Raw genomic sequence first — 54,077 nt, 5'->3', positions numbered from 1 at the left:
CCGTCGTGGTCGCCCCGTACGGCAAGGGCCGGGTCGGGGTCAGTGGCCCGCATCCGGAGGCCGACGAGTCCTGGTACGAGGACGAAGGGCTCACCAATCCCGACGGTGTCCGCTTCGACCTGGCCTACGAACTGATCGACACGACCACCAGGCGGCCGTGAACCGGGTCGATTCACCTTCCGGGCGAGGAGGAAACGTGGAGCGAGTACGCGTGCGTGTCTGTGCCTTGGACCCCATCACGGCGGCCGGGATGGTCAGCTACCTCGAGCCCTGCGCGGACATGGAAATCGTCGGCGGCCCGCGGCGCGACGAGGCCGACGTCGTCGTTGCCGCGTTCGACCGGCTTTCGGCCGACGCGATCGCGGTCCTGCGCAGGCACGCGGCCGAACCGGCAAGGCCGGTCGTGCTGATGGTCAACCGGATCCTGGAGAGCGAGGTGACTCTCGCGGTGGCGTGCCGAGTGGTCGCGGTGCTGCCGCGTACGGCGGCGACCGGCGAGGAGCTGTCCGAAAGCGTCCGTTCGGCCGCGGCGAACTTGACGGGGGTCTCGTTCGCCAAGCTGATCGAGCGAACCGAGCTGCTCCACCGAGGTTTCCTCAGACCACCCGAGCCGACCGCGATGGACCTTTCCGCGCGCGAGACCGAGGTACTGCGGTTGATGGCCGACGGACTCGACACGAACGCGATCGCGGCCGTACTGTCCTATTCGGAGCGGACGGTGAAGAACATCATCTACGCCATGACTTCCCGGTTGAAACTGCGGAACCGGTCGCACGCGGTGGCATACGCCGTGCGGACGGGAGCGATCTGAGCCTGCCACACCCCTCACTTTGCCCTGTCCCTCGACAACGACCCGATCACTCACGACATCGCGGGCCAGCGCCGATGGTCCTCGTCGATGACGTACTCGTGACTGTGGCGCCAGGTGCCGTCCTCGCCTCGCACAGCGTCGACAAGGTGCCTTGGGTCGACGGGTCCGCGGTGGGTGTGTTCGAGACGCAGGGGATCGTGCCGTGGCCAGGCACGAAAGGCGACCGCGAGGCCGATGAGCCCGAGGGCGCCGAGGAAGAGCCACGTCGTGGTGAACCCGGCGGTGGTGGCCAGCCAGCCCGCGATGGGATAGGCGAGGAGCCAGCAGGCGTGGGAGAGCGAGAAGCGGGCGGCGAAGATCGCGGGCCGGTCGCCGGGCCTGCTGGATTTGCGCAGTACCCGGCCTGCCGGGGTGAGGACGAGTCCGCTGCCGAGCCCGATGGCCGCCCAGACGGCCATCGCGGCGGCTAAGCGCCAGTCACCGGTGTCCACGGTGGACAGTGCGATGGCGCCGGTCATCCCGGTGAGCAGGGTTCCGCCGCCGGTGAGCATGACGGTGCGTTCGGGGATCCGGTCGAGCAGCCGGGGGAGCGGGAGCGCGACCAGGATGGTGCCGAGGCCGTTGCCCGCCAGGAGCAGGGCGACGTCGGCCGGTGATCGGCCCAGGGTGTCCTGGACGTAGTTCACGGTGTTGACCATGACCATGGAGCCGACCGCCGCGACCACCAGGTCGAGACCGAGCGTGCCGCGCAGGCGCGGGGTCGCGACGAACACCTTGATCCCGGCCGTCGTGCGGTCCCGGACCCCACCGCGGCCGCTGCGGGTCGCGTCGGGGATCCGGGTGCTCAGCACCAGCGCGGCGGAGGCCGCGAACCCGGCCGAGGTGCCGGTGAACAGCCAATGGAAGGACACCAGGCTGAGCGCGGCGGCGGCCAGGAGCGGGCTGAGCAGGCTTTCCATCGTCGAAGCCAGTTGTGACAGCGACAGCGCCTTCGTGTAGTCGCGTTCGTCGGGCAGGATGTCCGGGAGCACGGCCTGGAAGGTCGGGGTGAACGAGGCCGACGCGGTTTGCAGGACCACGATCAGGACGTAGATCTGCCAGATCTGGTCGACGAAGGGCAGGACGAGGACCACCAGCGCGCGGATCACGTCCAGGGTGACGAGGAAGAAACGGCGTGGTATCCGGTCGGCGTAGGCGCCCGCGAGCGGGGCCACCGTGACGTAGGTGATCATCTTGATGGCCAGCGCGGTGCCCAGGACGGCACCGGCGCCCGCCCCTGCCAAGTCGTAGGCCAGCAGGCCGAGCGCTACGGTCGTCAATCCAGTGCCGAACAGCGCGACCAGCTGCGCCCCGAACAGATGCCGGTAATCCCGATGCCCGGACAACGACACGTTCCACCGCTCCTGTCGTTCGACGTCCTTCCCATGATAGGTGCTCATGTACGCACATGACGAATCTGGCGATCAGTGGTCCCGCCTGCCGCCGGACGGCCAGGTCGAAGCCGCGTCCACGTCGCTGCGGATGCTGGCCGATCCGACCCGGATGCGGATGCTGTGGCTGCTCAGCGGCGAGGAGTACGACGTCGCGTCGCTGTCCGCGGCGGTGGCCATCGCGCGTCCGGCGGTGTCCCAGCACCTGGCCAAGCTCAAGCTGGCCGGACTGGTCACCCAGCGGCGGGACGGTCGCCGGATCCTGTACCGGGCCAGGGGCGGGCACGTCCGGCGCCTCCTGGCGGAGGTCATGAACGCGGCCGACCACCACCTGCACGGGATCCCCGACCACGATTGAGCCGCGCTGCCGGGGAGTCCACCGAATTCGGTTTCGCGAGGAGCGCGGTCACGGGAAAATGCCCGCCATGGGTTCGGGATGGTCATGGACGTTGGTACTGCCCGGTGGGACGTTGAACGCGGCGACGGTCGAACGTCTGCTGGCCTCGGCCGAGACGTTCGGGTTGTCGGCGTACCGGCCGGGCGGCGGGATCAACGGCTTCGACGCGTCCTCCGGCCATGAGGGCGAGCACCGGGTGCTGGACCGGAACAGTTGGTGCGAGGCCTGGTCACGGGATCCTGGAGCACCAATCTGTGGCTCCGGTCCGAGGTGGATGTCCGGCTGCTCACCGAACTGTGGGTGACCATCGCCGGTGAGACCGGCGCGCTGTTCGGCCGTGCCGAGGACGAGTGGTCGCTGGAGCAGATCTGGTCCGAGCTCTCCGATTCGCGTTCGGGCACCTTCTCGCCTGCCTTGGAATCCTTCCCGGAGTGGCTGAGCTGGTGGACTTACCTCGACGCCGACGGCTACCGGCGGTGATCGCGTTGGCGGCGGACCCCGTCGCGGCCGATCCCGTGGAGTTCGCCCGCCTGCACCACGAGTACCGGCGGGCGGTCGCCTCGACAGGGCGGCCCTGACGTCCTGTGCCGGGCACTTCTGGGATCTACTGCGAGCGCAATACCCAGACGTCGTTGGCGTTCACCGCGACGAGGTCCGCGTCGCCGTCCCCGTCCACGTCGGCGGTGAGGGTCTCCTTCGTGCCGGAGAAGGAACCCGCGTACCACGTCTCCGGCGCGGAATAGCTCGTACCGGTGGAGCGCATCACCTGCACGTCGGTGTCGTTGACGGCGATGAGGTCCGCGTCGCCGTCGGCGTCGATGTCCGCCGTGAGGGTTTTCTTGCTGCCATAGAAAGAAGTCGTCGACCACGACACCGGCGTGTCGAACCAGCGGTTGGCGTTGCCTGTCACGACTCGTGTGCCGCCCTGGTCGACGAGGATGAAGTCGGCCTTGCCGTCACCGGTCGCGTCCGCCGCCAGTGTCGCCTTCTGGCCGCGGATGGGCGGCGCCCACGCCACCAACGGCAGCGTCGTGGTGCCGTTCGACCTCGCCGCCAGCGTGGCCACGTCGAACAGGCCGATGATGTCGGTGTCCCCGTCGCCGTCCAGGTCCGCGGCCAGGTTCCCGAAATCGCCGGCGATGGTGTTGTTCAGCCACTGCGCGGGCGTCCCGAAACGCTCCACGCCGTAGTAGTCGATGATCGACCTCGCCACGAAGATGCCCTGTGGCGTCGAGGGCGTGGGCCGCCGGACCGCGATGGCGTCGGCCCGCCCGTCGTTGTCCATGTCGCCGACGAAGTTGGCGTTACCGTTGAAGCCACTGCTCAGGAAATTGCCCGCACCCCAGTTCTGCTGTGCCTGGAAGGCGGAACCGTTCGACCGCATCACGTAGCACCCGTACAGATAGGTGTTGTAGCTGACCAGGTCGTCCTTGCCGTCACCGTTGACATCCCCCGCCATGACCGCGACCTGTGCCGTGAACGGTCCGGCCGACCACTGTTCCGGTACGCCGGAGGCCGCCGCGGGCGGGGCGAGGGTCAGGGTAAGAAGTCCGGCCACGCCGGCCATCACCAAAGCACGCATCACGTCCCCTTCGTGTCGGCTTGCAGTACTCAAATCGCGATGAGCCGGGAAGTGTTACGAACGGGACATGGCGGGCGCGGGCGGCGAGGTTGACCTCCAGCGAACTCGAGATTCTAGGGTTCTTCCCATGACAGTGCAGCTGAACCACACGATCGTCAACGCCACCGATCGGGCCGCCACGGCGGACTTCCTGGTCTCGATCCTCGGGCTGCCCGAGCCGGCCGAATTCGGCCCGTTCCTGGTGCTCCAGACCGGCAACGGGGTCTCGCTCGACGTCATGCGCAGCACCGAGCAGTTCTCCAGACAGCATTACGCGTTCTTGGTCGAGGAGGACGAGTTCGACACGATCTTCGAGCGGATCCGCGACGGTGGTCTGCCGTACTGGGCCGGGCCAGGGCACCACGGCGCCGGTGAGATCAACACCAACGACGGCGGCCGGGGCGTCTACTTCGACGACCCCGACGGTCACGCGCTGGAGATCCTCACCCGCCCTTACGGATCCGGTGCCACCCAGGACTGAAAGCGTGAGGGATCGCGGTCCTTGTCCAAAATGGACAGTGAGTTGTCGGAGGTTTCTCGGCCGCGTGCGATGAGTTTACGGGCGAGGCGATATGGCGTGATCGGGGCCGCTGTCGATGCGGGGGCCGTGAGTGGTAAGTCGCGTTAGAACGACACTCGCCACTCACGACCACCCGCACCGACCCCTCGCCGCCACACCTGGTGTCGCGAAAGCCACTTCCGTGACATCAGACGTCCCGAAAGTGGCTTTCGCGACACCCGAGGCCGATGGCGAGGGCCTGCCCGGCAGTGGACTCGGTCGCCCCGTGGGAAACTCGGTGGAAGTCGTTGCCGCGTGGCCATCTGCTATGGCCCCATGGCCTAGAGTCCTGCCGCGCCTTGAAACTCACGGAGTGCCGAAGGGGGTCAGTATGCCGCGCTACGACAAGGAAGGCGCCAATGGTCGGTCCGCCAAACGCAGGATCCTGATGGTGTCGATCGCTGTGCCGGCGGTTCTCGCCGCGTTGTGCGGAGCCGCGTTCATCCCCAAAGCGGCCAACCATTTCGGTTACGCCTTGCCGGGAGAAAAGGGGCTTCCGTACCGGGTCCATTACAACGGCAGGGATTACCGTAGCGGCCAGACGTGTGCCGGCGCGCGATGGTGCGAAGAAGAACAGAGCGCCGAACAGCGATCAAGGCCGTACTGCATGCCTCGTACCGGGCTCGACCTCGAAGACAACGGCGCAGGGTTGGTGATGGTCGACGACGTGTTCACCCTGTTCGGACCTTCACGCCCCGTTTTCACCGTCGGCGGCCTCCCGCAAGGAGAGACGACGACGAGGGTGTTCGTCGAGGCCTCCGCTGACTGTTATCTGACATATGCCCTGATGGGCGGTCCCTAGCAGGACAGTGCCGACGCTCGCGATGATTGCGGGCTCCAGGCTGAGCGGCTACCTTCACGGTGTTCGATATCTGGTCACTGGTGTCCGGCTATCGTGCGACTGGTCAGTCGTCAGCCCGAGGAGGAGCGAGAATGCCCGACCTGCCCACCCCGGACGGCGCGGCTGTCGCGAAGCCGGAGGCCGCGGTGAGCCGTTCGGCGTTCCGGCGTGTGCTGGCGGGCAGCACCGCGGGGGCCGTGCTGGAGTGGTACGACTTCGCGCTCTACGGCATCCTCGCCGCGACAGTGCTCGGGCCGCTGTTCTTCCCGGGCGGCAACGCCGTCGCCCAGTTGCTGCTGGCTCTGGCCACCCAGGGGCTCGGATTCGTCGCGCGGCCGATCGGCGGCATCGTCTTCGGGCATCTCGGTGACCGCGTCGGCCGCAAACCCATGCTGGTCGTGACCTTCCTGCTGCTCGGCCTGTCCACCTCGGCCATCGGGCTGCTGCCCACGTACGCGCAGGCGGGTATCGGGGCGACGATCTCGCTCGTCGTCTTGCGCCTTGTCCAGGGCTTCGCGCTCGGCGGCGAGTTCGGTGCGGCCGTGCTGATGGTCAGCGAGCACGGGAGTCCTCGCCGCCGGGGGTTCTGGTCCGCCTGGCCGCAGGCGGGCGCCCCGCTCGGAACCGTGCTGGCGACAGGCGTGGTGGGCGTGCTGACCCTCGTGCTGTCCAACGGGCAGTTCGCGCAGTGGGGTTGGCGTATCGGGTTCCTGCTCGCCGTTCCACTGCTGGTCATCGGCTTCTGGATCCGTCGCCGCATCGACGAATCGCCCGCGTTCCGGCAGGCGCGTTCGCGTGCCGGTGCCGCCGAGCAGGCGCGGTCGAGCGTCTTCGAGACCCTCGCTCACCCCGCGCCGGTCTTGCGCGGCCTCGGCGTGCGCCTGGGCGAGAACGTCGCGTTCTACGTGTACACCGTTTTCGTGGTGGCTTACGCCACGAGTTCCTTCGGGTACACCAAGTCCGACGTCCTCCTCGCGGTGACCGTCGGATCGTTGCTGCAGTTCGCGGGGATGCTGGCGGGCGGGCACTGGTCCGATGTGGTCGGACGGCGAATCGCGATGCTGGTCCCGGCGGCGGGCCTGGCGCTCTGGGCGCCGTTGTTCTTCCTCATGGTCCGCTCGGAGAGTCTGCCCCTGCTCTACGTCGGCGTGGGCGTCGGCGCCGCGTTGCACGGTCTCCTCGCCGGTCCCGAGGCGGCTTGGATCGCGGAACTCTTCCCGACTCATCGCCGCTTCGCCGGGGCGTCCCTGGTCTTCCAGGGGTCGTCGATCATCGCCGGCGCGCCGGCGCCCTTCATCGCCGTCTGGCTCGTGGAGAACCACGGCACCACGGCCGTCGTGCTGTACCTCGTCGCGACCATCGCGGTCACCCTCGTGGCCTTGTTCTTCAGCGCCGAAACCAAGGGCGCCGACTTCGACGCCTAGACCTGCGCGGCACTCTCCTGTCACCCGCCCGCGCGCAGAATCTGCGAAGTGGGGGCGTCCCGTGGATCATGAAGGTGTTCCCTCCGCCGCAGCATCGAAGGGGTCTTGATGGCCAAGCCCAATGTCGCCGAGCAGTTCGTCCAGGTCCTGGTGCAGGCCGGGGTGGAACGGATCTACGGCGTGGTCGGTGACAGTCTGAACCCGGTCGTCGACGCGATCCGGCGTACCCCGGGCATCGAGTGGGTGCACGTGCGCAACGAGGAGGCGGGCGCGTTCGCCGCGGCCGCCGAGGCCCAGCTGATCGGACGGCTCGCGGTGTGCGCGGGCAGCTGCGGTCCCGGCAACACGCACCTGGTGCAGGGGCTCTACGACGCGCACCGCACCGGAGCGCCGGTACTCGCGCTCGCCTCGCACATCCCGTCCGGTCAGATCGGGACGGGGTTCTTCCAGGAGACTCACCCGGAACGGCTGTTCGTCGACTGCAGCGGATACTGCGAGCAGATCAGCCAGCCCACCCAGATGCCCAGGGTGCTGCGGATCGCCATGCAACACGCACTGTCCCGCGGCGAGGTTTCGGTGCTGGTGCTGCCGGGCGACGTCGCGCAGCTCGAGGCCACTTCGCCCACCGGGAGCGGGGCGCCGATCACCGAACACGGGACGGTCATGCCGCCGGAGCCTCAGGTGGCACGGCTCGCCGAGCTGATCAACGAAGCCGAAACCGTCACCGTGTTCGCCGGTGCCGGGGTGCGCGGCGCGCACGCCGAGGTGATGGAGCTCGCCGGGACGGTCCAGGCGCCGGTCGGCCACAGCCTGCGTGGCAAGGAGTGGATCCAGTACGACAATCCCTACGACGTCGGCATGAGTGGCCTGCTCGGCTACGGCGCCTGCTACCGGGCCATGCAGGACGCGGACCTGCTCCTCTTGCTGGGTACCGACTTTCCCTACGACTCCTTCCTGCCTCAGGCCAGGACCGTGCAGATCGACCACGACGCGACCCGGCTCGGCCGGCGTACCCCCTTGGAACTGGCCGTGCACGGAGATGTGCGGGAGACCTTGCGAGCCGTGCTGCCGCTACTCCGGCGCAAGACCGACAGGGCCTTCCTGGACCGCATGCTGCGCGACCACTGCAAATCGCTGGAAAACGTCGTCGACGCCTACACTCGCAACGTCGAACGGCACGTCCCCATCCATCCGGAGTTCGCCGCCGATCTCCTCGACGAACTCGCCGCGGACGACGCGATCTTCACCGTGGACACCGGCATGTGCAACGTCTGGGCCGCTCGCTACCTCACGCCCAACGGGCGGCGGCGGGTCATCGGCTCGTTCCTGCACGGCACGATGGCCAACGCCCTCCCGCACGCCATCGGCGCGCAGTTCGCCTACCCGGGGCGACAGGTCGTGTCGATGTCCGGCGACGGGGGGCTGGGCATGCTGCTCGGTGAACTGCTCACCGTCGTCCTGCACGATCTCCCGGTCAAGATCGTGACGTTCAACAACTCCTCGCTGGGCATGGTCAAACTGGAGATGCTGGTCGACGGCTTGCCCGACTACCAGACCGACCACCGCCAGGTCGACTTCGCCGCCATCGCCCGCGGCGCCGGCCTGCGTTCAGAGCGGGTGACCGAGCCGACGCGGCTGCGTGCCGCCCTCAAGGAGGCGCTGAGCCACGACGGTCCCGCGCTGGTGGACGTCGTGACGGACCCGAACGCGCTGTCCGTCCCGCCGCACATCACCGCCGGTCAGCTCGGCGGATTCGCGCTGGCCGCGAGCAAGGTCGTCCTCGAAGGCGGCGTCGGCCGGATGATCGACCTCGCCCGGGCCAACCTCCGCAACATCCCCCGACCGTGAACAACCACCGTTTGGCGGCCGGACACCGGTTCACCGTAGGGTGACCTTGCTGCCCGACCGTGAGGAGAAGCGATGTTCTGGACCATTCTGGGCTGGATTCTGTTCGGTCTGATCGCCGGGTTCCTGGCGCGAGCCCTGGTCCCCGGGAAGGACGACATCGGCGTGCTGCGGACGATCGTGCTGGGCGTTGTCGGCTCGGTCGTGGGCGGCCTGTTGTTCGGCCTGCTCACAGTCGGTCTCCGCGGCTTCCAGCCGGCCGGGTGGATCGGCTCGGTCATCGGCGCGATCATCGTCCTGGTCATCTACAACAAGGTGACCGGTCGCAAGAGCCGCACCTGACCTCCACGGCGCCTGCTCCTCACGTGGCGTCCGGATCGAACGGCGCTCGTTCTCCTGCGTTCAAGGGAGCGTCGGGGACACGGGGTGGGAGCGTGCCGGTCCTGTTCGCAGGTGTCCCGGTGCTTGCGTCGTCGAGCAGGTAGCGGCTGACAGCGGTTTTCGGATCGAGGGATCGCAGGGCGCGGAGGTCCTGCAGTGGTTTGCGGAGTTCCTGGTACTCGGTGCCGAGTTCGGTCCGCAGCTGATCCTGGGCGCCGGCGGCGAACTCCCGTGCCTTGGCCAGGGTCCGGGCCAGCCATCGGGCGGATTCCGGCAGCCGTTCGGGGCCGATGACGAAAAGTCCGGCGACCAGCAGGACCAGCAGGTGCTCGAGGCTGAGACCGAACATGTCAGTTCTCCCTCACCGCAACGTCGTTGCCGCCATGGTAGACCGATACCAGGCAGCGGCGGCGGAAGGTGGCGGGTGATGACGGTGCTTCGACGTCGGCGCGTGTCTGCGGCATGCCTGCTCGCGGTCCTGCTCGCGGGGTGTGGCGGGCCGAACGATCCCCGGCCGTCGGTGACGGGAGCGACCACCGCCCCGGTGACAGCCGTCGACGGGGACTACGACCCCGCGCGGTTCGCCACGCAAGTGAAGGCGCGAGCGGCCGAAGCCGCGGTGTCACCCCGGCTGGTGATGGCGATCCTCTACAACGAGTCGTACAAGCCGCATGATCCCGAGCTCGAACGGCAATGGCAGGAGCTGAAGCCGAACGCGTCGTTCGGGGTGGCCAACATGCACAAGGCGGCCTACGAGCAGACCCGGCGAGGACGAGCGTTCGCCGACCGGGCTTGGCGGGAACTGCCCGACGACTCGGACCTGGCGATCCGGGCGGAGGCCTGGTACCTGCACGACCTGGCCGCACAGCTCCCGGGCAAACGCGCCGGAACACTCACGACCGAGGAACTGCTCGCACTGGGCTACAACACCGGGCCCGGCAACATGAAGGCTTTCGCCCGCGGGACGAAGCCAGGCATCCAGGCCCAGTCCTATCTGGACACGCTCCACGCCAACTGGGGAAAGGCCGAGGAAGCGCTAAAGCCTGGCTGAGTCACGCTGGACCGGTTCCGCCGGTAGACGGCGCGCAGGTGGCTTGGTCGCCGCCCAGTTGCACTATTGCGGAGTCCGCGTCACTCGATCGACGCAATTCTCGACCGGGTAATGACCGCGGCGCGGTTATCGAACGTCCGGATGGGCGCAAACTGGCGAATTCGGATGCGGCCGTACCGTTCGAGAATTCCCTGCTCACGATCCGGCGATAATGTGGCGTTAGCCGAAACGGGGAGAAGTACCCGATTGGTGGATCTACCGGGGACCGGCCAGCCTATCGACGACTTCGATCTCGCGCGACTCCTGCCCGCGTCGAAACCTGGGCACAATGGTCAACGTAGCGCTCTGTCTGCGGCGGCTGTTGCTGGTCATGGGGAATCCGCAGGACCGGGAAGTCCGCCCTCTCGTATCGGATCATTACCGGGACCAGGCCGCGGCGACGACGCGGGCTCAGTCCGGCGGGTCGCCTCGGGTGCTGCCGATCGACGAGCTGGAGAGATCCTGGGCGGGTTTGGAGCGCACATCGTCTGCCGCGCGTTCCCGATCGTCGTCATGACCAGCAACGGAGAGCGGGAGTTCCCGCCCGCCACGGAGCGGATTTCCCAGTCCGATTCCGATGACCCGCCAGTAACTTTGTCGCCCGTCGAAAGAGTGCGCAGATTTCGTAGTGTCGCGTCGCCACCGGGCGCTACGCTCTGCGCAGTTACTCGCTGTGGTGCCGGTCCACATCGATGTGGCGAAACCAGTGAGACAGCAGTTCGTGCCGGAAGTGAGACCGGAACACCTCCTCGAACTTCTGTCGTCGGGGATCATGTACGCTCCCGGACTCAGGAAAGGGAAGTCCACTTGGGACGCAGGTGGGACCTTTGCTTTCCCGAGGCAGTCCGGGAATTGCTACTCAGCGGTGCGCGTCGGTCGGGAAACGGCCAGTATCGTCCGGGTGGTCCCACCCATTTCGGTGGCCGGATTCCGCTGCTCGGTCACCTCCGAGACGCCGTCGCCGACCCGAACCACACACCGGATCCGGTGCTCACCGTCGAGTCCTCGGCCGATGTGGAACTGGAAAGCGTGCGCATGCGCGTTTTCCGGCCCGTACCTGTCCCAGGCTGACCGTCTGCGGAACGCGGTACAAGACCCAGCCCCGTCGTAACCGTGTCTGAATCAACGCAGACATCCACCAAGACTGTGAGCTCAACATGCCTGAGACGGCCGAACGTCCATCTGCCTCGACACCTGTGACTCGTGGACGCTCGTCTCATCCTTCGGCCCCGGACACCGCCCGGACCTTTCCCACCCGTCAGCCCGAGGATCCGCCGCTGGTTTTCGGGAACGTCCCGCCGCGCGACCCGAACTTCACCGGTCGTGACGAGCTGCTCGACCAGCTCACCGAACGGTTGAGCAGCGGTGCCACCGCGGTGCTGCACGGTCTGGGCGGTATCGGCAAGACGCAGATGGCCACCGAGTACATCTACCGGCATCTGCGGGATTACGACCTCGTCTGGTGGATCGATGCCGCGCACACGACGCAGATTCGCGCCGGTCTCACCGAACTCGCCGGTCTCCTCGGCCTCCAGGGCGCGTCGGAGGCGAACATCGCCGTTCCCGCGGTGATCGAGGCGCTCCGGACCGGACGGCCGTTCCGCCGCTGGCTGCTGGTCTTCGACGCCGCGGAAAGCCCGGAGACCGTGCTGCCGTTCTTCCCGCGCAACGGTCCCGGCGAGATCATGATCACCTCACGAAACTCCGGTTGGACAGGCGTCGCACGCCGGCTGGAGCCGGCGGTGCTCAACCGAGACGACCGGTCGGTCGAGGAACCGAAGACCCGCAAACCGGCGGCGCGCCAGATCCCGCACACCTGCGCTTTCTTCTCCCCGGAACCGATCTCGCGCGACCTGCTCACCGGGGTCAGCCGCAGCTCGAACCTTGCTTGGCGGTTCAGGGGCCTGTTCGCGCCGAGGAGTGAGTCGCCTGGGAAGCATCACTTCGGGAAACCCTCTCGTGCCGGCCTGTCCGGCAGGCCGCGGGAGAAGGCGGCGATGGCGGCGGTGGGTGGTTCACGACATCACTTGATCATGGTGGCCGACGTGGCGGGGTTCGGGGAACCAAGCCGGACCGGGCCGGATCAGCGGGCCGTCCGCGAGGGGCTCTACGACGTCATGAAGACGGCGTTCGCTGCGACGGAGACCGCTTGGGAAGACTGCCACAGAGGTGACCGCGGCGATGGGATCCTCGTGCTCGTTCCCAGCGGAGTGGACAAGGCGGCGTTCATCCAGGCGGTACTGCCGATGCTGGTGACGCGGCTGCGGGTACACAACGATACATGCGCGAAGGAGCAGCAGATCCATCTTCGGGTCGCGTTGCACGCCGGGGAGGTCGGGTACGACCCGCACGGGTTCACGTCGTCGTCGCTGACGTTGGCGTTCCGGTTGTGCGACGCTCCGCCGTTGAAGGAGGCGCTCGCGATGTCGCCCGGGGTGCTGGCGGTGATCGCGTCGGAGTCGCTGTTCGGGGAAGTCGTCCGTCACACTCCCGGTGCCGCGCCCGCGACCTGGCGACAGGTGCCCGTGAAGGTCAAGGAGATCGACACGACCGGCTGGGTCACCCTTCCCGACCATCCCTACGTCGGCCACCCCTGATTCAGCTCTGCCGGACGCCCGGGCAAGGTACGCCGGGCGTCCGGTGCCGGTGCCGGTGCGGGATTTCACCGGACGGGCCTCGGTGTGCCGAGCGCCTGATCACGGGGGTTCGTCGAGGCGATTCAGGATATGCGTGAGGTCGCCTTCCGCGAGGAGACCTACGAGCACCTCGGTCATGTTGCGGATGCCCGGCTCCCGGACGATGAGGCCGTCAGAACACCAGAAGTAGCTGCCGTCCAAGGCTTCTCCTGTCCTGGCCCAGTTGGCCATGAGACGTTCGACTTCGGCGACGGTGAAGATGGTGGCGCTCCACCGGGACCCGTCCGGCAGGCGAACCTCGGCGTCGATGTTTTCCACCTCGGCCAGGTCTTCCGCCGCGGTGAGGCCCATGAACACGACTTCCAGACTTGGAGTCCGGACCCGGTAGATCGCTCCGTCCCAGCCGTGCGAGATCACGTCGATGTTCCAGTCCATTGTTTCCCTGCCGCGACCTTTCCCCATTTCGCCCCTCCCGGACACGATAGCTCATGAGGTATTCCGCGCAGGCCTTTCGGCCCTATGATGCGACTCCGCACAAAACCCGTGTTCCCGATCGGTTCGACTGAATGGCTGACTTCTGGCTGATTTTTGACGCTCGCGGCGGACTCGACGACACCAGACGAGCGAAAACGACAGCGAGGAGTCTGCTGATGACGGACAAACCCATTCTCGCTCAAGCGCTCAGGCGTTGGATTACGACGATATTCATCGTCGTTACCGCACTACTCGGTGTTCAGGGTGTCGCCGCGGCCGGAACGGATGATTATCCCGCCCCATGGCGATCGGCCGCCCAGGACTCGCTTCTGGATTCCTGGGGCTACTACAACCGCGAGTGCACGAGTTTCGTGGCTGAGGCTTCAGGATGACGGCAACACCGTCCTCTACGCGAGCAACGGTGCGACGTGGAGCCCGGGAACCGCGAGGGGGACGGCAGGCTCTGTCCGGGCCAGTACCTGCGTTCGTCGGACGGGAGGTATCGCCTCGCCTTGCAGAGCGACGGTAACGGAGTCGTCCACGGACCGGCCGGTGCACTGTGGACCACCGGGACAGGAGGACTCACCTAGAGCCTGCCCGGGAATTGGTCGCGGCTGCCGAACGACTTTCCCCAAGGAATCACGACAGAAGGTGTCGTGATTCCTTGGGAGGGTGGCCAGTGACCGCCGGGCAGGCCGGCGGTCACTGGCGAGGAGTGTACGGATGGGATCTCAGGCCAACCCCTGCATCGTGTTCAACGGTGACGCGCGGCAGGCGATGGAGTTCTACCTGGAGGTGTTCGGTGGCGATCTCCAGGTGGGAACCGCCGCGGACTTCGGTTCACCGGATTCGGCCGACGGCGACAAGGTCATGCACGCCCGGCTCGACACCGCCGCCGGGTACACGCTGATGGCCTGGGACTTTCCGGAGGCCCGGCCGGGCCATCCGGCTTACCGGCCGGGCAACAACGTCGCGGTCTTCCTCGGGGGAGACGATGCCGAACTCCGCGGCTACTTCGAGAAGTTGTCCGCCGGCGGTGTTGTCACGCTGCCTCTGGAAAAACAGGTATGGGGCGACGAAGCGGGTTCGCTGGTGGACCGATTCGGGATCAGCTGGATGGTCAACATCACGAACCAGTAGAGCCCTGACGGGCTCCCCGGAGCAGGGCCTCGACGAGCCCGCGTGCCTGGCGCGCCGGCCCGTCGGCGCCTTGCGACTGTACGGACGCGTAAACCCCTTCCATGACAAGGAAGATCTGGTCGGCGAGCACCGCGGGGTCCTTTGTGGCCAGTCGGGCGGTCAGCTCGCCGATCTTCTCGCGTACCCACGTCTTGGTCTCGACGGCCAGCACGTGTGCCCTGGCCGACGCTTCCGGCAACTCGGCCATCGCCATCAGGAACGGGCAACCGCGGCAGTGTTCCGGCCGGACCTGCTCGATGAGCGCGTCGAACAGCGACATGATCCGGTCAGCGGGCTCACCATCGGCCGTCGCCTCGACGAACCATTGCTTGTAGAGCCCGCTGGCGCGCTCGATGTACGCGGCGACGAGGTCGTCCTTCGACGCGAAGAGGCGGTACAGGGTCGTCGGCGCGACACCGGCCGTCGCGGCGATGGCGTCGACACCGGTGCCCTTGATGCTGTGCCAGTAGAAGAGGTCGTGCGCCACTGTCAGGACGTGCTCTCTCGTTTCCTTGGCAGTACGCCTCATGATCGCGTAGCTTACACGTTAGGGAACGATCCCTAACATCACTGGGGAGTGAATACCATGATTGTCGTTGCTGGGGCGACCGGGAACGTCGGGCGGGAAGTGGTCCGCCTGCTGGCCGAGGCCGGTCAGCCGGTGCGGGCCCTGACCAGGGATCCGGCGACCGCGACGGTGCCGGCCGGTGCCACGGCCGTGGCGGGCGACCTGACCGACCCGGCGACGCTGCGGCCAGCATTCGAGGGGGCCACCGCGTTGTTCCTGCTCAGCGGCTACTCGCCGGATATCTTCGGTGAGGCTTCGCGAGCCGGTGTGCGGCGCGTCGTGCTGCTGTCCGGCGGCTCGGCCGAGACCGGCGACCGGTCCAACGCGGTCGCCGGATACATGATCGAGACCGAGGACAAGCTGCGGGCGTCCGGCCTGGGGTGGACGATGGTGCGGCCGCGGATGTTCATGACCAACGCGCTGCAGTGGGCTCCCCAGGTGAAGTCCGGTGTGGTGCGGGCACCGTGGCCGGACGTGCCGTCGGCGGTGATCGACCCGGCGGACATCGCGGCCGTCGTGGCGAAGGCGCTCGTGTCAGCGGACCACGAGGGCCGCGAATACCCGGTGACCGGCCCGGAGGCGCTGCGGCCGGAGGAGCGGGTGCGGATCCTGGCCGAGGCGCTCGGCCGAGAGATCCGGTACGAGGCGCAGCCCGACGACGAGGCCCGCGCGGAGATGCTCACGCAGATGCCGGAGCAGTACGTCGACGCGTTCTTCAGCTTCTACTCGGACGGAAAGCTCGACGAGGCAACGCTCTTCCCGACGGTTCTCGAAGTGACCGGCCGTCCGCCGCGGACCTTCGCGGAGTGGGCCCGGGCCAACGCGGGGCGGTTCCGGTGAAAAAGGTGATCGTCACGCTTCTGCTGCTGGTACTGGTCGCCACACCGGCGTCGGCCGCCTCGCTTTCGGTCGGGCGGCACGCGTCGCCGAATCCCGGCTCGGTCAACGTGCTCTGGATCTCCGCGCCACGCGGCCTGATCCTGGTCGACGCGGGCCGCACACTGTCCGAGGCACGCAAGACGGTCGGCGAGATCCGTGCCGTGCACCGTCCGGTGGCCGGGATCCTGATCACGCACGCGCATCCGGACCATGTCGGCGGACTTGGTGTGCTGCACAAGGCTTTCCCGCACGCTCCGATGTACGCGTCGGCCGGGGCCATTCACGAGATCGAGACCGACTCGAAGGGCCTCTACGAGCTGACCAGGCAGTCCGGCGGCGGCGACTACCCGGGCCCAGGCGAGATGACCGTGCCGGATCACGTGCTCCGGCCGAACCAGCCGATCACGATCGGCGGCCTGCGGTTGGCGACCGCGGAGTTCGGCCCAGGGGAGACGGACGCGGAGACGGTGTTCTACGAGCCGTCCCGCCACACGCTGTTCCCCGGGGACATCGTGGCGAACCACATGACGCCGGCGTTGCTGGAGGAGCACACCTGTGGCTGGCTGTCCGACCTCGACCGGCTGCGTAGCCGCTTTCCCCGGGCGCGGACGCTGTATCCGGGGCACGGCGCACCAGGCTCCCTCGACCTGATCGACAAGCAGGAGCGGTACATCCGCGACTTCCGTGCGTTCGTGGCGCCGGCCGCCGCCGTGGACTCACCGGGCGGTGCGGCGGTCACGGCCGAGGAGTCGTCGGACGTCAAGGCCAAGGTGGCGGCGAAGTACCCGAACTACCCGAGTGTGGCGTCCCTGCCGACCCTGATGGACGTCAACATCACCGCGGCCACACCGCACTCGGCGGCCAACCACCCGCCAGCCGCGTACCCAACCTCTCAGGTCACTACACCTAGGAGCCGGCCGAGGGGAGGGTCGCGACGCGTCGGGCGGGCAGGGAAGACGCGTGGGCTACTCGGCGGATCGACGTCGCTTGTCGCGGATGTAGATGATCGCCGATTTACCGTCGCCGGGACTGCGGCGGTCCTGTTCGAACAGGGTGGTCGCGGTGATCAGGCCGCTGAGCTTGGAGTAGCCGTAGCTGCGCGGGTCGAAGTCCGGGCGTTGTTTGGTGATGATGCTGCCCACCGCGGCGAGTGCGGCCCAGCCGTCGTCGTCGGAGGCTGCCTCGACGGCGTTGCGCAACTGGTTCACCAGCGCTGTGTCGGCCTTCAGTTGCGCGGCTGCCGTAACGGTCGTTGGTTTTGGCTCCGCTTCTGCCGGCGCGGTGGGGTTTTGGGGATAGGTGAGGTTCTCGATGTAGATGAATTTGTCGCAGGCCGCGACGAAGGGCTGGGGTGTTTTCCGCTCGCCGAAGCCGTAGACGGTGAGGCCGGACTCACGCAGGCGCGCGGCGAGCCTGGTGAAGTCGCTGTCGCTGGAGACGATGCAGAATCCGTCGAAGCGGCCGGAGTAGAGCAGGTCCATCGCGTCGATGACCATCGCGGCGTCGGTGGCGTTCTTGCCGGTGGTGTAGGCGAACTGCTGGATGGGCTGGATCGACTGGGCGAGCAGGTGGTCTTTCCAGCCTTTGAGGTTGGTGCCGGTCCAGTCGCCGTAGGCGCGTTTGACGTGCGCGGTGCCGTACTTGGCGACCTCGGCCAGCAACCCTTCGGTGATCGAGGGTCGCGCGTTGTCCGCGTCGATCAGTACCGCGAGTCTGACTGTGTTCTCGCCGGCCATGGATCAGCTCACCCTCCGGTAAGTCGTCGGACCCTGGTGTCAGCCGAGATCATGCATCATCCGCCCCGGCATCGCACGGTCCGGGCATCGTCTTCTGCCGTTGGCTGCCTGAGCTCCGGCGAGGCGGTTGCCTGATCGGTCCACCCCGGCTGGCCGATCGTCCCCAAGAGCGCCGGATCCGGGCAGGGGAGCCGGCGTGGACCGTAGTTTGGTGTTTGTCGCACAAAAAGCGCGGTGGGGAGGAACACTGATGGTGCCGGGCATTGCGAGCCCTCCGTCGATGTCACCGGGACGGGCTCGATTCGTGCGGAACTGGACCGGCAGGCTGGTCGCGTTCGGCGAGTTCATCGACGGCTACGACCTGCTCGTCATCGGCGCCGCCGTCCTGTTCCTCAAGCCGTCGTTCCACCTCACCGCGTTCCAGGTCGGGCTGGTGACCGCGACGGCGTTCGTGGGTACGGCGCTCGGTCTGGTGGTCTTCGGTGACCTCGCCGACCGATTCGGCCGCCGGGTGATCTTCATGGTCAACCTGGTGGTCTTCGTGGTGGCGTCCCTCGCCGCCGCGTTCGTCCAGGACGTGTGGCAACTGGTCGCGGTCAGATTCGTGCTCGGTGTCGCGGTGGGCATGGACATCCCGACCTCGCACGCGTTCCTCACCGAGATCGCGCCCAAAGCCCGTCGAGGCCGGATCGCGGGCAGCTTGCCCAACATGATGTGGCTGTCCGGCGCCATCACGTCGGTGCTGCTCGCGCTGGCGCTCCAGCCGTTGTTCGGAAACGAGACCTGGCGGTGGCTGTTCGGCCTGGCCGCGTTGCCCGCGGCCGCGGTGCTGGTGGCGAGGCAGTTCCTGCCGGAGTCGCCCCGGTGGCTGAGTGCGCGCGGTCGCGGGGAGGAAGCACAGCGGATCTACGACGCGCTCGGGCTGGACCCGCCGAAACGGGAGGTTTCGGAGAAGCGCAGCTACCGGATGCTGGTGTCCGGCGGTGCGTGGCGACGGCTGGCGACGGTCACGGCGTTCTTCGCCATCCAGGCCTTCGGTGGCGCGGTGGCGACCGTCGCGGGGCCATTGATCATCAGCAGTACCGGCATCGGGGTCTCCAACACCCTGTACTTCTCCCTGCTCGGTTTCGTGGTGGGCTTGGCCGCCGTCGTGGCGGGCGCCGCGATCATCGACCGGGTCGACCGACGCCGGCTGGGCGTGTGGACGTGCCTCGGCGTGTTCGCCGCCGGGGTGGGCATCGCGTTCACCGGCGAGCGGGCAGGCGTGGGCCTGGTCGCCTTCTGGGTCGTGTACGCCATGCTTACGTGGCTCGGCCCGGGCGTGTTGTCCTGGGTGTGGAGCACCGAAGCGTTCCCGACTTCGTTGCGGGGGCTCGGATCCGGTATCGCCCAGTGCGTGACCCGGCTCGCGATCGCGCTCAACGTGTTCCTGGCGCCCATGCTGGCGCAGAAGCACGGCATCACGATCGTCGCGTGGTACGCCTGCGCGTTCCTGGTCAGCGCGGTGATCGTGCTGGTGTCGCCGTGGCTGGCCACCACCGGTGTCGAGCTCGAGGAGACCAATGGCGTCGAGTCCGGGAAGCCGGTGTGAAGATGAACAACCCAGGCCTCAGCGGGACCCGGCCGCGTCAGGCCCGGCAGGCCAACACGGCCGCCGTGCTCCAGTTGCTCGTCCAGCGCGGTCCGCTGGCGCGCGGCGACATCGCGAAGGAGTTGTCCCTCAACCACGGCAGCGTCAGCAGGATCATCGAGCCGTTGCTGTCCGCCGGCGTCGTCCGTGAACTCGCCGAGCAATCGGCCGGGGTCGGCAGGCCCCGGGTGCCGGTGGAACTCGACTCGTCCAGCCGGTACGCGGTCGGCGTGCACCTCGGCCTCGAACGAACCACGGCCGGACTGATCGACCTGGCCGGTCACTGCGTCAGGACGCGTGCCGAGAACCGCGATCCGGCGGACAGTGTCGCCACACTGCGGCAAGCCGCGGACCTGGCGGCGGAGATGGCGGGTTCCGCGCCGGGCCCGGTACTGGGCATCGGGGTGACCGCCGGCGGTGAAGTCGACCGCGAGACCGGTCGGGTCGTGCGCAACGACGTGCTGGGCTGGACCGACGTCCGGGTCGCCGACCCGTTGCGGGAGCGGACCGGGCTCGACGTCGTGGTCGACGGCAACGTGTGTGCCCTGCTGGGCGCCGAGCTCACCTTCGGCGCTGGACTGGGACAGCACAACGTGTCATACCTCTTCGTCGGCAACGTCGCGGAGACAGGGTTCCTCAGCCGGCCGGCGGATGCGAGCTCGAACGGCATCATCCAGGGCGGCTTCGGCCGCCTTCTGGTGCCCGGCCTTACCGATGGCGGTCACGCGCGCTTCGGCGAGCGCGGGACGGACGTAGCGCTGCTCGCCGCGGCTCGAAACGCCGGGCTCGCGGTGACCTCGCTGACGGACCTGATCCGCCTGGCGGACACGGACACGGTCGCGAGCGGGCTTCTCGACGCGCGCAGCGCCCAGGTGGCTCTGGTGGCCGACACGGTGTACGACCTGATGCGGCCGGACATGATCATCCTCGGCGGTAGCGGCGCGCCCTCGGACCGATGGCTCGAAGCGGTGCGCGACCGCGTCGAGACGACTCCGCCACAGGCGCTGGTCCGGCCACGGTCCCGAGGCAATCCCTTGGTCGCCGCCGCGGCGGGACTCGTCGTGCGCGCCTTCTTCACCAAGGGGACGGCCGGATGGGTCGCGTGAGCGGGGTGGTGGTGCTCGGCGGCGCGGGCGGTATCGGCTCGGCCGTGGTGAGCGCGCTGCTGGCGGAGGGGCGACAGGTGGCGGTGGTGGACATCGCGCCATCGCCGCCGGAACACGCCGACGTGTCGTGGATCCAAGGCGACGCGACCGATCCAGCCGTGGTCGGCGCCGCGTTCGACACCCTCGGCAGCGTGACCGGTCTGGTGCATTGCCTGCTGAGCGAGCATCGCGCCCCTTTCACCGAACAGACGACGGACGCGCTGCGCAGGGTGCTGGACGTCGGCGCGGTGTCCGCGCTGGAGCCGTTGCAGCAGCTGGTCGCCCGTGCCGGGGGAAGGCCGTGCGCCGCGGTGCTGGTCAGTTCGATCCACGCGGGCCTGGCCTGGGGCGGGCAGGCACCGTACGCGATGGCCAAGGCCGCGCTGGAAGCGCTCGGCCGCGCCGCCGCCGTGGAACTCGGACCGCGCGGGCTGCGGTGCAACGTCGTCCGGCCGGGGTTCGTCAGGGTGCCGCGTAACGCGCACCGCTGGCAGGACGCGGCCACCCGCGACGCGCTGACCGGCCTGCAGCCACTCGGCGAGCTCGCCGGGCCGGACGACATCGCGCGCGTGATCGCCTTCCTCCTCGGCGACCAGGCCAGGTTCGTGTCCGGTGAGACCGTCACCGTGGACGGCGCGATGACCGCCGCGCTGCCCGAGCCGCCGGCATCGTGATGTCTCGCGATCTCAGCCGATGAGGACGTTCTTGGAGAACAGGTTCGCTGCGCGCGAATGACGCGGCTGTCACCTTTCCGGAGCGCGGGGTCGAGATCGGCGGCATCGATCGTCGAATTCCTTGACATCCATGACGAATACGGTGAGGTGCGCGGAATACCGGTACCGCGCCATCGACGATTGTCCTGCCGCTCAAAGTGATCCGCACCATCGGTGTCCCCTGCGGCCGCACCCAAGTGATCGGTTCCGCGACCTCCGGAAAGTTAGCTTCGACTTCCGGTCAAGCCCAGACACCATGCCGCGCACTCCCGAGGAAACGATGCGCCGACTGCTGGATCTGATGCTGGCCAAGGACACCGACGCCGTCGCCGACTTGTGGGCGGAAGACGGCACCGCCGAATTCCCGTTCGCCGCCGGGGCCTCGCCGCGCCGGCTGACCGGACGGAAAGAGATCCGCGACTACCTGGCCGGCTTCCCAGAGGTATATGACCTGCGAGAGGTGCCCCCGATCACCGTGCACCGCACGCAACTGCCGGACACCGTTGTCGTGGAGTACCACGCGGACGGGCAGTCGGTGCACACCGGAGAGCCCTATCGGATGGATTACATCGTGGTGATCATCGTCCAGGACGGTTTGATCACCCACTTCCGGGACTACTGGAGCCCGCTGGCCAACGCTACGGCGGCCGGGACACTGCCCGAGCTGCTCGACTCACTGCGCTCGGGGACTGCCCGATGACCTGGCCGTGGTTGAGCCGGCGACTTCTCGCCTGCCGGGCCGCGACCGGTAACGCGCTCTCATGCCGCAGGTCGCGCGTTCGGAGAGACGCGCGCACATGCCGATGAGCGCACCTTTGGTGTGACCGGCGTCCGGTCGTGCCGCCGGTTGGTTTGCATGGGATGCCGGCGTGGCCGGTACCGGGCCGAGCACGTTGTCACTGAGACAGGTCCATGGTGTCGGCCCATTGTGTGACGGCTTGGTGGTAGTCGGGTGCGTTGGGTGCGTAGTTGATCGAATGGCCGTAGCCGGGCAGTACGTAGGTCCGCAGTTGTGCCGCTGCGGAGTAGTACGGCGCCTCGGACCGGAGCAGACCGGCCGAGGAGGTGCAGTCGGTCGCGAGCGGGCCACAGAGACCGCCGTCCCCGCCGCCGAGCACGACCAGCACCGGCACTGTGATCTGCCAGGTGTAGGGGAGCACCGTGGTGAGGGCGGCCGCGTCGAGCAGTTCGCCGGGGGCGACGACGTCCTTGGTGGCCTCGTCGTAGGCGGTCATTTCGGGGACGTCGAGCCCGGGTGAGTGGAATGCCGCGTATCTGGTGCCTGGCTGGGTGGTCAGGTAGGTGGGGTCGAGCCCCCGCTGCGACATCACCGGGTCGAGCGCGACGGGGATGAACGAGCCGAGAACGATCAGCGCGCCGGGCGGATTGATGTGGTGTGCCAGTCCGGTGATCAGCACGCCGTCCACGTCGTGGTAGGTGCCTGCTTCAAGCACGGTGATGGCGGAGCCGAGCGAGTGGCCGCCGAGAATCACCTTGTCGAACTGCGAGCCGAGGTCGCCGTGCCGGATCGCCTGGATCACCTGGTGTACCACGTTGGCTTCGGTGAACGCGGTCAGCAGTGCGCCGGGCGGTTTGGAGGCGGCGCCGGTGCCGAGCCGGTCGATGGCAAGGGTGGCGTAGCCGGCGTTGTTCATCGCGAGCCGGAACGAATGGGTTTCCGGGGTGAGTGCGGGGTCCCAGTACACACTGTTGTAGGTGGCGCCTGGGACCAGCACCTGAACGGTTCGTGCGCCTCGCGATGGTTCGCACAGTCTTCCGTGCACGATCTGGGGAAGCAGCCCGGCCAGTTGCACGGGGATGGTCACGTCCTGGCAGGACGCCGTATCGGCCTGAGCCTGCGCGGGGGTCAGCAGTGACCCGGCCAGCAAGATGGCGAACGTCACCGCCCCGGCACGGCGCAGAGAATGACGCTTCACTCTGCCATGACGCCAATGCATGAAAACAAACCTCCACTGAAATAGCGTGTTTCGACGATTATCGGAAGCGCGGGACGACCGTCATCGGCAGCCGGCTCGGGTACGCGGTGGTCGTGTACTTCACCCGGACCGGCTCGCCAGGGACGGGAACCAGCCGCCATCGCGCCGTGATCGTGGCCACGACGATCGCGATCTCGGTCATGGCAAAGGAGTTCCCGATGCACTGGTGGGCACCCGCTCCGAACGGGATGTAGGCGCCGCGGGGCAGATCCATGGCCCGCTCGCCCGCCCAGCGGTCCGGGTCGAAACGATCGGGGTGGTCGTGGAACCTCGGATCGAAATGCATGGCGTGCGGGCTGATGATCACCTCGGTGCCCGGTGACAGGCGCACACCGCCGAGATCGACCTCCGCGGCGACCCGGCGCATCAGGATCCACAGTGGATACATCCGCAGGACCTCGTTGATGACCTGCCGCGTGTAGACCAGCCGTGGCACGTCCTCGGCGGCGGCCTCTCGGCCGCCGAGCACCTCGTCGATCTCGTCGTGGAGCTTCTGCTCGACCTCGGGGTGCCGGGCGATTTCGTGGAACAGCCAGGACAGCGCGAGCGCGCTGGTCTCGATTCCCGCGGTGAGCAGGGTGATGACCTCGTCGCGCACCTGCTCGTCGGTCATCCCCTCACCGGTGTCGGGGTCCCTGGCCAGTAGCAGCATGGACAGCAGGTCGCTCTGATCGGCCTGCTCGGCACGCCAGTTGTCGATGAGCTCCTCCACGATCGTGCGCATGCGGTCGACGGCGCTGTCGAACCGCCGGTTGGCCGGAATGGGGAGCTTCTCGACAAACGCCGGCGAGAGCAGGCGGATCATGCCGTACTTGAGGATGACCGGGATCGACCTGCGGGCCTCTTCGATCGCGGTCTTGCCCAGTTCGGTGGAGAAGAGCGCCTCGCCGACGATGGCGACCGCGAGTGCCTGCATGTCGTGGTCCACCTCGCGCACCTCGTCCGGCCTCCACGGTCTGACCAGATCGGCGGCCGCTCTCGTCATGATCCCGGCGTATCCCGCGATGGTGGCGTGGTGGAAAGCGGGTTGCATCAACCGGCGCTGCCGTAGGTGAAGTGCACCGTCGGAAAGAGCGAGTCCGTTGCCGACGAACGGGCGGAACTTCTCGAACATCGCGCCCTTGCGGAAATCGCTCCCGTCGGTGACCAGCACCTGGTGCGTCAATTCCGGACTGGTCAGGAAATACGTTTCCATCGGGCCGAGGTAGACCCGTACCACGTCTCCGTGCGCGTGCAACGACGACGTGAATCCGAAGCGACGCCGCAGCATCGCCGGAGTGTGTCCGATCAACGGCCATCGACCGGGCGCAACCGGTACAGGCATCCGCACTCCATCGCCGACGTGGAAGGGAAGAGGACACGCTAGCGCCATTCGGCGGCAGCCCACAGCACGCGATCAGGTGAATGCGCAGCCGCGACCCGATCATCATGCCGGGCTGAGTAAGCTCGATGACTCTCCGAGGAAAAACGATGGGATCGGGGTGTTGACACTGACGCGACTGCCGGACTGGGTCCCGCCGGGCACCGACGAAACGGTGCCCAGCGCCGCCCGGATGTACGACTACATGCTGGGCGGTGGCCACAACTTCGCCGTCGATCGCGAGGCCGCCACGCGGGCCGAGCAAGTCGTGCCCTACGCCCGGGGTGTGGCGAGGCTCAACCGCGCGTTCCTCCGACGGGCTGTCCGGTTCATGATCGACCAGGGCGTCCGCCAGTTCCTCGATATCGGTTCGGGCGTGCCGACCGTCGGCAACGTGCACGAAATCGCGCAGGACGCAAACCCGGAATGCCGGGTGGTGTATGTGGACCACGATCCCGTCGCGGTCGCGCACAGCGAACTGATTCTCGCCGGCAACGACCACGCCACCGCGCTCAAGGCCGACGCCCGTGACCCCTCACGGATCCTCGGCGATCCTCAGCTGCGTCGGCAGCTGAATCCCGACGAGCCGATCGGCATGCTGTTCCTGTGCATGCTGCACTGGATCCAGGACGAATCCGACCCGGCTGGCCTCATGCGCCACTACATCGACGCGATGGCTCCCGAAAGCTACCTGGCGATCACGCACATCACCGAGGACTACCAGCCCTACCAGGTTCGGGAAGCACTCAGGATCGCGACAAAGGGCGGTGACCAGGTCACGTCACGCCCGTACGACGAGGTGCTCACCATGTTCGGCGACCTCGAACTGCTCGAACCCGGCCTGGTCGGGTGCGGCACCTGGCGCCCTGCCGGGCCCGGCGACATCGCCGAAGACCCGACACTGAACCAAGTCCTCTACGCCGGAGTAGCACGCAAACCCTGAAGCGGGACGCCGGAGCGGCCCACAACACTACCCGAACGGCCGTTGGCCTGAAGTTACTGTCCACTCAGGACAGTGAGACTCACCGGCCTTGAACCGGACCGGCCCGTCCACCGCCGATGAGGGAGCCGATGTCGGTCACCGGTCCCTCGTCGCCGGTGAACAGCGGGCCCATTCCCAGCTCGACGCCCGCTCGCTGCCACCACCGTGCCTGCGCGCTGGTTTCGAGATCACCGGCGAGCACAGTGATCCCGGCCTGGCGAACCAGTGCGATCATCGTCCTCGCCCCGGCGACGGCGATCGAGTCTTCATCGACGGCACGCCACACGAGACGAGAGTCGAGGCGTACGGCGCGTACCGGGAGGTCTTCAACCAACGCCAGCTCGCCTGGCGTCACGCCGAAGTCGAGCAGTACCACTCCGATCCCCAGGGCGGCGAGCACGCGCGCGTTGTCGACAAGCTCATGCCCGGCTACGAGCAGTGCCCCGGCCGGCAGGCCGAGCCACAACCGGTCAGCGGTCTGCGCGGCGCTGTCGAGAACTCCCCGGATCGTCCCGGCAAGCCGAGGATCGGCCAGCTGGTTCGGTGTCAGTGGTACCAGCAGCGGCATGTCCGCGCCGCCGCCCGCGGCCTTGTCCGTCCAGCCACGCTGGACCAGCCACTCGCCGAGCGCGCCGATCAGTGCGGTGCGCTCGGCGAGTTCGAGATACCGTTCCCTCGGCAGCAGCCCCAGCTCGGGATGTTCCCACCTCAACTGCGCCGCGGCCCCGAAGATCTCGCCGTCGGCCAGACATACCAGTGGCTCGTAGCCGATGCCCAGCTCGCCGTTCTCCCAGGCGCCGGGCATGGTGGCCACCAGGCCGATGGCCTCCCTGGCTTGGACGTCCCATACCGGGTCGTACCGTTCCCACCGGCCGGGCCCCTTGCTCTTGGCCCGCCGCATCGCCAGGTCCGCCGAACGCAACAACTCGGCTGGTTCGACGTTGCGGGGAAGGTCTTCGACCACACCGAAACACGCGGTCACCGCCAGGCCCTTCTCATCGATATAGACCGGTTCCGACAGCGTCTCGTTGATCCGCTCGATCATCGTGAGGACGTCCGGCGTGCTCGCCGAGTTCTCCATCAGAATGCCGAACTTGTCACTCTCGAACCGCGCTACCATCGCGTTCTCGCCCGCCACCACGGACCTGAGCCGGTCCGCGGCGATCCGCAGCAGTCTGTCTCCCGCACTCCTGCCGAGACCATCGGTGACCAACGAGAACCCGTCGAGATCCACGTGGTACAGCGTCGCCGGATTCGGCTGGTGCAGCACATGCTCAAGGTGCGAGCTGAAGAACTGCCGGTTCGGCAGTCCGGTGAGCATGTCATGCAACAACTGGTGTCGAAGCTGGTTCTGCAGGAGCGTCAGCTCCGCGTCGTCGGCCACGATCGTGACGTAGCCGTGCGAACCGCGCAAAAGCGAAGCGGTCAGCGTGGCCTGAAACAGGTCGCCGTCCTTGGTGACGAAGCGCGGGCGCGATCGCAGCCGGTCGATCTTGCCGTCCTGGAGATCGCGGTAGCCGTCCAGCAGTAGCGGCCGATCGGCCTCGTGCACGAACTCGACCAGGATGCGGCCCGCGACCTCGCTCGACTCTCGGTCCAGTATCCGGTGCAGGGCGGGATTCGTGCGGACGAGTCGCCCATCGGGCCCGGTGACCGCGATCCCACTCGGCGAACCGAGGAAGATCTCGTCCAGCTGGGCCTCGCTGGCCCGCCACTCACGCTGCGACTCCCGGACCGCGTTGAGCAACGCCTGGTCACTCGTGCCCCGCTGCTCGACGGTCGCGGAACGGATCGCCTCCACGTAACCGGACGCCAGCGCACCGAGCAACCTGGCGACGTGCTCCGGTAACCGATCGGCGGAGCGTGAATCCGCCGGCGCCAGTAAGGCTGCGGCGAGCACGTCCACCGTGCACTGCAGGCTCGTCTTGCCGACACAGCGCATCCGGACGAGTTCGGCGCCGACCTCCGCCGCGCTCTCGATGGCGGGCCGGTCCCCGGCCACCGCCTCGAGCAACCGATCGAGCAGGCCGAGCAACTCTCGTTCGATCCGGTCGTGCGACAAGGGCAGGTAGGTGGTGCTACTGACGAGATAGGCCCATTTTCGCGCGACCTTGACGCGTTCCCGCCGCGACGCCAGAGGCTGCGTTCCGGTGGGCCGCTCCTGTTCACCGGAAGGTAGTGGCCTGGTCATGACGCTCGACCCCTTGATCTCCGTGTCCTCGACCGGCCGCTTTCACCGATTCCGCTTTTCGTCCGAGATCGGCCAGGGTACGGCAGACGCACCACGGGGTGATGCCCTGGCGGATCGTCTTGGCAACGCCGCCGTGGATATGCGAATCAATTTCGGGGATTTCCGAAATGTCGCCCGTTCTGCCCCGTTCTGCCGCAATGCGCGGCCGACTGTCCCAGCTCGATCAGCGTGAAGTCCTCGTACAATACCTCGACCTCATGGTAGCGGACCGCGACGGTCGCCCCGATTTCCCGGATGCCGAGCATGATCTTCTCGGTCTGCTCCGCGGCGTACCGATCGACTCCGAAATTGTGCGCACCGCCAGTGGGCAGTCGCGTTTCCGGGCCTCATCCGGCCTTGTCGTGCCGATTCCCGGAGGCGCCTGGTCTTGGTCCTTTGTGGTGGTGCCGTCACCGTGCAGTTCGTTCGCCTTGAGGAAAAAGCGTACTCACTACCGCCGAGTTCGTGGCTGGTCCATCGGTGTGACGGCGCATCAACCGATGGAGTGAACCTCGGTCTGCTGGAAAATATTTCCCGACAGGCCCGAAGTTGGTGAATCGCTTCCTTGTTGCCCGGGAGTTCTTTTTTTCGAAAGCATCAGTCTTCGACTGTCGCCGATCGTCCATCGTTTCAGCGCCGGGAATCGCGACTCCCGAAAGGATCTTCGAGGACGTCGAAAGCCGCTGTTATTTCGCGGTCGCACTACCGCGACCCATACGAGGTTGGCCGGCGTACTGAACAACGCCGGCACGTGCACGGACGCTCATGCAGCTGAGCGTGCGTCCGTTTCCGTGAACGTTGTGGATCGTGAGGCGTCGAGGCTGAGACGCCCGTTCGGCCCGCCTCGGACGGCGGCACTGACGTGGTCGTCCTGCCCGTCGTCTTCCCAACCACATTCTTCGCAGATTTCGTATCGGCCTCTCTCGCTGAGGGTTGTGTGGCCGCAGCAGGGACAGGTGCAGGGCCCGCCGCCGGTTGGGGCGAAGACATTCCTCTGTCTCGTGTAGACCTTGAACCAGGCGGTTCGCCGGCCGATCAACTCAGCCTCCGACAGAGTCGGATCATCGCCCGGCCCGCGCACCACGGAGCGCCTGGGCCGGTGTGAAGTGCCGGCCTCTTCGGTTCGATCATCGAACACGCGACAAGGATGCTGGTTCGTGGCCACTCAAAGCGAGTTGGTTCGACCGCGAAGATCACGTCATAGTCGTAGGTGCCGGTCAGGTCGCTCCGGTGAACGCACGGACATGCCGAGTCGCGGACAGAGGCGACGGCATTTCGGCAGACCGGCAGGGTTTGAAGGACAACGGGCAGGCAACCCGACCCGGTTTGGCTGTCGTGTCGAGCGCGATCAGGCTGCGGCCGATGTGTCAGGATCGTCGCGTGGACGAAGCCGAGCTCGTGATCGGACCGGAGTCAGGCATACCCGTGGGCGAGCTGCTGGCGCTCTACGAGGCGGTGGGCTGGTCGGTCTACACCGACTCGCCCGACCTGCTGCAGGCAGGCGTGGCCGGGGCTTCCTGCGTAGTGACCGCGCGCCAGAGCGGGAGACTGGTCGGCCTCGCTCGCGCGTTGTCCGACGGGGCGACCATCTGCTACCTGCAAGACGTGCTCGTGCACCCGGCCGAGCAACGCCGCGGGATCGGCCGCGCTCTCGTGAAGGCAGTGCTGGACCGCTATCGCACGGTCCGGCAGAAGGTCCTGCTGACCGACGACGAACCGGGCCAACGCGCCTTTTACGAGAGCCTGGGCTACACCGAGATCCGCGACTACGGGCCCGGCACGCTGCGCTCCTTCGTCCGTTTCGACGACGGCACCTGAGGCCGGCGGCCCTCGGGCGATCCCACCGGCGGGACACGCCTTGAAGAACTCTCAGGCGCAAACGACGGTACCCGGTCCACTGCCCGCAGCCCCCGCCGAGCGAAACACCGACAACTCCCGCTTCTGCCGCGATGAGAACCCTTCGGGCAGGCGGCTGTACGCACCCACGCTGCCCGGTCGCCGCAGCCGCCAGGCTCACCCCCAGCCGAGGAAATGCCACGAGTTTGAGACTGATCGTGTGACGTCATCGTGAGACAACGGAGAACGCCCAGGTCGCACGAGATCGACATGTCATCGACGGTGAGAACCTACCCGACGACTACGGCCAATTTCGCAATCTCACGAGCGATGTCGTGCGAATGTCGCATGCGGCGTGGTCGAGGTCGACGCCAACGGCGACCCGGTCGCTTTGGAAGAGAAGCCGACGGCGCCACGTTCGAACGTCGCGGTGACCGGGCTCTACCTCTACGACAACGACGTCGTCGACATCGCGGCGCACCTCACGCCCTCGTCGCGCGGCGAGCTGGAGATCACGGACGTGAACCGGCACTACCTCGACCGGGGCAAGTGCCGTCCCGGCGTGCTGGCCCGCTTCCGGGCAGGCGATGACATCGCGGCGACATCGGAGCCGCACTTCGAGCCCAGAGGGAGTCATGACCACCAACGAGAGAAGTGGTCCGGACGCCGTGGTCCTCACAGACAAGCCCGAACCCAGCGAGACTCCCGCTCGATCGAGCGATCAGGTGAGGGGCCGGACGCTGGTGCTGGTCGTGCTGTGCCTGGCGCAGTTCAGGTGCGTCCTCGACGACACGATCGTCAACATCGCGCTGCCGTCCATTCAGGCCGACCTGGGCTTCTCCGGGACCAGCCTGCAGTGGGTACTCAACGGATACCTGCTGACCTTCGGTGGGCTGCTCCTCTTGGCCGGTCGCGCGTCCGACCTGTTCGTGCGACGGACGGTCTTCCTGACCGGATTGACCGTGTTCGGGCTGGCCTCGCTCACCTGGGGTCCGCGCTCGTGACCACGCGCGTCGTCGGCCAGCCTCTCAACGAAGCCCAGCAGATGGCGCGTCACTGACCACCGACCGGCCACCGTCGTGGCCCGGGCTGTCCGGCTCGCGAGGGACATCCGGATCCCGATCGCGGTCCAGACCACGGGCCACGGCATGGGAACGAGCGCCCCGAACGTAACCAGCCGTCTTGCGGTGGTGGCAGCCGGTGACCATCGGCCGCGGATACTCCTGCACGAATCCGACGGCCAGGCGTTCGCCACGCCTCAGTGTCCTGTCCAGCACCAGCTCCGTCAGGGAGAAGCCCTCGTCGTCGAGGGTGAGCACCGTGCCCGGACGGCAGTGGCCGCTCTCGACCACGACCGGCGGCGGAACACCCGGCCGGCTCCTGGCCGCGACGATCATCGTGCGCGTCCGATCCTGCCGGGCTTCGGTCAGCTCCCGCACCACGATCCGCCGGGCGCACCGGTCCGCCGTCACCTGGAACGTCTCACGCAGATCGAGTTTGCGGACCGGGTTCTCCAGCCTGTCGCGGAATTCGTCCAGCAACGGACGCAGGAAGGCCGGGTGGCCCCACCCCCGGTGAAAGCGGTCAAGGGGTTTGGCCGACCGGACACCGCGGCCCCGCGGCCGCCGGGAACCGAGCAGCCGGTGCAGCACTCCGGCGTCGAGCGAGAGCACCTCTTCGAGGATTCCCACCGCCCGCAGCGCCTCCACGAGTTCGTCGTTGTCGGTCATGGTTCGCCTCGCCGCGACAGTCTGGGGCGGATCCGCCCGCCGCGCCACCGTCCTTCGCCGGGTCGACAGCGGCCGGTGGGGTGATCTCGCAGTGCCGCGAAAGCCACTTCGGGGACAAGAGATGTCCTGAAAGTGGCTTTCGCGAGACGATCGGTCAGGGCGCTTCACGAACGGCGAGCGGTCCTGGACCGAGCGCGGATTCTCATAGCTCACCCAGATCTTCCTCTCCGGGTTCCGCTGGCAGGTCGTCGACGCTCTGTCTCACCGGGTGGCTGCTACGGTGCCGACGCCTAGGTACCCGATGCGGTCGTGGCGGTGCCGCCGTCGATCGGGATGATGGTGCCCGTGAGGTATGACCCGGCCCGGCTGGCGAGGAACACGGCGATACCTGCCATGTCGTCGTCGCGGCCGAGCCGGCGCAGAGGAGCCTTCGCCGCGATCGTGTCGCCGATGGCATCGATCGTGGCCGCCATCATCTGCGACGGGAACACTCCTGGGGCTACCGCGTTCACCGTGATGTGCTGTGGGCCCAGTTCCCTCGCCAGCACTCTGGTGAGTTGATGGAGTGCCGCTTTACTGCTGGCGTAGGAGTAGTTGGGCGCCTCGGCGACGTGGATGGCGGCGATACTGCCGATGTTGATGATCCGCGCGGGATCATCGGCGGTGCCCGCCCCGCGCAGCGCGGGCAGCAGCGCCTGCGTCAGCCAGAACGGCGACTTGAGGTTGAGGTCGATCACCGCGTCCCAGGCCTCGGCGGGGAACGTCTCCAAAGGCTCGCGCCACATCGCTCCCGCGTTGTTGACGAGGATGTCCAGACGTTCCGAGCCGGCCTTGACCAGATCAGCGAGATGCTGACATTCGTCGTACCTGGACAGGTCGGCGGGGATTGCTTCGACGTCGCCGAATTCGGACAGTAGACGCTGTGCCTCCGCGCACGTGTCCGCCTTGCGTGAGCTGATGACGACGCGGGCGCCCGCCTGCAGAAGGCCGCGCGCGATCATCATCCCGATGCCCCTGGTGCCGCCAGTGACAAGCGCGTACTTCCCACTCAGATCGAAAAGGTCTGAGTGAGTGGTGAACTGGTTGTCCGTCATTGGTCTTCGTTCCTTCTGTCGTGGAAGCATGTGCCGGCACGGTCGCGCGTTCGGTGCGGCTGAATCGAACTGATGGGGTTAAAGTCGCCGTGCGTGCCTTCCGCGGACTCATTACGTCTTCTCCGTCTATTGAGTCGAAAGGCAAATGTGATAGGTCGCGAAAGTGGCTTTCGCGACCTGCCCAGCCACTGGGGACATCATTCCGGCCAGGGCGACTTTGCCTTTCGGTCCGATAACCGGGAGTCGACTCAAATAGATTGACAGGCGTCCTGGATTTCTGGGAGACCCTGGTGATACAGGTACTGTGAGAGCCTTCCTTGTTTGGAGCGCCGGCGCATAAGTGTCAACGTGGTGCTGAGAACGACGGCTGTGCGGCGGAGCGACGTCGACAGTTGGACCGTCCGACCTCGGTGAGGCGGGTTTCGGCGGTTGGATCGGCACCCGTACGACGGACAGCCTGCGGTAGCCTGCACGCCACCGACGGGGAGGACAGGTCGCCGCCGTGATCGTCATGGACAATCTCACCCTGCAAGGTGCCTTACGTGTGCTTGATCCGGATCTTCGCCACGCACCAGGGCTCGCGGACCGCACTGGCGCGGGCAAATGGGACTATGAGCTGAATCAGGACCTTCGCCGTTGTGTGGATCTGGCGTGTCTCGGTCAGCTGGTGCAGAACATCGTGCTGTTCGACGAGATCGGCACCGGCCGCGGTCTGCTGCGGTCGTGGTACCCGCGGCCCCGCCCGGTGCAAAGGTTCCGTCCCAGGGCACTGTGGCCAGAGACGACGATGGCGGACCCCCTGAGTTTTCCGCCGCAATTCGACGGTCTGAACGCGGTCCTGTCCGTGGTGGAGGACGGCGACTGGCTGGAATCCGTGGCAGCGGCCGCCGTCGTCGCACGGGAGTGCGTGGACAGTGAACTGTTCACCCACTACATCGTCCAGCTGGCACGCGAAGGAGCGCTCGGCACGTTCCTGGACATCACCAGCGCTTACTTCGAGACCGGCTACTCCGATAGCGGGATCTTCCCGGACCTGGACGAAACAGTGGACTTCGAGCACCTGCTGTATCTGCTCAGGGACGAACGTGACGCGGCCAGGCCGGTTGCCCGCGCTATGGGCGGCGAGGCCACGACGGTCGGCGAGGAAAGTGTCGAAGCGCTCAAGGAACGCGTCCGCGTCCTGGAGAACGAAATCCGCGCCTCGAAGAAATACGTTCGGACCCTGAGAGTGACTACCACTGCCGCCGAGGCGTTCATCGCGGCCGAAGTGTGGGCTCGGCAAAGGCAGGACAGGAGCAAGGCGGGCGCGGACGAGTTCTTCGGCATCCCGGTAGCGGGCTCGAATCTGGTGGAAAAGAAGTTCGCCGAACGCGACATGCTTCGCACCGTCTGCGCCACTCTCTACTACCAGCACCTGGCCGATTCGATGGCGGCCTCCTACATCCCCCATCCGCTGCGTGCCCCGTTCGCCCTTCTCCAGGAGACGGCCGAGAAGCACAGCGGAGGCGTCAGTGAGACGGAGACGATGTCGATCCTGGAGTACCTGCGCGCGTGCCGCGCCCGTGAGATCAACCGGGTCGTCGCCGCCCGCGGTGCCTCAACGGGGTTGCACGTCGACATCGAGCTGCCGTTCGTCCTGAATGCTGTCCTCCACGAAGTCGACTCCGCCAGGGGCGTCATCGAATCGGCGCTGAGTCTTCGCGAAAGCAAGAAGGCGAGAGACCTGCGATCGTGGTTCACCGAGCTGCACCTCCGGGTGGCTCAAGGCGACATCGCCTTGAGCGAGCTGGAAAGCAAGCTGGACGACCTGCGCAGCGCCGTCCGGAAGTGGCAGCCGTCCGGCGGGCGGGCCGGACACCCCGAGGTTCAGGTGACGGCGGGCCTCAATCTCGGGTTCGTGTCCGTGCAGGCAAGCGCCAAGATGCAGCCTTCACCGCGGCTGCCGAAACCGCCCAGGAGGCTGCGATTCCTCCAGGACCTCAGCCGGATCAGCGACACCACCCCGCGACTCGGGCCTGTCCTCAGCCGTGTCTTCGGCGACGACATGGCACGATCCTGGGCAACCGGTCAAGCGGTCTTCGCACGCGCGACAGGAGTCGCCAAAGAATTCCCGATACTCGACCTGCGCACACCACAGTGACGACAAGGACAGTGACGACAAGGCCAGGATGCCTCACCGGCTCGGTACAGATCAGCTGACGGCTAGGGTGTGCGGATGAGCGCGTTGCCGGAACAGCCGGTGGTTCACGAGTCGGATATCCCGATGTACCTGGTGCGTCAGGGGAGCGGGACGGTTGAGCGCGGTGCCCGCGACTCGGTCGGCGGCTGGCCGATTCTTCCGGTGGGGGAGCCGTGGCCGGTGTGTTTCTGCGGCGAGCGGATGGTGTTGTTCTTCCAGGTCGACATTCCGGTCGACGTCGCCGTGTTCGGCGGGGAGCATCTGCTGGTCTTCCACTGTCCGGTGGACAACGACGCGGTCGGTGCCGATGACGGATCCGAGCGGTTGCCGGAGCAGTTCTGGGACCGGCCGCCGCAGCGCTACCACAGCGAGGGCGCGTTCTGGCGGATCATGCTCCACCGTGACGACACAGAGCCGTCCGGCGACGCGGACGCGTATCTCCAGCCACGACCGCTGGAGCTCGACCCGGCGACCGAGCGGATCACGGTGTGGTCGCTCGGGGACGCGTTGCTGGACGACCGGCCCGCCGATGAGATGTTCGCCGCGCGGGGCAACGGTGTGGATGAGTTCAAGGTCGGCGGTGTCCCGTGCTGGGCGAAGGAACGCGAGTACTACACCTGTCCCTGCGGCGCGCAGTTGGCGTTCGTGTGCCAAGTACCTGAGGACACCGGTTTCGACAAGCACCTTCACCGACCGGCGCAGAACTTCACGTTCAACTCCGACCAGTACGGTCTGTTCCTCGGCAACGAGACCTACATCTTCGCCTGCCCAGCCCGCTGCCACCCAGCCGCCGCGTGGCCCGTGACGCAAAACTAGCGCCCACACCACCGGCACGACGCTGTGCCGGCGCCCCGCCGACTTGCCGTATCGATCGTCCCGTCGGCGGAATCATGCCGAACGCGTCCGGTTCGGCCGCGCAGCCGGGGGATCGGCTCGCGCCGAAGCGTTGCTGGTGGCCGCGATGAGGCAGAGCCCAGTAGTCGCCCCGACAGCGGCCGGGGGCAGTCGAAGAATGGTGGCACCGGATCCAGCGTTCGACGAGGCCGTCTACGGCTGCGCCGGCTTCCGGGAATTTCTCGCCCAGCTGGAATATCACAACCCCGTGCCAGGGTCACCGATCCGAGCGTGGCGTATCATCGGCGGGCGGGACGCCCGAGCGCGTGAAAACTCCAGCCCGCCTCGTGCCACCGCCGCGCGTCCAGGGTGTTGCGCCCGTCGATGACCTGGCGCGTGGTGACCACGGCGCCGACCACCGCCGGGTCGAGTTCGCGGAACTCCTGCCATTCGGTGAGATGCAGGAGCACGTCGGCACCGGTCGCCGCCTCCAGCGCGGAACTCGCGAAGGTGAGGTTCGGAAAGCTCTTGTACGCGTTGTCCGATGCCTTCGGGTCGTACACGGTCACCTCGGCACCCTGAAGTTGGATGGACGCGGAGACGCTGAGCGCGGGTGAATCGCGGATGTCGTCCGAGCCGGGTTTGAACGCCGCACCCCAGGCGGCCACCCGTTTGCCGCGGAAGGAACCGCCGCATCGCTCGCGGGTGAGGTCGACCATCCGGCGCCGTCGGCGGAGGTTGACGGCGTCGACCTCGCGGAGGAAACCCAAGGTGTGGCCGACGCCGAGTTCGCCGGCGCGGACCTGGAAGGCCCGGAGGTCCTTGGGCAGGCAGCCGCCGCCGAAACCGAGGCCGGGTAGCAGGTACTGTCCGCCGATGCGCGGATCGTGGGCGAGCGCGCGGGCCAGGTGGGTGACGTCGGCGCCGGTGCTCTCGCAGACCTCGGCCATGGCGTTGATGAACGAGATCTTGGTGGCCAGGAAGGCGTTGGCGGACACCTTGACCAGTTCCGCGGTGGGCAGATCGGTGACCACCAGTGGCACGCCGCGGTCGAGCGGGATCCGGTACACCTCGCGCAGCAGCGATTCGGCGCGGGGGGAACTCACGCCGAATACGAGCCGCGCCGGGGCGAGTGTGTCGCCGATGGCGTAACCCTCGCGCAGGAATTCCGGATTCCAGGCCAGTTCGACGTGCGCGCCGGCGGGCGCGTTTTCTCTCAGGCGGCGAGCGAGCCGTTCGGCGGTCCCGACCGGGACCGTCGATTTCCCGACCACCAGGCTCGGTCCGCGCAGGACGACGGCCAACCGGTCGATCGCCTCCTCGAGAAAACGGAGATCCGCCGCCCTGTCGGTCTTCTTCTCCGGCGTTCCGACGCAGAGGAAATGCAGGGTGAGTGCGTCGCCGGCGAACTTTTCGACATCGCTGTACGAGGAGGTGAATCTGAGCCTGCCGGATTTCAGATGACGGCGGACGAGACGTTCGAGGCCCGGCTCGTAGAACGGGGGTGTTCCGGTGGAGAGCGCGGAAATCTTCTCCGGATCGGTGTCCATGCCGAGGACGTCGAATCCCATTTCGGCCATGCAGGCCGCGTGCGTGGCACCCAGATAGCCGGTCCCGAGAACGGTTATTCGCATGACTGGTGTCCCCTCGGTGGCCTGGGTTGCCGGTCCGATATTGCTTCGTCCCGCTTGCCGGGGTCAACCCGGAATCCGCCGATGGGCGACCCTTTTTCGCGGTTCCACACGATTTCTACAGGTGTTCCACAAATGTCCCACAGAGAAGCGCCGGGGTACGTCAACGGTCGCGAGAAGGCTCTACGATCCGGTGCTGTGCCCGACGATCGAATAGCAGATTTCAGCCTTCCGGACGGCCTCTTGCCCGCCGACGGGAGATTCGGCTGCGGCCCGGCGAAAGTGCGGCCCGAACAACTGGACGCGCTCGCCTCGCGTGGCGCGGATTTCCTGGGGACCTCGTACCGGCGCGGCTCGGTGCGCGCGTTGATCGGCCGGGTCCGCGCCGGGCTGCGGGAGCTGTTCGCCCTGCCCGAGGACTACCGGGTGGTGCTCGGCAACGGCGGTGGCACGGCCTTCTGGAACATCGCCACCCACGGACTCATCCGGAGCCGCGCCCAGCACCTGTCCTTCGGCGAGTTCTCCGGCCGGTTCACCGCTGTCGACAGGGGCACGCCCTGGCTCGCCGAGCCTTCGGTGATCGAGAGCCTGCCCGGAACCCACCCGGAGCCGCGCGCGGAGCCGGACGTCGACGCCTACGCGCTCACGCAGAACGAGACCTCGACCGGCGTGGCCATGCCGATCCGCCGGGTGCCCGGCGCCGAGGGCCTGGTGCTGGTCGACGGGACCAGCGCCGCGGGCGGCATGCTCGTGCGGCCGGAAGAGTTCGACGTCTACTACTTCGCTCCACAGAAGTGCTTCGGCGCCGACGGCGGACTGTGGATCGCGCTGATGTCCCCGGCGGCGGTGGCCCGCGCCGAGGAGATCGCGGCGAGCGGTCGGTACCTCCCCGAGTTCTTCAGCCTGCCCGCCGCCCTCGACCATTCGGCGCGGGACCTCACTTTCAACACTCCTTCGGTGGCGTCGCTGTTCCTGTTCGCCGAGCAGATCGACTGGCTGCTCGGTCTCGGCGGGCTGGCCGCCGCCGCGGCCAAAGCGGCGAAGACGGCTGAGCTGGTCTACGGCTGGGCCGAGGATTCGCCCTACGCGGCGCCGTTCGTCGCCGACCCGGCCCAGCGCTCGCCGGTGGTCGCGACTGTCGAGTTCGCCGGGCACGTAGACGCGGCGGCGATGGTCGCCGGACTGCGGGCGCACGGAATCCTCGATCTGGAACCCCATCGCAGCTTCGGCCGGAACCAGATCCGCGTCGGCATGTTCCCGGCGATCGACATCGCCGACGCCGAAGCGCTCCTGTCCTGTATCGACCACGCCATCGCACAGCTCGGCGACGCCGCCGGGCGGGAAAGGAGAGCCAATGCCTGACGCACCCACCGCGGTGGTGATCGGTGCCGGGATCGTCGGCGCGTCCATCGCGCACAGCCTGGTCCAGCGTGGATGGTCGGTCACCGTCGTCGAGCAGTACACGCCGGGACACGTGCGGGGTTCCAGCCACGACACCTCCCGGGTACTGCGGCTGTCCTACGGCGGAGGCCGCGACATCGACGCCTGGTACACCCGGCGCGCCTGGCGGGCCCGGGAACTGTGGCAGGAGATCGGGGCGGAGGAGGGAATCGACCTCTTCCACAACGTCGGCGTCGTGTGGTTCGCCCGAGGGGAGGCCGAATTCGAGGAACAGAGCGCCCGCGGCCTCGAAGCGCTGGGTCTCCCGGTCGAGCGGCTGGCGCCCGAAGCGGCCCGCGACTTCTTCCCCGACGTGCGCTGCGACGACCTCGAATTCGTGCTGCACGAGCCGAGCAGTGGGGTGTTGCGAGCCCGGCTGGGCGTCCTGACCCTGATGCGCCGGACACTGCGGGCGGGCGCCCGGCTGCGCATCGCCCTCGCCCGGCCGGACGCGCGGGGCCGGGCGGTCGTGGACGGCGAGGTGCTGCCCGCCGACCGGACGATCTGGGCCTGCGGCCCGTGGCTGGGCCGCTGGTTCCCGCGGCTGGTGGACATCGAGTCCGTCCGGCAGAACGTCTTCTACTTCGGCGTCGAACCGCGGTGGCGCACGCCGGGCCTGCCGGTGTGGGTCGACGGCGGTGCGTACGGGGCCGGAGACGTCGACGACAGCGGTTTCAAGGTCGGCGGCGCGCTCGGCGCCGCACCGGTCATCGACCCCGACCTGGCCGACCGCCGTCCCGATCCGGAGGCGGAGAAGGCAGCCCGCTGGGCGCTGGGTCACCGGTTCCCGGCGTTGGCGGAGGCGCCGCTGGTGTCCCGGCACGTCTGCCAGTACGAATTGACCGCCGATCAGCACTTCCTGCTCGCCCCGGTGCCCGGTTCGGAGGGTGCCTGGCTGGCCGGAGGGGGCGGGCACGCGTTCAAGTTCGGGCCCGCGTTCGGCGAGTACACCGCCGACCTGATCGATGGCGGCGAGCAACCGCTGCCCGAATTCGGGCTGGGACCGCGGGAACGGTTCCAGAGCAAGGAGAGCGCCACACCGGGACAACTGGCTCGCCTGCACCGCTGAGTCTCCCGATCCGGAAATCCACGACGAAGGAGAGAACATGTTGTACGAAGCCGAGCGGCAGCTGCTGGTGGAGAGCATCAACGACATGGCCCGCTGGGGGTTGATCGAGACTACCGGCGGCGGTCTGAGCGTGCGGGCCGACAACGGCGACATCGTCGTCACCGCCACGGGTTCGGCCTTCGCGCGCTGGAAGGTCACACCGCGCGACATGACGGTGATCTCGGCGACCGGCGAGCTGCGGGAACGCACCGGAGGAGTGGCGCCGGTGGGCGCGCTGATCCATATGGCCGCCTACGAGATGTTCCCGGACTGCCGTGCGATCGTGCACGCGCACAGCGCCCACGTGCTCGCGTTCGCCTCGCTGGGCATGGGCATCCCGTCCTGCGTCAACCAGCTGGACACCCTGGGCGAGGTGCCCTGCCTGATCGCCGACGACACCGCGGTCAAGGGCGGGGTGCTCAGCGGCGAGTCGGAGCGACCCGAGGTCAAGCTGCCCGACGGCATCGCCCAGCGGCCGGAGATCGCGGCCGTCGACACCTATCAGCTCATTCCGCAGTTGAAGGAGAAGCTGGGGCCGCGGGCGGACGAACTCAAGCGGCACGGCCTCGCGTGCGTCCTGTACCGCCATGGCGCCTTCACCTTCGCCCGTGGACTGACCGAGGCGGTGGAGAACCTGGCCAGGGTCGAGATGAGCGCGCGGACGGCGGTCTTCCAGGCGATCCTGCGCGGCGGGCTGGCCGGGATCGAACCCAACCTGCTCTTCCCGAAACCGGGACTGGCCGTCGAACAGCAGCTCGCGGATGTCTGACGGCTCCGCCGAGAGCGCGTACTACGCGCAACTCGCCCGGACCAGGGGCGCGGCCGGGGCGGTGCAGCTCGACGGCGCCGGCCGCGTACTCCTGGTCCGGCCCGGGTACAAGCCGGTCTGGGACCTGCCGGGAGGCGTGATCGAGGCCGAGGAGTCCCCGATGACGGCGTGCGTGCGCGAAGTGCGGGAAGAACTGGGCTTCACCCCGGTGCTCGAACGGCTGGTCGGGGTGGTGTGGTTCCCGCCCCGGCCACGCCGGGTGGCCTCCAACCTGTTCGTGTTCGCCGGCCGCCTGCCCGAGACCGCCAGGGCGGCGATCGAGCCGGATCCCGGCGAGATCGCCGAATTCGGCTTCTTCCCGGTGTCGGATCTGCCGGAGGTGGAACCGCACACCGAACGCCGGGTCCGCTCGTGCGTCGAGGGCTATCTCGGCGGTGAAACGGTCTACTACGAAGAATCCACGAAACCGGCCTGGTACGGCGACTCCGGGGAGGCGAAGGAATGAACCCCCGCGCACCGGTCGACACCGTGCTGCTGGACGCCGGGGGTGTACTGATCATGCCCGACGCCGAGGCTGTGCTCCGGAGCCTGCGGGACGCCGGGGCACGGGTCGACCTGGCCCTGATCGACCGCGCCCATTACGCGGCCACCGCGGTGAACGACCGGTTCCCGCCACGGAACCGTTTGTCGTACCTGAAGGCGTTCGCCCGGTCGTGCGGGGTCCAGGGCGACCGGGCGGAGCGGGTGATGGCCGAACTCTCCACCGCCTATGACGGTCCTAAATGGACTCGCGAACTCTCCGGCGCCGCGAAGTCGTTGCGCACGTTGAGTTCGTTGCCGGTCTCACTCGGAGTGGTGTCCAATTCGGTCGGGTTGGTGGCCGAGCAACTGCGGCGGGCGGGCATCTGCCAGGTGGGGCCGGGCGCCGGGACCCCGGTGTCCCTCGTGATCGACTCCGCGGTGGTGGGCGTCGCCAAACCGGATCCCAGGATCTTCCACCTCGCGCTGCGGGAACTGGGTGCCGAGCCGGACCGGACCGTCTACGTCGGTGACACCGCCCGGATCGACGTGGACGGCGCGCTCGCCGCCGGCATCCGTCCTCTGCACCTCGACCCGCATCGTGACTGTCCCGATCCGCCGGGGAGTCACGAACATCTGCGCGGCTTGGGCGACCTGGCCGCGTGGGTGCGCGCTCATGGGCACTGACGACGTCCGCGCGCGGAGCCGCTGGGTGCTGCTCGCGGTGAGCCTGATCGCCTGGGCGGTCGGTGCCACCGCGGTGTTTCAACTCTCCTTGGTGCTGCCCGCTTTGCGTGCCACGACCGGGATGTCGCTGGCACTGGGGGGCGCGCTGGTCGGGGTCGCCAACGGCGGGCTGACCGTGGCCATGCTGGGCTGGGGACTGTTCGCCGACCGCTTCGGTGAACGGTGCGCCATGGCGTGCGGCCTGACCCTGTGTGCTCTGTTCCTCTGCGTGGCCGCGGCCACCGATGGCGTCGCGGCCCTGTTCGCCGTATTCGCCCTCGTCGGGATGACCGCGAGCTCGGTGTACGCGCCGAGCGGGCAGGCCGTGGTGCGGCGGTTCCCCGTCCGGCAGCGGGCCTTGGCCCTCGGTCTGACCCAGACCGCGACACCGCTCAGTTCGGCGGTGGCGGCGGCGATCGTGCCGGGGATCGCGGCCCGCCACGGCCTGGCGGCCGTCTGGCTCGGGATGGCCGGGCTCTGCCTGCTGGCCGCGGTGCTGGTGGTGCTGTTCGGCGGACAGCCGCGGGTGGACGCGACCCCGGCGGACGCGGTGTCCGTCGAGTCAGGGAAGGCGTCGTGGCGACGGATCTACGGGGCCTGCGCGGTGCTGATACTGCCGCAGTCGGCGCTGCTCACGTTCAGCGTCAGCTATCTCGTCGACGATCGGGGCTGGCTACCGGTCCAGGCGGGATGGCTGCTCGGCGGGGCACTCCTGCTCACCGTGCTCACCCGGCCGCTGGTCGGCCACCTCGCGGACCGCCTCGGCGCCCCGATGGGGTTGATGCGGATCTTCGCCTTCGGCAACGCCGTCGTGCTGGCGCTCGTCGTGATCGGCGCGATGACCGGGACCTGGCTGGGCACGGTGATGGTGCTCTTCGCCTGCGTCTCGACGGTCACCGGCTATGGGCTGGCTTCCACGGCCGTCGCCGGATTCGCCGCACGGGCCCGGCTGGGACGGGCGCTGGGAGTGCAGCACACGTTGCAGAGCCTGGTGACCACTCTCGGTCCGGTGGTGCTGAGCGCGGTCATCGGCAGAGCCGGATACGCGAGTGCGTTCGCCGTGATCGCGATCGCTCCGCTCGCCGGCGGGGTGCTGCTGCCGGTGACGGTCGAACGGACAGGTCAGTCCCGCCAGCAGTGTTCGAGTACTTCGGTGGACGGCGCGTCGGCGAGGATGGCCTGGTGGACCCGGCGCAGGTAGGTGGAGGGTTCCACCCCGGTCTGCGAGACCAGATTCCGCCGCGCGTCCAGATACGCGCCCAGCGCCTCGCCTTTGCGCCCGGATCTGTACAGCGCGACCATGTACTGGGACCAGGTGAGTTCCGAGATCGGGGAAGTCGTGACCAGCTCACGCAGTTCACCCACCACCTCCTTGTGCAGCCCCATCCGGAGCCGTGCCTGGACGAGGTCGTTCAGTGCGTCGATCCGGCGTCCTTCCAAGGCGGTGATGGGCGCCACCAGCGCGGGGGTGACGCGGACGTCTTCGAGCGGTTTTCCACGCCACAGAGCCAAAGCGCTGCTCAGACAGTCGGCGGCGAGTTCGTGTTCGGATCGCCGCAGCGCGGCCCGGCCCTGTGTCGCGAGCCTGTCGAAGACGGACAGGTCGAGTTCGTCGGAGCGCACACGCAACAGGTACCCGGGCATCCTCGTGATCAGCCTGTCCCGCCCGGCGTCGCCGGCGGAATCGAGCAGTCGGCGGACACCGGCGACATAGCTGTAGACGTTCGCTGTCGCCGAGCGTGGAGCCGGGCCGTCCCACAGCATTCCGGTGAGCCGGTTCACCGAGACGATATGGTTGGCATTGAGCAGTAATACGCTCAGCAGTGCTCGTTGCTTCGGCGTACCGAGGCCGCTTACCTGGGCTGTCGGGCCGGCTTCGATGGGACCCAGAACACGGAAATCCATTGGTCATGCCCCCCATTGCCCCCGGGATCCGCCCTGGGGATCGGACTGACGACTGCACGTTCACGAAGTGACACTTTTATTAAGAGTGTCACAACGTCGGGATTCGTGCAACGCGCCCGAACTACCGTTTTCAGCCGAATGGGCCTTGACCGCGAGCCGAGCCGCGAGCGGGGGCGCAGTCGGTACTTCCTCGCCGAGCATACCCGGAATCCGGGTTTGGAATGCATTTCCGGAGTGTTCGAAGTGACGTAAGCTGACCATCGGGGCTATTCATTGCGAAATCTTCTTCGCGGAAGGGTGTGTCATGAACTTCGCCGATGAGGAACTCCTGCGGATCCCACCGGATCGGATGGCGGCCGCTTATATGGAATACCGGCGATCCGGATACGAGTTCGTCTATCGCGCGGCCTTGGAGAACGGGGTACTGGGCGAACTCGGGAGCCCGGCGACCGTCGCGCAATTCGCGGCCCGGCACGGGGTCGTACCGGGAAAGACGGTGGTGGCCGAACTGCTTCTCGAAGCGCTGAACAGGTGCGGAGCGGTCCGTCGCGTCGGCGATCGGCCCGCGCGGTTTGCCGCTGTGACCGATTATGTTCCACCGCGATCGATCGACGACGAGCTGATCCGGCTGGCCACCGGAAAATCGAGTTACCGGGAACTCGGGTACAGCGGGAGTTTCGGTCGCGTCGTGGCATCGCTGACCCGTGTGGAAGCACAGGCGCTGTCGGGTTTCGACGCCTCGAACGCCGATCTCTGGGATCAGGGAATGCAGCTCCCGTACTATCGGTACGCGCGATTGCGTGCGGTGCGCACCCTGGTTTCCGCGGGTGCCGACTTGCTCGATCTCGCTTCCGGAACAGGATTGGGGCTGCTGGAACTCGCGCGCCACGCGGTCGGCGGACGCCAGGGCCGGTTCGTCGGGGTGGAGGTCAGTCCCGATTTCGTCCGGGTGTCGGCCGAACGGACCGCCGACACCCCTCGGATCCGCGTCGTCCAAGGGGATCTGGAACAACCCCTCGCGCTTTCCGGGGCGCGGCGTTTCGACGGTGCGATGCTGGTCGGCGCCTATCATTATCTGCGGGATTCGGCGCCGCTGTGGCAGAGCATGGCGCGGCTGGTGCGGGCCGGCGGTGTGGTGTGCCTGGCGATGGCGTATTTCCGCACCGGAAGTTATGACCAGGAACTGGTCGACCTCCGGTACGCGCAAAGAAGTCCGGCCGCGCGTCCGCGCACCCGCGCGCAGGTGATCGCCGAGGCCGGTGCGGCGGGTTTCGAGCTGGAGCGTGAATTCTGGTTCGGTTGTTTCGGCTGGCTCGCCTTCCGCGGGACGGCGGATCAGAACGCGTCGGGCAGCATCTCGCGGCCGAATTCCAGATAGGTCACCCGACCCGCGTCGCGCGCCCGGCGGCAGGCCTCGATCCGCCGGGCGATATGCGGGGCCATCAGTTCCCGGAACCCGAGCGCGTCGACGAACCGGCAGTCCGACAGTTCGTCGGCGGGGAGCCGGATCGCGGGGATCAGCTCGTCCGGGATCCGGCCGTCGAAGACGAACACGTTCGCGTCGTCGCGGCCGTCCCGCGGCGGTATCCAGTCGACCCCGGCGAGCGGGCCGAGCACCGGGGCGATGCCGAGTTCTTCACGCAGTTCCCGCTCGCACGCCGCGAGCGGCGACTCGCCCTCCTCGATGACCCCGCCCGGCAGGCCCCAGCCCCGTTTGTAGGTGGGTTTGACGACGAGAATGCGTCCGCGGTCGTCGAAGAGCATGCCCGCGGACGCACCTCTGGTGCCCGGCCGCGTGCTCAGCGGCTGCTGCCCGAGTACGCGCCGTCCGACCAGGTGGCGCCGGGGTGGTGCACCGCGTCGGGTTTGATCCCGCTGATCCCGCCGTGCAGGGTGGCCTGGAACAACGCCGTCCGGGCGCTGACCTCGATCCGCGTCAGGTTCTCGACAGCCTCGTCCAGGTGACGGGCGAAGACGAAGACACCGTGCCGGTAGACCACGAAGCCGAGGCCGTGCCGGTCCAGTTCGGCGGCACGGGGGCCAAAATGCTCCAGCATCTGCGGGTTCACCGTGAGAACGTAGCCCGCGATCACGTCCGGGCGCGATCCCATGCATTCGGCGACGTCGATGGTCACCCGTCCGGCGAGAACGTCTTCCTTGACCGAGGGATCATCGGAGGAGAAGCAGGGCACCTCGCCCATCGTGTCGAGCTTGTTCGTGCAGGAAGGCACACCGAGCCCGAGCGAGGCGAACGCCAGGCTGTACGGCGCGTGGGAGTGCACGATCGCGTTGCACCCGGGGAATTCCCGGTAGATCGCCAGATGCAGTGGCGCGTCCGGGGGCGCGAGATCCGTGGCGCGTTCGACGATCGCGCCTTCGGGTCCGTAGACCATCAGGTTGCGGGCGGTGATGTCCCACCGGACGAACGCGGAACTCGCGGTGGTGCTGACGATGTTCCCGGTGCCTGCCCGGACGCTGACCGAACCGCCTGCCGGGTCCAGGGTCCCCCAGCGGGTCATGTCGCTGACGGCCCGGATGATGTGGTTGCGTTCGGCTTCGTGACCCATTCTGGTGATCCTTTCGATCTATGCCGTCCGGTCGGGTACCGGCAGCTGCGGGAGGTTCCGGTTCCCCGCGCGAACCTCTCGCGCGAGCCGGGCGTAGGCGAGGAAACAGCGGGTCTGGGAGAACGATCGGGCGTTGAGCCGGGCGCGGCAGCCCAGGGCATCGAGCCTGCTCGCCGTCCATCCGGCGGCTTCGGCCAGCGCGGAGGCGAGTCCGGCGGGATCGTCGGCGGAATAGGCGAGGCCGGTGACGCCCGATATCACGAGTTCGGTGCTGCCGCCTCGATCCGGCACGATCTGCGGGATCCCGGCACCACCCGCTTCGAGCACGGAACGGCCGAAACCTTCGATGTCGCACGCGGCGACGAGGACGTCGGTGGCGGCCAGCCAACGGTGATCCGGGACCTCGCCCCGGAAGCGGATGTCGCGGCCGGGACGGAGCCCGTCGGCAAGTCGCCGCAGCTCCGGTAGCGCCGAACCGGTCCCGTAGATGTCGAGCCGCGTGTGCGCGGCGAGATCGTCCGGCAGCAGTGCGAAAGCCCGGATCACCCTGTCGATCAGTTTCCACGGCTCGGTTCGGGCGACCACCGCGAACCTGCGTGGCGAAGACGGATTCCGTGGTCTCCGGTACAAGCCGAGGTGGACGGCGTTGTGAATGGTGATCGCGTCGACCGGTTTCGCGGCCAGTTCCCGGATGCTGCTCGTCGCGGCCCGGCTGACACCGACCCAGCGGCTCGCGCGGGAGAGCACGTCCCAGTCGAGTTCGCCGGGGAGCCGGGGGACCAGCCGCCGCGACCGGGGATCGACGGTGCGCAGGCGCTGGTCCGCCACCAGGATTCCCCGCAGTACCGAGACGACCGGAACGGCGAACGACTCCGCCGCGACGATGTCGACCATCGCCGTCCGGTGCGCCCCGATGAGCACCGTTCCGGCCGGATCCTCACCGAGTTCGGCGCACAGCGTCCGTTCGTAGGCGTCGTGATCCGCGACCTGCCGGACCCGGACACCTCGCGGAACGGGCGCGGGGGCGCCGGCGCCGTCCCACCAGATGACGACGACCTCGATCCCCAGGAGCGCACGAAGCCCCTGGGCCAGTTCGACTGTCGATCGCTCCGCGCCGCCGGACGCCGTCGTCAGCCAGGTCAGCACCACACGCCGCAAAGGCGCTTGGCTCGCCGGTGATCGCGGAACCCATCGAGTGGCCATTGGGCTCACTCTGCCAACCGGATCCACAGCAGTCCCACGCGAACGCCACAAAGATCCTACAATTCGGCCCCGCGCGAGACCAGCGGAAAGCGGTGTCGATCGCGTCGCCGAAGGCCGGCGGACGGCCGAATCGGCGGCCGTGATCGGCCAGGTCGGGAAACGTCCCGGCGAGCCTCGCCGAGCCCGGTCACCGACCTGCTGCCGACGTCAGCTCTTCCGGCGGTAGAACAGCATGGTCAGCGAGCCGAACACCACGACGGGTTCACCCGCACGATCGCCGCCATCCAGCCAGACATGGTCTCCGGCGTGGTGAAGATGTTGCTGATGAAGCTGAGCGGGAACAGCAACATCATGCTGGTGTTCGTGATCGACTCCGGTTTACGTACCAGCATGCCGAGCGTGGTGAAGATCCAGCCCACGCTGAACACTCACTACCTGACCGGAAACGGCCCGCGCGACACGTCAGTCGAGATCGTCCCGGACCCAGTCCAAGACGGAGGCGTGCGCCGGACGCCAGCCGAGTGCGGCGGAGGCGCGGCCTCGGATCCGGCTGTTGGAGGCGAGAACGTACAAGGTGAGTTCTTCTCCCCAGTGGGCGACGGCGGTGTCGGTGTCCCACGCCTCGGCGGGACCGAGGCCGAACTTCCGGGCGATCGCGGTGGCGATGTCGCGGAACGACGCTTCGCCGTTTTCGACGAAGTAGAACGATCCGGCCGGGGCGTCGGTGAGCGCACGGAGGTAGAGGTCGGTCAGGTCGTCGATATGCACGGTCGACCAGATGTTGCGGCCCTCCCCGACATAACGGGCGACCCCGCTTTCGCGCGCCTGCCTGGCGAGGACGGGGACTTGCAGGCTGTCGCGGGACATGCCCCGGCCGTGCCCGTAGATGAGGGAGTTGCACAGCACCACCGAGCGCACGTCGCGGCTCGCCGCGTCCAGTACGAACCGGTCGAGTGCGACACGGGCGACCTTCTTTTCGATGGGTCTCCAGCCTGAGCCGGGTGCGATGGCCTCCTCGGTGTACACCTCGTCGGCGACGGCGCCGCGCGAGTCGGTGCTGACGACGGTGGACCCGCTGGTGTGCACCAGCGGACGGCCGGTGCCTGCCAGCCCTTCGACGAGTGCCTCGACGGCACCCCGATGATCGCTGCTGGCGGCGTTGACGACGGCGTCGGCCTCGCGGGCGCGCGCGGTCAGCAGTGCGGCGTCGTCGAGCGTGCCGATGACGGGGTTGATGCCGCGCCGCTCCAGCTCGCGAGCCTTGTCCTCGCTACGGACGAGACCGTCGACCCGATGCCCTGAGCGCAGGAGCAGGTCGGCGACCGAACCCCCGATGTAGCCGGTGGTCCCGGTGATGAAGACGCGCATGTGATGTTTTCCGATCCGGTAGGCGTGGGGAGGGGAGCGGCGGCGGCCGTCAGTCCAGCGGCCAGGGCCGGGCGGTGGCGCCGAGCCGGTTCCAGGCGTTGATCACGGTGATGGTCCAGATCAGCTCGCTGAGCTCGACTTCGGTGAACTCGGCGGTCGCCCGGCCGAACACCTCGTCGGTGACCGGGCCGTCGACGAGCCGGGTCGCCGCCTCGGTCAGCTCGAGTGCCGCCCGTTCACGGTCGGTGAAGAACGGTGTCTCGCGCCACACCGGCAGCGCGTACAGCCGCTGCTCGGTCTCACCACCGGTGCGCGCGTCCTTGGTGTGCATGTCGACGCAGTAGGCGCAGCCGTTGAGCTGGGAAGCGCGTGCCCGCACCAGTTCCAGCAGCGCGGGCTCCAGGCTGACCTTGCGGGAGGCCGCGTCGAGCGAGTTGAGCGCGCGGTTGATGTGCGGTGCCAGCTTGTCGACGGGGAGTCGTACGGCGTTCATGGTTCTCTCTTTCGTTGAGGTGTCAGCGGTTCGCGGGGGTCGACGGCTGGTCGACGATGGTGACCTCGCCGTCGCGGAAGGTGCGGTACGGAACTCCTTCGCGGTCGTAGCGCTCGACGACGCGCTCGATGGGCTCGCTCTCGGGGATCGGCGAGCGGTAGTGGGGGACGAAGGCGTAGTCCAAGAGACCGAGCCCTTCCCGGATCGCCTGCCTGCCGTAGGCGGTGACGGTGTCCGCGGGGTCGTCGACGAGTTCGAGGCCGTGCAGGCTGGGCGACAGGACGCAGGCACCCGCGCTCCAGCCCGCGTAGACGACAGCGTCGCGCCGCAGCAGGCCGGGCAGGATCCCGTCGGCGCCGCTGAGGGCCATCGCCAGCCGTAGGACGAACGGGTTGCCGCCGTGGACCCAGACGACCCCGAAACCGGCCAGATGCTCCGCGAGTCCTTGCGAGGCATCGAAATGGTCTCGTAAGTCCACTTCGGACACCGAGTAGCCGCGGTCGCGAAGCAGCGCGACTTCACGGCCGGTGGCCTGCCGTCGCGCCGTGCCGGGGAGGGCGTCCAGCGCGTTGCCGATGACGGCCGCGGTCCGGACGTCGCCGACGAGGCCGTCCAGAAGTTCGGGGGCATCCCCGAGTTTCCAGGAGGAAAGGAATAGACGCATGGGTCTGCTTTCGTGAGGAGGCAAGGGTCAGGCGGAGACGGTGAGGACGATCTTTCCGGCGGTATGGCCCGCTTCGCCGATTTCGTGGGCCTTGGCCGCCTGCGCCAACGGCAAGACGGTGTCGACGCGGACCCGCAGCCGCCCGGCTCCGGCGAGGGCGGCGATCTCCCGCATCCCCGACCGGTCGGCTTCGGTGATCATGAAGACGGAACGGAGTCCGAGAGACCGGGCCTCGTCCGCCAGCTTCGCCTCGGCGGGTGAGGCGAGCGAGACGACGACGCCACCCTGGCCCAAGGTCCGCAGGGAGCGGGGTCCGTAGTCGCCGCCGATGGTGTCGAGCACGACGTCCATGGAGCGGGCGGCGGTGGTGAAATCGGTTCGGGTGTAGTCGATGACCTCGTCGGCGCCGAGGCTTTTCACGAAGTCGTGGTTGGCGGTGCGAGCGGTGCCGAAGACCTGGGCGCCGCGCGCCTTGGCGATCTGGACGGCCAGATGCCCGACGCCGCCCGCCGCGGCGTGGATCAGCACGCGGCTGCCTTGCCGGATGCCGGCCGTGTCGACCAGGGCCTGCCACGCGGTGAGCGCGGCCAGGGGGAGCGCGGCGGCCTCCACCGGGGAAAGTCCGGCCGGTGTGGCAGCGAGGTGCCGCGCCGGGGAGGTCACGTACTCGGCGTAGGTCCCCGCGGGCGCGGGCTGGCGCGGTACGCCGAAGACCTCGTCGCCGGGCCGGAACAGGGTCACCCCCGGCCCGACGGCCTCGACCACGCCGGACACGTCCCAGCCCAGCCGGATCGGGACGTCGCCCGCCAGCCCGCCGGTGGCCCGGTGCCACCAATCGGTCGGGTTGACCCCGGCGGCACGCACCCGCACCAGCACCTCGGCGGGGCCGGGTACCGGGCGCGGCACCTCGACGATCTTCAGCACGTCCGGACCGCCGAACGAATCCTGGCCGATGGCACGCATGAATGAACAGTCCTTGTCGCTCGATGAAGGGAGGCCTGGGATGGCGAAAGCGTCCGCCCGGCAGGGAAAACAGGGGAGGGCTTACTCGCGGCCGATGGGCCGGTAGTCCAGGACCATCGTTCCGGAGCTGAAGGCCGCCGTCGTCGCGAGACGCCAGGAGGTCGAATGGATGCCCGTGGGGAACAGGCGTTTGCCGCTTCCGACGATCACGGGATGCAGCCAGAGTTTCAGTTCGTCGAGAAGGCCGAGTTCGATCAGGGAGTTCACCAGGACACCGCTGGCGTAGACGAGGATGTCGCCGGTGTAGCGCGCCTTGAGCTCGAAGATCTCGGCGGCCAGATCACCTCGCACGACGGTGGTGTTGTTCCACTCGGCGGTTTCCAGGGTGGTCGACACGACGTACTTGGGGAGGGTGTTCATCCGGACGGCGAAGTCGCCGTCGGACTCTTCCATATGCGGCCAGGCGGCGGCCATGCCCTCATAGGTGACGCGGCCAAGCAGCAGTGCGTCGCTGGAGAACAACTGGCCGTAGGCGAACTTGGCGTGCTCGGCGCTGAAGTACGGCCCGGTCCAGGTCGGCTTCTCCATCACCCCGTCCAGCGACAGGTAGACGAGCGAAACAATCTTGCCCACAGAGAGTCCTTGAGTGAGAGTCGGTGACACCAAGTGATGCTGTCTCATTCAGTCTTTAGGGGGCTTGATCCGCCAACAAGGTGACATAGTGCAACAGTCATTAAGGTGGGGTTAACGTCCGGAGGCGCATGTGCTGGAGCGGCTTGAACTGGAAGCGTTCCTGACGCTGGGCGAGGAGTTGCACTTCGGCCGCACCGCCGACCGCCTGCACGTGACCACCGCGCGGATCAGCCAGACGATCAAGAAGCTCGAACGCCAGATCGGGACGCCGCTGTTCGAACGCACCAGCCGTCATGTCGCCCTCACCGAAGCGGGGCAACGGCTGTACGACGATCTGCGCCCCGCCTACGACCTGATCGTGGCAGGGCTCCGGAAGGCGACCGACGCCGCGCGCGGCGTCCACGGTGTGCTGCGGGTCGGCTTCCTCGGCGCCGCCGCGGGACAGCTCATGGTCCAGGCGGCCCAGCTGTTCGACCGGCGTCACCCCGGCTGGCGCGCCCAGTCGCGGGAAGTGCAGATCGTCGACGGCCTTCAGCGGCTGCGCGCGGGCGATACCGACCTGCTGGTCGTGAGCCTGCCGCACGACGAACCCGACATGGTCACCGGCGAGGTCCTGTTCTCCGAGACGAGGGTGCTGGGGGTGTCCGCCCGGCACCCGCTCGCCCGCCGCGACACCATTTCGCTGGAAGACCTCGCCGCGGTCAAAATGCTGCAGGTGGCCGAAGCGTTCCCGGCTTACTGGCGCGCGGATCGCACGCCGGACCACACGCCCGGCGGCGACCCGATCGAACCGGGACCGCATTTCGAAACACTGCAGGAAGCCCTGGCGCTGATCGGCGCGGGGGAAGGCGCTTTCGTGATGGGCGCGCAGGTGTCACGGTTCTACGCGCGGCCCGGCGTCGTGTATCTCCCGATCAGCGACGCGCCGCCCCTGGAGTGGGCGCCGACCTGGCTGCGCACCAACACCGCACCCCAGATCCACGCCTTCAACCAGGCCGCCCAGGACGTCGCCGCCCGGGTCTACCTCGCCATCCGCCACTGACGGGGCGCCGTGCCCACGCCGCGGGCTGGACGGTCTTTTGTCCATGGAGCCGGCGTCCGCTCTCCACCGGGCACTGTCCACTCAGGACATCGATGGGGTGCACGCGTGGCGGACGATCGAGGGGCCAGAAGATTCGCGGCCTGGACTGGAGTGGTTGTCGGTCGCTTTCCCGGGTTCTCACGCGAGAGGGGTGTCGTCCAAGGCTTTCGCGAGGTCGCCGGGGGTGTCGTAGAGGGCGGTGGCGCCGGCTTCGAGGAGTTCGTCGTCTCCGAACCCTCCGGAGCGGACGACGATGGCCGGCATCCCTGCTGCGCGTGCGGCTTTGACGTCCCAGACGGAGTCGCCGATCAGGACGGCGGGCGCGTCGGGTGGTGCGCCGATTTTCCGCAGCGCCACGTGCAGCAGGTCGGGTGCCGGTTTGGAGTTCTCGACGTCGGCGCTGGTGGTCCAGTCGTCGACGATGTCGCGCGCGTCGAGTTTGTCGAGGTAGACGTCGACGTGGCGCTGCTGACCGGAGCTTGCCAGGACGAGCCGATGGCCGCGCTCCTTGATGGCGTGCAGCAGGTCGCGGGCACCGGGCAGCGTTGCCATTTCCTCGAGGAGCTTGTCGGTTTCCTCACCTTGTAGTTCCCGCGCGCGGTCGCCGACCCGTCGTTCCAGGTTCTCCCCGCCGAGGGCGGTGACGAGTTGATCCCCGCCCATGCCGATCAGGCGGTGCAGCCGCCACACCGGGTGGGTCTCGCCGACTCGGCGCAGTGCCCGGGACCAGGCGAGCGCGTGGTGATAGTTGGAGTCGATGAGCGTTCCGTCGATGTCGAGGACGGCGATAGGGGAGTCGGCCACAGTTGATGGCTACCCGCGGTCGTCGTGCTCTAACCGTGACGGTTCGTCGCACGTCGGCGGATTTGTCCGTTCGGCGACCACATCGAACCGTGGGCGAAGGAGTTCTGTGCGACGTCTGCGTCAGTGGTTCGCGGCGGCCTGGTGGGCCGGTGTGGTCGGGGTCGTTCGCCAGCGGAGTCTGTGCGCGTAGTCCTCGTCGCGGCGCTCCTGGGCCAGGGTGGCGAACCGCGCCCGAGCGGCGGCGGGATCGGCGCCGCGCAAGGCCAGCTCGGCGAGATGGTCGACAGGCAGGTGAGCAGGATGCCGTGGTGGGCGAAGTAGACCGCCACGGTGCGGATCCGCTGGGTGTCGGCGGTGTCGAGCCAGACCGCGCCGAGCAGGTTCCACGCCCAGCGGTGCGCTCGCTGACCGGAATCGACCCGGACGACGCAGTTGACGTCGAGCAGCGTCGATCTTCGTGAGCCGGTCAGGAGCAGGGTCCCGTCGTCCCAGACGACCTCGCGGTCGGCGGCGGGCACGAGGGGGGAGCGTCGAATTCCTCTTTCAGTGCAGGGTGTTCTCGACCAGTGCGACGGTGGCGCGGGGGTTGTCGACTTGGAGGA

Annotated in this window: 58 protein-coding genes and 2 pseudogenes (1 of these 60 running past the window's edge); 34 read left to right on the top strand and 26 right to left on the bottom strand. The window is 67.9% G+C overall.

The genetic code is table 11. From position 1 onward, the window contains the following. Together ACFOSH_RS35835 and ACFOSH_RS35830 are read left to right on the top strand one after the other, a co-directional pair. Positions 1–161, top strand: the final stretch of a protein-coding gene (locus tag ACFOSH_RS35835) for a BPL-N domain-containing protein (RefSeq protein WP_378244708.1). The gene continues 643 nt to the left of window position 1, outside the view; the window shows 161 of its 804 coding nt (coding positions 644–804); the start codon falls outside the window, past its left edge; its stop codon occupies positions 159–161. A 35-nt stretch (positions 162–196) separates the two neighbouring features. Continuing rightward, positions 197–811, top strand: coding sequence for a helix-turn-helix transcriptional regulator (locus tag ACFOSH_RS35830; RefSeq protein WP_378244706.1), 615 nt, complete (start codon positions 197–199; stop codon positions 809–811). 50 nt (positions 812–861) lie between these two features. Here ACFOSH_RS35830 and ACFOSH_RS35825 read toward each other — a convergent pair whose 3' ends face one another. Beyond that, on the bottom strand, positions 862–2,250 hold the full coding sequence (locus tag ACFOSH_RS35825) for an MFS transporter (protein WP_378244704.1): 1,389 nt from the start codon (positions 2,248–2,250) through the stop codon (positions 862–864). Here ACFOSH_RS35825 and ACFOSH_RS35820 point away from each other — a divergent pair. Beyond that, the gene (locus ACFOSH_RS35820) at positions 2,249–2,599 is read left to right on the top strand and encodes an ArsR/SmtB family transcription factor (protein WP_378244702.1); all 351 of its coding nucleotides are present in this window, start codon (positions 2,249–2,251) and stop codon (positions 2,597–2,599) included. The two genes, ACFOSH_RS35825 and ACFOSH_RS35820, sit on opposite strands and share 2 nt — an antisense overlap. 48 nt (positions 2,600–2,647) lie before the next feature. Here ACFOSH_RS35820 and ACFOSH_RS35815 read toward each other — a convergent pair whose 3' ends face one another. Continuing rightward, complete coding sequence (locus ACFOSH_RS35815; protein WP_378244700.1) at positions 2,648–2,794, bottom strand: hypothetical protein; 147 nt, start codon at positions 2,792–2,794, stop codon at positions 2,648–2,650. Between the two features lie 60 nt (positions 2,795–2,854). On the opposite strand from ACFOSH_RS35815, the gene ACFOSH_RS35810 reads away from it, so the two are divergent. Then, entirely contained in the window at positions 2,855–3,118 is a 264-nt protein-coding gene (locus ACFOSH_RS35810) for a hypothetical protein (protein ID WP_378244698.1), read from the top strand. Positions 3,119–3,242: 124 nt separating this feature from the next. Here ACFOSH_RS35810 and ACFOSH_RS35805 read toward each other — a convergent pair whose 3' ends face one another. Then, positions 3,243–4,220, bottom strand: a complete 978-nt coding sequence (locus ACFOSH_RS35805) for an FG-GAP repeat domain-containing protein (RefSeq protein ID WP_378244696.1) — start codon at positions 4,218–4,220, stop codon at positions 3,243–3,245. 127 nt (positions 4,221–4,347) lie between these two features. Here ACFOSH_RS35805 and ACFOSH_RS35800 point away from each other — a divergent pair, with 127 nt between their 5' ends. The 5 genes from ACFOSH_RS35800 to ACFOSH_RS35780 all read left to right on the top strand — a co-directional run bounded on the left by ACFOSH_RS35800 (position 4,348) and on the right by ACFOSH_RS35780 (position 9,270). Further along, on the top strand, positions 4,348–4,740 hold the full coding sequence (locus tag ACFOSH_RS35800) for a VOC family protein (protein ID WP_378244694.1): 393 nt from the start codon (positions 4,348–4,350) through the stop codon (positions 4,738–4,740). Positions 4,741–5,149: 409 nt separating this feature from the next. Then, positions 5,150–5,620 carry a hypothetical protein gene (locus tag ACFOSH_RS35795; protein ID WP_378244692.1) on the top strand — a complete coding sequence of 157 codons (471 nt, stop codon included), beginning with the start codon at positions 5,150–5,152 and terminating at the stop codon, positions 5,618–5,620. 131 nt (positions 5,621–5,751) lie between these two features. Then, positions 5,752–7,083, top strand: coding sequence for an MFS transporter (locus ACFOSH_RS35790; protein ID WP_378244690.1), 1,332 nt, complete (start codon positions 5,752–5,754; stop codon positions 7,081–7,083). A gap of 108 nt (positions 7,084–7,191) precedes the next feature. After that, the gene (locus ACFOSH_RS35785; RefSeq protein ID WP_378244688.1) at positions 7,192–8,931 is read left to right on the top strand and encodes a pyruvate dehydrogenase; all 1,740 of its coding nucleotides are present in this window, start codon (positions 7,192–7,194) and stop codon (positions 8,929–8,931) included. A 72-nt stretch (positions 8,932–9,003) separates the two neighbouring features. After that, positions 9,004–9,270 (top strand): GlsB/YeaQ/YmgE family stress response membrane protein, encoded by a 267-nt coding sequence (locus tag ACFOSH_RS35780; RefSeq protein ID WP_378244686.1) that lies wholly within the window; start codon positions 9,004–9,006, stop codon positions 9,268–9,270. A 19-nt stretch (positions 9,271–9,289) separates the two neighbouring features. Here ACFOSH_RS35780 and ACFOSH_RS35775 read toward each other — a convergent pair whose 3' ends face one another. Further along, positions 9,290–9,658 (bottom strand): twin-arginine translocase TatA/TatE family subunit, encoded by a 369-nt coding sequence (locus tag ACFOSH_RS35775; protein WP_378244684.1) that lies wholly within the window; start codon positions 9,656–9,658, stop codon positions 9,290–9,292. A 78-nt stretch (positions 9,659–9,736) separates the two neighbouring features. Here ACFOSH_RS35775 and ACFOSH_RS35770 point away from each other — a divergent pair, with 78 nt between their 5' ends. Together ACFOSH_RS35770 and ACFOSH_RS35765 are read left to right on the top strand one after the other, a co-directional pair. Then, positions 9,737–10,360 carry a lytic transglycosylase domain-containing protein gene (locus ACFOSH_RS35770; protein WP_378244682.1) on the top strand — a complete coding sequence of 208 codons (624 nt, stop codon included), beginning with the start codon at positions 9,737–9,739 and terminating at the stop codon, positions 10,358–10,360. Positions 10,361–11,595: 1,235 nt separating this feature from the next. Then, positions 11,596–12,996 carry an NB-ARC domain-containing protein gene (locus ACFOSH_RS35765; RefSeq protein WP_378244680.1) on the top strand — a complete coding sequence of 467 codons (1,401 nt, stop codon included), beginning with the start codon at positions 11,596–11,598 and terminating at the stop codon, positions 12,994–12,996. A 99-nt stretch (positions 12,997–13,095) separates the two neighbouring features. Here ACFOSH_RS35765 and ACFOSH_RS35760 read toward each other — a convergent pair whose 3' ends face one another. After that, entirely contained in the window at positions 13,096–13,497 is a 402-nt protein-coding gene (locus tag ACFOSH_RS35760) for a hypothetical protein (protein ID WP_378244678.1), read from the bottom strand. A 104-nt stretch (positions 13,498–13,601) separates the two neighbouring features. Here ACFOSH_RS35760 and ACFOSH_RS35755 point away from each other — a divergent pair, with 104 nt between their 5' ends. Both ACFOSH_RS35755 and ACFOSH_RS35750 read left to right on the top strand, forming a co-directional pair. Further along, entirely contained in the window at positions 13,602–13,901 is a 300-nt protein-coding gene (locus ACFOSH_RS35755) for a hypothetical protein (protein WP_378244676.1), read from the top strand. Between the two features lie 331 nt (positions 13,902–14,232). After that, positions 14,233–14,649: a VOC family protein gene (locus tag ACFOSH_RS35750; protein ID WP_378244674.1), complete on the top strand. Its 417-nt coding sequence runs from the start codon at positions 14,233–14,235 to the stop codon at positions 14,647–14,649. Here the strand turns inward: ACFOSH_RS35750 and ACFOSH_RS35745 are convergent. Further along, a complete protein-coding gene (locus ACFOSH_RS35745) occupies positions 14,636–15,217 on the bottom strand; it encodes a TetR/AcrR family transcriptional regulator (protein ID WP_378244672.1) in 582 nt (193 codons plus the stop codon). The two genes, ACFOSH_RS35750 and ACFOSH_RS35745, sit on opposite strands and share 14 nt — an antisense overlap. 57 nt (positions 15,218–15,274) lie before the next feature. On the opposite strand from ACFOSH_RS35745, the gene ACFOSH_RS35740 reads away from it, so the two are divergent. Further along, on the top strand, positions 15,275–16,096 hold the full coding sequence (locus tag ACFOSH_RS35740; protein ID WP_378244670.1) for an NmrA family NAD(P)-binding protein: 822 nt from the start codon (positions 15,275–15,277) through the stop codon (positions 16,094–16,096). Then, positions 16,063–16,749, top strand: a pseudogene (locus ACFOSH_RS35735) (MBL fold metallo-hydrolase); the annotation flags it as partial. The gene ACFOSH_RS35740 and the pseudogene ACFOSH_RS35735, both read left to right, overlap by 34 nt. A 351-nt stretch (positions 16,750–17,100) precedes the next feature. On the opposite strand, the gene ACFOSH_RS35730 reads toward ACFOSH_RS35735, so the two are convergent. Beyond that, the gene (locus tag ACFOSH_RS35730; protein ID WP_378244668.1) at positions 17,101–17,871 is read right to left on the bottom strand and encodes an NYN domain-containing protein; all 771 of its coding nucleotides are present in this window, start codon (positions 17,869–17,871) and stop codon (positions 17,101–17,103) included. 304 nt (positions 17,872–18,175) lie between these two features. Between ACFOSH_RS35730 and ACFOSH_RS35725 the strand changes: the two genes are divergently transcribed. The 4 genes from ACFOSH_RS35725 to ACFOSH_RS35710 all read left to right on the top strand — a co-directional run bounded on the left by ACFOSH_RS35725 (position 18,176) and on the right by ACFOSH_RS35710 (position 22,059). Then, positions 18,176–19,462, top strand: a complete 1,287-nt coding sequence (locus ACFOSH_RS35725; RefSeq protein ID WP_378244666.1) for an MFS transporter — start codon at positions 18,176–18,178, stop codon at positions 19,460–19,462. A gap of 2 nt (positions 19,463–19,464) precedes the next feature. After that, the gene (locus tag ACFOSH_RS35720; RefSeq protein WP_378244664.1) at positions 19,465–20,607 is read left to right on the top strand and encodes an ROK family protein; all 1,143 of its coding nucleotides are present in this window, start codon (positions 19,465–19,467) and stop codon (positions 20,605–20,607) included. Next, entirely contained in the window at positions 20,595–21,320 is a 726-nt protein-coding gene (locus tag ACFOSH_RS35715; RefSeq protein ID WP_378244662.1) for an SDR family NAD(P)-dependent oxidoreductase, read from the top strand. Before ACFOSH_RS35720 ends, ACFOSH_RS35715 begins: the two co-directional genes overlap by 13 nt. Before the next feature lie 319 nt (positions 21,321–21,639). Then, positions 21,640–22,059 carry a nuclear transport factor 2 family protein gene (locus tag ACFOSH_RS35710; RefSeq protein ID WP_378244660.1) on the top strand — a complete coding sequence of 140 codons (420 nt, stop codon included), beginning with the start codon at positions 21,640–21,642 and terminating at the stop codon, positions 22,057–22,059. Positions 22,060–22,255: 196 nt separating this feature from the next. Here ACFOSH_RS35710 and ACFOSH_RS35705 read toward each other — a convergent pair whose 3' ends face one another. Together ACFOSH_RS35705 and ACFOSH_RS35700 are read right to left on the bottom strand one after the other, a co-directional pair. Next, complete coding sequence (locus tag ACFOSH_RS35705; protein ID WP_378244658.1) at positions 22,256–23,317, bottom strand: alpha/beta hydrolase; 1,062 nt, start codon at positions 23,315–23,317, stop codon at positions 22,256–22,258. A 37-nt stretch (positions 23,318–23,354) separates the two neighbouring features. Beyond that, positions 23,355–24,680 carry a cytochrome P450 gene (locus tag ACFOSH_RS35700; RefSeq protein ID WP_378244656.1) on the bottom strand — a complete coding sequence of 442 codons (1,326 nt, stop codon included), beginning with the start codon at positions 24,678–24,680 and terminating at the stop codon, positions 23,355–23,357. A gap of 157 nt (positions 24,681–24,837) precedes the next feature. Between ACFOSH_RS35700 and ACFOSH_RS35695 the strand changes: the two genes are divergently transcribed. Beyond that, positions 24,838–25,659: an SAM-dependent methyltransferase gene (locus ACFOSH_RS35695; RefSeq protein ID WP_378244654.1), complete on the top strand. Its 822-nt coding sequence runs from the start codon at positions 24,838–24,840 to the stop codon at positions 25,657–25,659. 79 nt (positions 25,660–25,738) lie between these two features. Here ACFOSH_RS35695 and ACFOSH_RS35690 read toward each other — a convergent pair whose 3' ends face one another. Then, on the bottom strand, positions 25,739–27,889 hold the full coding sequence (locus tag ACFOSH_RS35690) for a putative bifunctional diguanylate cyclase/phosphodiesterase (RefSeq protein WP_378244652.1): 2,151 nt from the start codon (positions 27,887–27,889) through the stop codon (positions 25,739–25,741). 101 nt (positions 27,890–27,990) lie between these two features. Between ACFOSH_RS35690 and ACFOSH_RS35685 the strand changes: the two genes are divergently transcribed. Then, positions 27,991–28,437, top strand: coding sequence for a hypothetical protein (locus tag ACFOSH_RS35685; protein ID WP_378244650.1), 447 nt, complete (start codon positions 27,991–27,993; stop codon positions 28,435–28,437). A 254-nt stretch (positions 28,438–28,691) separates the two neighbouring features. On the opposite strand, the gene ACFOSH_RS35680 is transcribed toward ACFOSH_RS35685, so the two are convergent. Beyond that, positions 28,692–29,009: a CPCC family cysteine-rich protein gene (locus ACFOSH_RS35680; protein ID WP_378244799.1), complete on the bottom strand. Its 318-nt coding sequence runs from the start codon at positions 29,007–29,009 to the stop codon at positions 28,692–28,694. A 299-nt stretch (positions 29,010–29,308) separates the two neighbouring features. Here ACFOSH_RS35680 and ACFOSH_RS35675 point away from each other — a divergent pair, with 299 nt between their 5' ends. From ACFOSH_RS35675 to ACFOSH_RS35665, 3 genes and pseudogenes are all read left to right on the top strand, one after another. Continuing rightward, positions 29,309–29,746 (top strand): GNAT family N-acetyltransferase, encoded by a 438-nt coding sequence (locus ACFOSH_RS35675; protein ID WP_378244648.1) that lies wholly within the window; start codon positions 29,309–29,311, stop codon positions 29,744–29,746. A 370-nt stretch (positions 29,747–30,116) separates the two neighbouring features. After that, positions 30,117–30,338, top strand: a pseudogene (locus ACFOSH_RS35670) (sugar phosphate nucleotidyltransferase); the annotation flags it as partial. A 61-nt stretch (positions 30,339–30,399) separates the two neighbouring features. Further along, complete coding sequence (locus tag ACFOSH_RS35665; RefSeq protein WP_378244646.1) at positions 30,400–30,768, top strand: MFS transporter; 369 nt, start codon at positions 30,400–30,402, stop codon at positions 30,766–30,768. A gap of 24 nt (positions 30,769–30,792) precedes the next feature. On the opposite strand, the gene ACFOSH_RS35660 is transcribed toward ACFOSH_RS35665, so the two are convergent. Together ACFOSH_RS35660 and ACFOSH_RS35655 are read right to left on the bottom strand one after the other, a co-directional pair. Then, positions 30,793–31,494 carry a hypothetical protein gene (locus ACFOSH_RS35660; protein WP_378244644.1) on the bottom strand — a complete coding sequence of 234 codons (702 nt, stop codon included), beginning with the start codon at positions 31,492–31,494 and terminating at the stop codon, positions 30,793–30,795. A gap of 290 nt (positions 31,495–31,784) precedes the next feature. After that, positions 31,785–32,588, bottom strand: coding sequence for an SDR family oxidoreductase (locus tag ACFOSH_RS35655; protein ID WP_378244642.1), 804 nt, complete (start codon positions 32,586–32,588; stop codon positions 31,785–31,787). A gap of 544 nt (positions 32,589–33,132) precedes the next feature. Between ACFOSH_RS35655 and ACFOSH_RS35650 the strand changes: the two genes are divergently transcribed. Further along, positions 33,133–34,728 (top strand): hypothetical protein, encoded by a 1,596-nt coding sequence (locus tag ACFOSH_RS35650; protein WP_378244640.1) that lies wholly within the window; start codon positions 33,133–33,135, stop codon positions 34,726–34,728. 75 nt (positions 34,729–34,803) lie between these two features. Continuing rightward, positions 34,804–35,583: a hypothetical protein gene (locus tag ACFOSH_RS35645; protein ID WP_378244638.1), complete on the top strand. Its 780-nt coding sequence runs from the start codon at positions 34,804–34,806 to the stop codon at positions 35,581–35,583. Between the two features lie 317 nt (positions 35,584–35,900). On the opposite strand, the gene ACFOSH_RS35640 is transcribed toward ACFOSH_RS35645, so the two are convergent. Further along, positions 35,901–37,235: a UDP-glucose dehydrogenase family protein gene (locus ACFOSH_RS35640; RefSeq protein ID WP_378244636.1), complete on the bottom strand. Its 1,335-nt coding sequence runs from the start codon at positions 37,233–37,235 to the stop codon at positions 35,901–35,903. Positions 37,236–37,430: 195 nt separating this feature from the next. Between ACFOSH_RS35640 and serC the strand changes: the two genes are divergently transcribed. Genes serC through ACFOSH_RS35610 form a run of 6 tightly spaced genes read left to right on the top strand, consistent with a single transcriptional unit; the run spans position 37,431 to position 42,995 of the window. Next, the gene (gene serC, locus ACFOSH_RS35635; RefSeq protein ID WP_378244634.1) at positions 37,431–38,594 is read left to right on the top strand and encodes a phosphoserine transaminase; all 1,164 of its coding nucleotides are present in this window, start codon (positions 37,431–37,433) and stop codon (positions 38,592–38,594) included. Further along, entirely contained in the window at positions 38,587–39,741 is a 1,155-nt protein-coding gene (locus ACFOSH_RS35630) for an NAD(P)/FAD-dependent oxidoreductase (protein WP_378244632.1), read from the top strand. Before serC ends, ACFOSH_RS35630 begins: the two co-directional genes overlap by 8 nt. 37 nt (positions 39,742–39,778) lie before the next feature. Next, positions 39,779–40,549, top strand: coding sequence for a class II aldolase/adducin family protein (locus tag ACFOSH_RS35625; protein WP_378244630.1), 771 nt, complete (start codon positions 39,779–39,781; stop codon positions 40,547–40,549). Next, positions 40,542–41,054: an NUDIX domain-containing protein gene (locus ACFOSH_RS35620; protein ID WP_378244628.1), complete on the top strand. Its 513-nt coding sequence runs from the start codon at positions 40,542–40,544 to the stop codon at positions 41,052–41,054. The genes ACFOSH_RS35625 and ACFOSH_RS35620 overlap by 8 nt, the downstream gene beginning before the upstream one ends. After that, the gene (locus tag ACFOSH_RS35615; protein WP_378244626.1) at positions 41,051–41,755 is read left to right on the top strand and encodes an HAD family hydrolase; all 705 of its coding nucleotides are present in this window, start codon (positions 41,051–41,053) and stop codon (positions 41,753–41,755) included. Before ACFOSH_RS35620 ends, ACFOSH_RS35615 begins: the two co-directional genes overlap by 4 nt. Continuing rightward, complete coding sequence (locus ACFOSH_RS35610; protein WP_378244624.1) at positions 41,745–42,995, top strand: MFS transporter; 1,251 nt, start codon at positions 41,745–41,747, stop codon at positions 42,993–42,995. The genes ACFOSH_RS35615 and ACFOSH_RS35610 overlap by 11 nt, the downstream gene beginning before the upstream one ends. Here ACFOSH_RS35610 and ACFOSH_RS35605 read toward each other — a convergent pair. Further along, on the bottom strand, positions 42,917–43,699 hold the full coding sequence (locus tag ACFOSH_RS35605; protein ID WP_378244622.1) for an AfsR/SARP family transcriptional regulator: 783 nt from the start codon (positions 43,697–43,699) through the stop codon (positions 42,917–42,919). The two genes, ACFOSH_RS35610 and ACFOSH_RS35605, sit on opposite strands and share 79 nt — an antisense overlap. A 304-nt stretch (positions 43,700–44,003) precedes the next feature. Between ACFOSH_RS35605 and ACFOSH_RS35600 the strand changes: the two genes are divergently transcribed. Beyond that, on the top strand, positions 44,004–45,077 hold the full coding sequence (locus ACFOSH_RS35600) for a class I SAM-dependent methyltransferase (RefSeq protein ID WP_378244620.1): 1,074 nt from the start codon (positions 44,004–44,006) through the stop codon (positions 45,075–45,077). Here the strand turns inward: ACFOSH_RS35600 and ACFOSH_RS35595 are convergent. From ACFOSH_RS35595 to ACFOSH_RS35555, 9 genes are all read right to left on the bottom strand, one after another. Continuing rightward, positions 45,035–45,463, bottom strand: coding sequence for an NUDIX domain-containing protein (locus ACFOSH_RS35595; protein ID WP_378244618.1), 429 nt, complete (start codon positions 45,461–45,463; stop codon positions 45,035–45,037). The genes ACFOSH_RS35600 and ACFOSH_RS35595 overlap by 43 nt on opposite strands. Positions 45,464–45,498: 35 nt before the next feature. Beyond that, a complete protein-coding gene (locus tag ACFOSH_RS35590) occupies positions 45,499–46,266 on the bottom strand; it encodes a class II aldolase/adducin family protein (protein ID WP_378244616.1) in 768 nt (255 codons plus the stop codon). An 18-nt stretch (positions 46,267–46,284) separates the two neighbouring features. Further along, the gene (locus tag ACFOSH_RS35585; RefSeq protein WP_378244614.1) at positions 46,285–47,469 is read right to left on the bottom strand and encodes a glycosyltransferase family 4 protein; all 1,185 of its coding nucleotides are present in this window, start codon (positions 47,467–47,469) and stop codon (positions 46,285–46,287) included. Between the two features lie 236 nt (positions 47,470–47,705). Beyond that, the gene (locus ACFOSH_RS35580) at positions 47,706–47,888 is read right to left on the bottom strand and encodes a hypothetical protein (protein WP_378244612.1); all 183 of its coding nucleotides are present in this window, start codon (positions 47,886–47,888) and stop codon (positions 47,706–47,708) included. Between the two features lie 43 nt (positions 47,889–47,931). Next, complete coding sequence (locus ACFOSH_RS35575) at positions 47,932–48,837, bottom strand: NAD-dependent epimerase/dehydratase family protein (protein ID WP_378244610.1); 906 nt, start codon at positions 48,835–48,837, stop codon at positions 47,932–47,934. Between the two features lie 49 nt (positions 48,838–48,886). Then, positions 48,887–49,330 carry a carboxymuconolactone decarboxylase family protein gene (locus ACFOSH_RS35570; protein ID WP_378244608.1) on the bottom strand — a complete coding sequence of 148 codons (444 nt, stop codon included), beginning with the start codon at positions 49,328–49,330 and terminating at the stop codon, positions 48,887–48,889. 22 nt (positions 49,331–49,352) lie between these two features. Further along, positions 49,353–49,994: a Type 1 glutamine amidotransferase-like domain-containing protein gene (locus ACFOSH_RS35565; RefSeq protein WP_378244606.1), complete on the bottom strand. Its 642-nt coding sequence runs from the start codon at positions 49,992–49,994 to the stop codon at positions 49,353–49,355. 27 nt (positions 49,995–50,021) lie between these two features. Continuing rightward, positions 50,022–50,957 carry an NADP-dependent oxidoreductase gene (locus tag ACFOSH_RS35560; RefSeq protein WP_378244604.1) on the bottom strand — a complete coding sequence of 312 codons (936 nt, stop codon included), beginning with the start codon at positions 50,955–50,957 and terminating at the stop codon, positions 50,022–50,024. An 81-nt stretch (positions 50,958–51,038) separates the two neighbouring features. Further along, positions 51,039–51,590 (bottom strand): dihydrofolate reductase family protein, encoded by a 552-nt coding sequence (locus tag ACFOSH_RS35555; protein ID WP_378244602.1) that lies wholly within the window; start codon positions 51,588–51,590, stop codon positions 51,039–51,041. A gap of 130 nt (positions 51,591–51,720) precedes the next feature. On the opposite strand from ACFOSH_RS35555, the gene ACFOSH_RS35550 reads away from it, so the two are divergent. Next, on the top strand, positions 51,721–52,632 hold the full coding sequence (locus ACFOSH_RS35550; protein WP_378244600.1) for a LysR family transcriptional regulator: 912 nt from the start codon (positions 51,721–51,723) through the stop codon (positions 52,630–52,632). A gap of 177 nt (positions 52,633–52,809) precedes the next feature. On the opposite strand, the gene ACFOSH_RS35545 is transcribed toward ACFOSH_RS35550, so the two are convergent. Both ACFOSH_RS35545 and ACFOSH_RS35540 read right to left on the bottom strand, forming a co-directional pair. Continuing rightward, positions 52,810–53,475 carry an HAD family hydrolase gene (locus tag ACFOSH_RS35545; RefSeq protein ID WP_378244598.1) on the bottom strand — a complete coding sequence of 222 codons (666 nt, stop codon included), beginning with the start codon at positions 53,473–53,475 and terminating at the stop codon, positions 52,810–52,812. 29 nt (positions 53,476–53,504) lie between these two features. Beyond that, complete coding sequence (locus tag ACFOSH_RS35540) at positions 53,505–53,993, bottom strand: hypothetical protein (protein ID WP_378244596.1); 489 nt, start codon at positions 53,991–53,993, stop codon at positions 53,505–53,507. Positions 53,994–54,077: the final 84 nt, after the last annotated feature.

The organism is Amycolatopsis speibonae, from assembly GCF_042647925.1.
GTDB lineage: Bacteria > Actinomycetota > Actinomycetes > Mycobacteriales > Pseudonocardiaceae > Amycolatopsis > Amycolatopsis speibonae.
Note: the sequence above shows the minus strand (reverse complement) of the source record. Positions and strands in the feature narration are given on the sequence as shown.

What these genes read in the sequence shown, in the direction of transcription:
- ACFOSH_RS35820 (WP_378244702.1), top strand. Translation starts at nt 2,249, where the DNA reads ATGTACGCACATGACGAATCTGGCGATCAGTGGTCCCGCCTGCCGCCG.
- ACFOSH_RS35825 (WP_378244704.1), bottom strand. Translation starts at nt 2,250, where the DNA reads ATGAGCACCTATCATGGGAAGGACGTCGAACGACAGGAGCGGTGGAAC.
- ACFOSH_RS35805 (WP_378244696.1), bottom strand. Translation starts at nt 4,220, where the DNA reads ATGCGTGCTTTGGTGATGGCCGGCGTGGCCGGACTTCTTACCCTGACC.
- ACFOSH_RS35800 (WP_378244694.1), top strand. Translation starts at nt 4,348, where the DNA reads ATGACAGTGCAGCTGAACCACACGATCGTCAACGCCACCGATCGGGCC.
- ACFOSH_RS35795 (WP_378244692.1), top strand. Translation starts at nt 5,150, where the DNA reads ATGCCGCGCTACGACAAGGAAGGCGCCAATGGTCGGTCCGCCAAACGC.
- ACFOSH_RS35790 (WP_378244690.1), top strand. Translation starts at nt 5,752, where the DNA reads ATGCCCGACCTGCCCACCCCGGACGGCGCGGCTGTCGCGAAGCCGGAG.
- ACFOSH_RS35785 (WP_378244688.1), top strand. Translation starts at nt 7,192, where the DNA reads ATGGCCAAGCCCAATGTCGCCGAGCAGTTCGTCCAGGTCCTGGTGCAG.
- ACFOSH_RS35780 (WP_378244686.1), top strand. Translation starts at nt 9,004, where the DNA reads ATGTTCTGGACCATTCTGGGCTGGATTCTGTTCGGTCTGATCGCCGGG.
- ACFOSH_RS35775 (WP_378244684.1), bottom strand. Translation starts at nt 9,658, where the DNA reads ATGTTCGGTCTCAGCCTCGAGCACCTGCTGGTCCTGCTGGTCGCCGGA.
- ACFOSH_RS35770 (WP_378244682.1), top strand. Translation starts at nt 9,737, where the DNA reads ATGACGGTGCTTCGACGTCGGCGCGTGTCTGCGGCATGCCTGCTCGCG.
- ACFOSH_RS35760 (WP_378244678.1), bottom strand. Translation starts at nt 13,497, where the DNA reads ATGGGGAAAGGTCGCGGCAGGGAAACAATGGACTGGAACATCGACGTG.
- ACFOSH_RS35755 (WP_378244676.1), top strand. Translation starts at nt 13,602, where the DNA reads ATGGCTGACTTCTGGCTGATTTTTGACGCTCGCGGCGGACTCGACGAC.
- ACFOSH_RS35750 (WP_378244674.1), top strand. Translation starts at nt 14,233, where the DNA reads ATGGGATCTCAGGCCAACCCCTGCATCGTGTTCAACGGTGACGCGCGG.
- ACFOSH_RS35745 (WP_378244672.1), bottom strand. Translation starts at nt 15,217, where the DNA reads ATGAGGCGTACTGCCAAGGAAACGAGAGAGCACGTCCTGACAGTGGCG.
- ACFOSH_RS35740 (WP_378244670.1), top strand. Translation starts at nt 15,275, where the DNA reads ATGATTGTCGTTGCTGGGGCGACCGGGAACGTCGGGCGGGAAGTGGTC.
- ACFOSH_RS35730 (WP_378244668.1), bottom strand. Translation starts at nt 17,871, where the DNA reads ATGGCCGGCGAGAACACAGTCAGACTCGCGGTACTGATCGACGCGGAC.
- ACFOSH_RS35720 (WP_378244664.1), top strand. Translation starts at nt 19,465, where the DNA reads ATGAACAACCCAGGCCTCAGCGGGACCCGGCCGCGTCAGGCCCGGCAG.
- ACFOSH_RS35715 (WP_378244662.1), top strand. Translation starts at nt 20,595, where the DNA reads ATGGGTCGCGTGAGCGGGGTGGTGGTGCTCGGCGGCGCGGGCGGTATC.
- ACFOSH_RS35710 (WP_378244660.1), top strand. Translation starts at nt 21,640, where the DNA reads ATGCGCCGACTGCTGGATCTGATGCTGGCCAAGGACACCGACGCCGTC.
- ACFOSH_RS35705 (WP_378244658.1), bottom strand. Translation starts at nt 23,317, where the DNA reads ATGCATTGGCGTCATGGCAGAGTGAAGCGTCATTCTCTGCGCCGTGCC.
- ACFOSH_RS35700 (WP_378244656.1), bottom strand. Translation starts at nt 24,680, where the DNA reads ATGCCTGTACCGGTTGCGCCCGGTCGATGGCCGTTGATCGGACACACT.
- ACFOSH_RS35690 (WP_378244652.1), bottom strand. Translation starts at nt 27,889, where the DNA reads ATGACCAGGCCACTACCTTCCGGTGAACAGGAGCGGCCCACCGGAACG.
- ACFOSH_RS35685 (WP_378244650.1), top strand. Translation starts at nt 27,991, where the DNA reads ATGCCCTGGCGGATCGTCTTGGCAACGCCGCCGTGGATATGCGAATCA.
- ACFOSH_RS35665 (WP_378244646.1), top strand. Translation starts at nt 30,400, where the DNA reads ATGACCACCAACGAGAGAAGTGGTCCGGACGCCGTGGTCCTCACAGAC.
- ACFOSH_RS35660 (WP_378244644.1), bottom strand. Translation starts at nt 31,494, where the DNA reads ATGACCGACAACGACGAACTCGTGGAGGCGCTGCGGGCGGTGGGAATC.
- ACFOSH_RS35655 (WP_378244642.1), bottom strand. Translation starts at nt 32,588, where the DNA reads ATGACGGACAACCAGTTCACCACTCACTCAGACCTTTTCGATCTGAGT.
- ACFOSH_RS35645 (WP_378244638.1), top strand. Translation starts at nt 34,804, where the DNA reads ATGAGCGCGTTGCCGGAACAGCCGGTGGTTCACGAGTCGGATATCCCG.
- ACFOSH_RS35640 (WP_378244636.1), bottom strand. Translation starts at nt 37,235, where the DNA reads ATGCGAATAACCGTTCTCGGGACCGGCTATCTGGGTGCCACGCACGCG.
- ACFOSH_RS35630 (WP_378244632.1), top strand. Translation starts at nt 38,587, where the DNA reads ATGCCTGACGCACCCACCGCGGTGGTGATCGGTGCCGGGATCGTCGGC.
- ACFOSH_RS35625 (WP_378244630.1), top strand. Translation starts at nt 39,779, where the DNA reads ATGTTGTACGAAGCCGAGCGGCAGCTGCTGGTGGAGAGCATCAACGAC.
- ACFOSH_RS35620 (WP_378244628.1), top strand. Translation starts at nt 40,542, where the DNA reads ATGTCTGACGGCTCCGCCGAGAGCGCGTACTACGCGCAACTCGCCCGG.
- ACFOSH_RS35615 (WP_378244626.1), top strand. Translation starts at nt 41,051, where the DNA reads ATGAACCCCCGCGCACCGGTCGACACCGTGCTGCTGGACGCCGGGGGT.
- ACFOSH_RS35610 (WP_378244624.1), top strand. Translation starts at nt 41,745, where the DNA reads ATGGGCACTGACGACGTCCGCGCGCGGAGCCGCTGGGTGCTGCTCGCG.
- ACFOSH_RS35605 (WP_378244622.1), bottom strand. Translation starts at nt 43,699, where the DNA reads ATGGATTTCCGTGTTCTGGGTCCCATCGAAGCCGGCCCGACAGCCCAG.
- ACFOSH_RS35600 (WP_378244620.1), top strand. Translation starts at nt 44,004, where the DNA reads ATGAACTTCGCCGATGAGGAACTCCTGCGGATCCCACCGGATCGGATG.
- ACFOSH_RS35595 (WP_378244618.1), bottom strand. Translation starts at nt 45,463, where the DNA reads ATGCTCTTCGACGACCGCGGACGCATTCTCGTCGTCAAACCCACCTAC.
- ACFOSH_RS35590 (WP_378244616.1), bottom strand. Translation starts at nt 46,266, where the DNA reads ATGGGTCACGAAGCCGAACGCAACCACATCATCCGGGCCGTCAGCGAC.
- ACFOSH_RS35585 (WP_378244614.1), bottom strand. Translation starts at nt 47,469, where the DNA reads ATGGCCACTCGATGGGTTCCGCGATCACCGGCGAGCCAAGCGCCTTTG.
- ACFOSH_RS35575 (WP_378244610.1), bottom strand. Translation starts at nt 48,837, where the DNA reads ATGCGCGTCTTCATCACCGGGACCACCGGCTACATCGGGGGTTCGGTC.
- ACFOSH_RS35570 (WP_378244608.1), bottom strand. Translation starts at nt 49,330, where the DNA reads ATGAACGCCGTACGACTCCCCGTCGACAAGCTGGCACCGCACATCAAC.
- ACFOSH_RS35565 (WP_378244606.1), bottom strand. Translation starts at nt 49,994, where the DNA reads ATGCGTCTATTCCTTTCCTCCTGGAAACTCGGGGATGCCCCCGAACTT.
- ACFOSH_RS35560 (WP_378244604.1), bottom strand. Translation starts at nt 50,957, where the DNA reads ATGCGTGCCATCGGCCAGGATTCGTTCGGCGGTCCGGACGTGCTGAAG.